Below are 57,671 nucleotides of genomic sequence, written 5' to 3'. Positions count from 1 at the left end.
CACCCAAACGCCGCCATTCTGGTGGAGCAATTCCTTCAAGGGCCTTTGGTTACGCTCGAAACTCTGGGAGATGGTGAGCGCCTTATCGCCGTGGGCGGTTTTGATGTGTCGCTCTCAGAGCCGCCTTACTTTATCGAAACAGCCGCAGACTGGAACGGACCAAACGGCATTGCTCACCGAGAAGCTTGCTTGGCTCAACTGAAAGCGTTCGGCGTTGGTTTTGGAGTTTGCCACAGCGAGTTTATCATTACGGAAAATGGCCCGGTTCTGGTGGAAATTAACTACCGCAGTATTGGAGATGGTCGCGAATTCTTGCTCAACAATCTCGCTCACTTCGGCTGGTTTAGCACGATTTTGGGTCTGCATCTGGGTCGAAGATTGGACGGCGATTACCAAATTCATGGGTCAGCGCACGTGCACTACGTAGTTGCGGAACACAGTGGTGTGATCGACGGAGGTTCGACGTCGTTCATCCAACACGATGACGATATCATCACCCAGCAACAGGTACTAAAAGCCGCTGGAGAACACTTCCAGCAGAGTTATTCCAATAAGGATTATCTCGCCCGAATTTCGATTGTCTCACCATCAGGGCGAAACCTCGACCAAGCGCTGCAGAACGCGCTTAGCAATTTCGATCTAGCTCCGACTCGTGAGGTGGCAGCATGAACGACAACGCTTTGTATCTAACGCAACGATTGATCGACACTTGCTTACGCGAAGACATGTTTGGCATTTTGTCGAAAGCCAAGTTCAGTAGCGACGCGCCAAAAGGGGTAATTGTTCCTCAAGGCGAGCAAGTCTGGCTGATATTTGCCAACTCTTATTTCACGTTGTATTTACCCGTTGCGCCAACGTATTACATGCAGCACTGGCGCTACGGTCACGCCAATGACGAAACACCACAAGGTTGGTGGGTGGAGAAAAATGGCCAAGTCGAGCATCAGCAGCATTATCAAGAGTGGATTGCGCTGCTAACGACACTGGCGCATGAGAGCTCTCACGAATTGTTGGCGGGGTATCTTCAAGAACTGGAATGTGCAGAGAAACACAAAGCGCTGTGTGACCAAGCATTTCATCATCACGCAGACCACATTTCTCAACCAATATCCAAGCTTGGTTCTTGGCATCAAAAACTGCTGCTAGCCGACCAGATCGCTTCTTACCTTGACCACCCGTACTATCCAACTGCGCGTGCGAAGTTTGGTCTGAGCGATGAAGACCTTGCTAAGTACGCGCCCGAGTTCGCACAAAGCTTTGCTCTGCATTGGATTGCGATTGAAAAATCACTGGTGACATTAACCAGCGAACAACCTGATTGCTGGCCAACAATGGAACAAGTCGGGCTTCCTGCTGATTTTGCACTGAGCCACGTACTGTTCCCTGCGCATCCGCTCACCCTTCGCTCTTTGGAGGCCTTACCTGAAGGCATGATAGAAGCGCCGTTTACGTACCTAGACGTGACGCCAACGCTTTCCGTTCGTACTGTGGTAGTCAACGACGCGCCGCATATTCACATTAAAGTTCCGCTCATCATGCGTTCGCTAGGCACGAAAAACATTCGCTTAATCAAGCCTTCGACACTGTATGACGGCCACTGGTTTGAACGCCTACTCTGCCACCTTGAACAAACGGACGCCGACTTAAACACGCGATTGTTCCATTGCAACGAAAAACACGGTGGACACGTCGGCGAGGATAAAACCTTCGCGTACATCGTCCGTGAGTACCCACTTACTCATTGCCAAGACAAAGCGTTAGTTCCGGTTGCAGCACTGGCAAGCCCAATGCCTGACGACCGCTTGTTCTTAGAACATTTGGCAGAGCAGTATTATCAACAAGATACGCTGGCGTGGTTCCAAGATTACGTCGACTTATTATGCCAAGTGCACCTCACCTTGTGGCTTCGTTATGGCATCGCATTGGAGTCTAACCAGCAAAACGCCATCGTTGCATTTAATCAACAGGGCAAAATGACGCTCGCGATGAAAGATAACGACGCGGCGCGAATTTGGCCAGAGCGCTTCCACTTCGCAACAGAGCATGCCGCCCAAAAACACGGTGCAAAAACACTTCCAGTGGATTGCGATGAACTGCTCGACCAACGCATCAAAGTCGACAACGAGTTGGCGCTCGGTCAGATGTTTACCACCATCACATTGCAACTGGATATCGCGGCGATTGTAGAAGCCATGGCAGCGAAGGGCATTGCCTCTTCAGCATCGCTTTACGCCATCGTGGCCAAAAGCATTGCAGAGCAACTCAACCGATTGGAAGGCGAAGGGTTAGAAACAAAACTGGCACGCGAGTTACTGCAAGAGGCACCTGATTTGTACGCCAAGTACTTGTTGAGCTCTGGCAGTTTGCTCTCGAAAGAAGCCTCCGGCGCGAGCGACATCAATAAGTTCTATGGTTTGTCGGCTCCGAACTTCTTGCTGCTTTCTAGCGAAGAAGCGCAACGCGCCTACTTAGAAGCCATCAAAAAAAGCGTACGTTAAACGATTATGACCAAACTCATCTACAGTGTGTTGTTGTGCCACTTTATCGCTGCGTTTGCCGCGTTAGGTATGCCGCTATTTCTACCCGTCGTGTTGCCAACGTTAGGCGCAAGCATTGATGCAGACTGGGCAGGTGTATTGTTTATCCTACCCACGTTTTGTACTGCGTTGGCGGCGCGATTTTGGGGCAACTTTGCCGATCGCTACGGTCGCCGCCGCTCACTCTTACGTGCGCAACTTGGCCTTGCAGCAGGGTTTGCGCTGTGCGGCTTGGCAGACAGCCTCGCCATGTTTGTGTTTGGTCTTATTGTTCAAGGAACCTTTGGTGGCACCATGGCCGCCTCGAACAGCTACTTATCTAGTCAAATTAAAGAAGCCAAAACACTCGGCAAGTCACTCAATAAAACCCAACTATCTGCTCGCTTGGCGCTGATCGTTGCGCCCATAGGGCTCGGCTGGAGCTTGTCAGAGACCGACCCACTCAACGCGTACCTGTGGTTATGCGTTTTGCCTTTGATTGCTATGGGCATCACGCTAACACTGCCAGCGGATAAACCCGCCGACCAAAACCTCGAAAAGCCAAACTCAGAATCTCAGCAAGAACAACCTGTTGCAAAGAAAAACGCAATGCATGCCATTCGCTGGATCTTCTTTGCTCAGTTCGGGTTTGCGTTTTCTATGGTGGTGACCTTTCCTTATTTCTCGCCGTTTGTGCAGCAATATGGCATCACTCACCACGCATGGATCGGTTTTTTGTACGCACTGCCGCATGGCGTCTATCTGTTGCTGGCAGGCAAAATCCACGTGTTGTCAGATGGGTTGAATCGCCATCAACCGCTGCGCACGTTGTGGCTCGGGTTTGCATTGCTTGCCGTGAGCTCTGCCTTGCATTTGATTGCGTCCGAAACCGCACTCATTGCTGTGAGAATTATCTTCGGCATCGCGATGGTGTGTTGCTATCACGGATTGCATCAGCATCTTGCGAGCAATCTGGATCGCAAACTCAGTGGCAAAGTATTTTCTCGCTTTGATGCCATGTCCAAATGGGGTGGCGTGGCAGCGGGATTTTGCGCTTCTTTCATTTCTAGCTTGGGGCTACTTGAGGTTCCTTTCCTACTTTCTGCGATAGTCAGCGTAATCACCTTGATCGCGCTGGTTCTCCATTCAAAATTTGGAAATCAACATGTTACAAACTCAATCCTCTCAGACTAGCGAGTTGCGCGCGCATGATGTGCAGCTCAATCGGGAGAAGGCCCAACTCAACACGATTATGGGTGTTCTTAATTGTTACTTACGTGAATTTGCACTGCCGAATCAACAAGTAGAATGGCACTACCAATCAACATCGCTACCCCAAACGTTAAAACGCAACTATTCCGCCAAGCAACGGGTAGCCGTTCATCTGTCTCAACAAAATGGCGTGCTGGTTTTGCCGATTCACTACGCGAGTAAACTGGGCAAAATCAAATTGGCAGAACTGCCTTGGGCGAAAATGCCGGGATCTGGTTGGGCAAAATTGGATGCCACGCAAACTCTTACGCTTTTGCTTAACTATCTCAAGCAGGTATTGGCGATCCCGTTTAACCATGAGCTGATCGAACAACTGGAAAATAGCGTGCTGGTTACCGAGCAGTTTCTCAACGTCGCGCCCAAATCGCATCACAACGAATTTATCGCTTCGGAACAATCTCTGATTTGGGGGCATACTTTCCATCCGACCCCGAAAAGTCGTTCGGGCGTCACCATGGATGATCTCTTGGCGTTTTCTCCAGAAGTCGGCGCGCAAGTCCCGTTGTACTGGTTTGAAGTGGATACGTCCTTACTTGATGTGCTGAATTCAGACGGAGACGCTAACCCTGCGCAGCGCATGCTACAACAGCTCGCGCCACAACACACCACCAGCAATGAGAAGACCCTCTACCCTTGCCATCCTTGGGAAAGCTACACCATTTTGAGCAACCCAAGCGTGAAGCGTGCCATTGAGCAAGGCAAGATCACACCACTGGGTTTAGGTGGTGAAAAGATGCAGCCGACCTCTTCAGTTCGTACCCTCTACCACCCAGACATGGATTGGTTTGCGAAATTCTCCATCAACGTACGATTAACCAATTGCGTGCGCAAAAACGCGTGGTACGAACTCGACAGCGCCGTGCAGCTCACGTCGATTCTCAAACCAATTAGAGAAAACGAACAGCTGCACAACCCCGTATTTAAAGTGATGACAGAGCCTTACGCCACCACATTGAATCTAGAAAGTGTCGCTGAGCGTAATTGGGATGACAACACCAAAGCGCGCGAATCGTTTGGGATTTTGTATCGCGAAAATTTCTCGTTGAGCGAAGTCGATATCTTAAAACCAACCCTCGCTGGCGCTCTGTTTGCTTACGACAAAAACGGCAACAGTTGCATTGCTCAACGCCTTAAAAACAAAGCGCGTACTACGCAAAATCGCTATTCCGACATCGCGACACTGTGGTTTGAACGCTATTTGCATGGCCTAATTCCGGGTGTGTTTAACTACTACTTCAAACACGGTGTGGCGTTTGAGCCGCATTTGCAAAACACCTTGATTGGCTTTGAGCAAGAGATGCCGTGTTGTGTTTGGATTCGTGATTTGGAAGGCACTAAATTACTGCCGGAGTTCTGGCCAGCAGAAACATTAACTGATTTGTCTGAACGCGCGCGACAATCGGTTTACTACAGTCGCGAACAAGGCTGGAATCGCATCGGATACTGCACCTTTATCAATAACATCAGCGAAGCGATTTTCTTCATCGCAGAAGGTGATGAGCCACTAGAGCAAACGCTGTGGAATGCGGTGCAAAGTGCCATTGTGCGTTGGCAATCCGTGAATGGAAAACAGCCGGAACTAGAAGCGTTGCTGAATGGCGGTCACTTCCCAAGCAAAAATAATTTCACCACGCGTTTGATGCAAAAAGCCGATAAGGAGTCGGGCTATACCCAAGTCGCCGCGCCTTGGCAGCAACACGAAAAAGGAGCGCAACATGTCTAATTTACTCTCTCTACCGACACGCGTTAGCCAGCAAGTTCACACGCTCGCACAGCAGCAAAATCAACCCTTGTGCGCGTACGTGTATGACCTAAACGCCTTAGAAGAACACATCAAACAACTGCGTCACGTTTTGCCGAAAAATGTCGAGCTATTTTACGCAGCCAAAGCCAATCCATCGGGCCCGATTCTCAAAACGCTCGCGCCGTATGTCGATGGTTTTGAAGCGGCATCTGGCGGGGAGTTGGCACACCTCCACCAGCAGCAACTCGATAAGCCATTGATCTTCGGTGGCCCAGGAAAAATGCCAAGTGAATTGCAACAAGCGATTGATCTTGATGTTGATGCAATTCATGTCGAAAGCCTCACCGAGCTGCAACGCATTGGTGCGCTAACCGAGCGCCTCAACCGCCCTGCTTCGATCTTTTTGCGTATGAACATTGATATTGGCGACATCACGCTCAGCAAGTTGGCGATGGGCGGCAAGCCGACTCCTTTTGGTTTGGACGAGTCCGAACTGAGTAATGCTTTGATGTTGCTGCGCGATTTCCCGCAAGTGTCACTCAAAGGCTTCCATTTTCACTTGATGTCGCATCAGCTCGATGTTGAACGTCACTTAGCGTTAATGCAGCGCTATTTCCAAGTCGTGAAGGCGTGGCAACAAGAGTTTGAACTCGGTGAGCTGATGATCAACTTGGGTGGAGGCATGGGGATTAACTACCAAAACCCTGAGCAACACTTTCCGTGGATGGAGTTTTGCGACAAGTTGGAATTCCTCATCGCCAAAGAGCAAGTGCAAGACTGGACACTGCGTTTTGAATGCGGACGTTTCATCACGGCGGCATGCGGTTATTACGTAATGGAAGTGCTGGATATTAAGCAAAATCTTGGCGAAAACTTTGTCATCGCGCGCGGAGGAACCCACCATTTCCGCACGCCAGCAGCGCAGAGCCATAATCATCCATTCATCATCCTGAAAAGCGAGCAACACCATGAGATTTCTCACCCAATTCAGCATGCACAAGCGACCTTTGTCGGCCAGCTTTGTACGCCCAAAGATGTGCTGGCACGCGATCAACACGTCGCCCACGTCGATATTGGTGATTACGTTGTGTTTACCTTAGCTGGCGCCTATGCGTGGAACATCTCCCATCAAAACTTCTTGATGCATGAACCGCCGATCTTCCATTATTTCTAAACGGCATACTTCGCTTCACTCAAGCCCCAATCATTGGGGCTTTTTTATTCCACTCGGCACAGATTCATTGCCATTAACCGCTTTTCGAAATTGCCATTAACCGCTTTTCGAAATCGCAATAATGCGTTTTATCAGCTCGTCGGGTTCCATCTTGGGATTGCGGTAAAAACGGAAGATTTCCGAGTTTATCGCTTGCTGAGCAACCGGATTGACCGCCATCGAATCAATCATACTCGGCACAGCGAGGTTGTGTTTAACGCCGTAGTGAAAGTCTTGATATGACTGGACCTGACACGGATTAAAATCGCTGATGTCGATATCGGTACGCACCGGAATCGAGCCTTTTACCTTATTGAACTTGGCTTGAAACTCGACGTCTGCCAGCGCGCTTGCGGTTTGCTGAGCCGCCTCGGAAGAAAACGACTTGCTCGACATAAACACCAAGCTGTCCATGTTGTAGAGGAATACACCATCGCTGTCAGGCGTTGGGTAACAGCCGACCTCTTGCGGAACCGAGACTTGATTGGCGAGCAGCTCACCTAAAATCCAATCTCCACCGATTTGAAACAGCGCTTGACCGTCGGCTAGCGCTTGGGTCGCCGTATCCCACTTACTGTCGGGCAATTGGTTGTCGATCAACAAACTCAGGCGACGAAATTGCGTCAGCGCTTGGCGCAGTTTTTCGCTGTCGATGCTGTCTCGCTCAAGCTTAACCATTGCATTGGTGTAGAACTCAACGCCGCCAGTGGAGATCACTAAGTTCTCGAAAAGTTGGGCGACTTGCCACGGCTGCTCACCGACCGCGATCGGTACGATACCATTTTGCTGAGCAAGCTCCATGGCAGCGAACATCTCTTGCCAGTTTTTCGGCGCGGACAGATTCAGTTGTTTAAGCAGCTTGTGGTTGACCCACAGCCAGTTCAAACGGTGCAGCGTAAGTGGCAGGGCGATATAGCCGTTTTGTGTTTTATTGATTTCGATAGACAGCGGGTAGAGCACCTCGTCCCAGCGCTGCTCATCCGCTACCGCGTTGACGTTGTGCAAAATACCGATGGCATCCCACGCTTTAATACTTGGCCCTTCGATTTGCGCGAAGCTCGGTGGATTGCCCGCCAGCGCGCGAGCTTGCAGTACCGTCATCGCGCTGTCGCCACCACCGCCTAACACCGGGCTTTGCAGCAGCTCGATATCATGCTGTTTTAGCTGAGCTTTGAGTGTTTGCAGCGCTTGCTGCTCGCCGTCAGAAGTCCACCAATGTAAAAACTCTACCCCTTGTGGTGACTCAGCGTGAGCGACGCAAGGGGCGAGCAACAGTGGGAACAAGAATGCCAGTTTGTTCATAGTCAGTCTCTCGGGAAAGTCAGTGTGGCGCAGAGGCCGCCAAACTGAGAATGGCTCAGCGACAAACTGCCGCCGTGAGCCTTTGCAATGCTCTGTGAAATGGTTAACCCCAGCCCACTGCCTTCTTTGTCGTTGCTAGCGCGGAAGTATGGCTGGCAGAGCTTTTCAAGTAATAAATCGTCAACACCATCACCGTGATCTTCAATTTCAATCTGGATCGACTCTGGGCTTTCACTCAGCGTAATGTCCGCTTGATGGCCGTATTTGAGCGCGTTATCGACCAGATTCTGAATGCAGCGCTTAATCGCTAACGGTTTACCAGCAAAGTGAGTGCGGATTTCGCCGTGGATGCGAATTGTGTCCGGCGCATCGGCGATATTGGAGGAAATGTGCTGAATCAGTTGGGTGAAATTGATCGGCTCGATTTCCTCGTGGATATCGGTCTCTTTAATGCATTGCAATGCGCCTTTGACCATCAAATCTAGGTCGTTACTCAGGCGGATAAAGCGTTCTCGGTCGGCGTCGTCATCTAGCATTTCCGCCCGCAGTTTTAGGCAGGCTATTGGCGTTTTTAGATCGTGGGAGATGGCGCTGAACAGCATCTCGCGGTCTTTAATATGGCTGTCGATGCGTCGATTCATCTTGTTAAACGCACGTACCGCCGCTTTCAGTTCGTTACTGCCGCGTTCAGAGACTTCGGGCACGTCTAATCGGCTCGACATCAGGGTTGCGGCTTTTGCCAGCTCTCGAATGGGTTGAATTTCTTTGCGAACGATAAACCAGGTACACAGCAACAGCATTAGCGCGGACACCAATAGCGTCAGCCATTGGCGCAGCTCAAAATAGTTAGTCTCTAGGTTGATGTAAGGCGCGGGTAGCACCGCCGCGAGATAAAACCATTCGTTTTGCGCGACTTCGACCTGCATCACCAGAATAGGCGGATTGAGGTCACCAAACGAAAGCGAATAATGCGCCCACAATAGCGGCAGTTCGTCGATAGGTAGCTCGTTGTTGAACACTTTGAGTTTGTCACGCTGGGTAAACTCCACCTCGATATTAGGAATGCCGCTCAGCTCGCTTTCCAAAACCTCGCGAACTTGGTTGATGACCAACGTTTTGCGCTCGCTCTCTGGCAGTGGGTCGACATCAATCTGGTGATTGTTGAGTGAGACGAAAAAGCGCGTACCGCCCATATTGCGCAGTTGATTGAGCACCAAGTGGCGATATTCAGAAGGGAGGGTTTGAAAGAAAGCGATGGTGGAAGAAGCGCTCAGTGCTAAGCTTTTGACTGTGGTGGTCAGGCCCTCTTTATCGCGTTCGCTGGCGTGTTGATACCAGATAATCCCGGATAATACCTGCGCCAGAATGATCACCAGCAACAGGAACACACTGGTGCGAACGACCAGTGATCCCGTCCAGCGTTTAATTCTCATAATGCACGTCCGTGGTCAGCATGTAGCCTTTGTTACGCACCGTTAGGATCAGCGAGCGGTCTTTATCTTCAAGGTGATGACGCAAGCGGCTGATCTGCACGTCGATGCCGCGTTCAAACGGGTCGGCATCGCGTCCCCAGATCTCGCGCGCAATGTCATCGCGAGACAATATTGATTGCGCGTGGTTGACGAACAAACCGAGCAGCGACAAATCCGCGCCACTAAGTTGCTTGACCTCGCGGCTAGCAACGTGGGTCAGTTGCCGGGTTACGGTATCTAATAACCAATCGTCAAAACGCACTTTACGCGTCAGTTTGCTATTGGCGGTCGATTGGCTGCGTCTCAGAATCGTTTTGATGCGCGCGAGCAGTTCTCGCGGGCTGAATGATTTGGTGATGTAGTCATCAGCGCCCATTTCTAGCCCTGCGACTCGGTCGGCTTCTTCAGTGACGGCGGTCAGCATGATGATCGGGATATCGGAGTTTTTGCGTAGTTTCTGGCACAGGGTAAAGCCGTCTTCACCGGGCATCATAATATCGAGGATGATCAAATCGGGATGGTGATCGTTGAGCAGTTGCCACATCACGCCGCCGTTTTCCGCGCAAAGCACTTCAAATCCAGCGCGACCAAGGTAATCTGACAATGCTTCGCGAAGGTCGAGGTTGTCATCGACGACCAGTATCTGCTTGTTTTCCATCCTACTTTCCCTGTGTCCGTCCCTGTGCCAGCCCCTGAGTTTGGCGCTGGCCAATATGATGCATTCTTAAACGCCCATGCACAATCGAGCCGATTACAATTTTCACTTCTCAGTGTAAGAGATTTGTAAGCGGCCACTTACAAACTGATTGCCTTTTGTAACCTTAGGCGCCGCCTTGCTCGCTATGATCATCCTGACCTTACGTGAAACAACATGACCTGAAGGAATCAGGTCCTACAACACTGGCATTCGTCAGGAGGAAACCATGTTTGCAAGTATATTTGGACAACTACAAAAAATAGGGCGGTCGTTGATGCTGCCTGTGGCGGTGTTACCGGTGGCTGGCTTGATGCTGGGTATTGGTAACGCGGGGTTTGCGTTTATTCCAGACGCGGTCAACAAAGTGATGCTCGCCGCCGGTGAAGGCGTGTTCGGCAACATGCAGTTGATGTTTGCGGTCGGTGTGGCGCTCGGGTTGTCAAAAGGCAATGACGGTGCCGCTGCGCTCGCAGGCTTAGTTGGCCTAATTATTATGAACGCATCGCTCGGTATTGTGACAGGTCTGCGCGGCTTAGAAACTGATGCTACCATCATGGGCGTTGAGACGCTGCAAACCGGGGTGTTTGGCGGCATCTTTATCGGTGCGGTCGCGGCAATCATGTACAACCGCTTCTACAACATCAAGCTGCCGGAATATTTGGGCTTTTTCGCGGGTAAGCGATTTGTGCCCATTGTCACCGGTTTATCGGCGATCGTCGTGGGTGCGATTCTCGCGTTTGCATGGCCACCTGTCGGACAACTTCTTGATGCATTTTCTCATTGGGCAGCGTACCAAAACCCTGTACTCGCGTGGGCGGTTTATGGCGCGGGCGAACGTTCATTACTCCCGGTTGGTTTGCATCACATCTGGAATGCGCCGTTCTTCTTTGAAGTCGGCAGCTATGTAGACCCAGAAACAGGCAAAGAGTTTACTGGTGAGCTCACTCGCTTCTTCGCAGGCGATAAAACCGCGGGTTATCTGTCTGGTGGCTTTATGTACTCCATGTGGGCGCTCCCTGCAGCGGCACTGGCGATTTACCACTGCGCGTCTCCAGAGCGTAAGAAAATCGTCGGCGGTTTGATGATGTCTGCGGCGTTGACCTCTTGGTTAACTGGTATCACAGAGCCAATCGAATTTACCTTCCTATTCGTCGCGCCAGTGCTGTATGTGATCCATATTTTCCTTACCGGTATTGCGTTTGCGATCACCGCATTTTTGGAAATCAAACACAGTACTGACTTTGCGCACGGTGCGATCCAGTTCTTCCTTTACTACCCAATGTCGACCAACGCGTGGATGTTCATCATTATCGGTCCGATCTGGGCGACGCTGTACTACGGCTTGTTCCGCTTCCTAATTGTGAAGTTGGATCTGAAAACGCCGGGCCGTGAAACCGACATTGCAGAAGTGAAGATTGCCGGACAACCTGATGAAATTGCGGTGGATGTAGTAGCTGCATTGGGCGGCAAAGCCAATATTAAGTCAGTCGATGCGTGTATCACCCGTCTGCGTGTCTCGGTAAAAGACATTGCCAACGTTGATGTTGCTAAGCTAAAAGCGCTCGGCGCGCGAGATGTGTTAGTGATTGGCGACAGTTTACAAGCGATTTTCGGTACGCAGTCTGACTCAATTAAGTCAGAAGTGCACAGCGTACTCGCCACCTCCTGATCTTACCTCCCCCAATCTAGGTAAGATTTGCCAACCTCCCAGCGAGGTTGGCTTTTTCGTTTTCGGAGTAAAAAAAGCGAAGCCAATAACCAGCCCTACTTCGCCGCCGCGTGGGTTAAATTGCCCAGCACGCCGCTGATTTTGTTCAATACCTCGTCACAGCCTTCAATATGATGGCGCTGCTTTAAATACATAGGATCGTTGTAAGCTAACCACGTTTTGCCTTCAGCATCTTCATACACCAACACTTTTTGGGGTAAATCGAGCGCCACTTCCTGCGCACAGCTCATCAGTGGCGTGCCCACTTTAGGGTTCCCAAACACGATAACTTCGGTTGGTCGCAACGTCATATCGACTTTCGTGGCGTTCTCTTGATGGTTAATGCGCGCAAAGACGTTCAACCCTTTTTCTTGCGCGATAGCGACAAATTTATCCGCCGTATCTTTTGCTGAATGCGCGCTCGCAACGGTTACCACACCCTCCCCAGCCAACGCACTCAATGACGTCAACGCCACGACCAACCCGATGATTACTTTTTTCATTTGTCGTCCCTTCCTCTCTCTGAGTCGAAAACTAAATATAGAAAAACCAAGTGTAGGAAAACTATAGAAGTCAGATTCCGCTATCGCGAATTGCACTCTACCCACTCAAGAGTCGACCGTGTAACACGGATTAATTGATTCAGATTAATAAAGCATTAACTAGCTGAGCATCAAAAGCGTGAAATACGTAACATTTGCAGCCTATTTTAGTAAGAAAGAGAAAAGTAGTGACACGCGATCAATTTGAGTTATTAGCACCCGGTGGTGATTTAGATTCCATCAAAGCCGCCATTGCCGCTGGCGCCGATGCAATTTACTGTGGGCTCGACCGCTTCAATGCTCGTAACCGAGCGACCAACCTCACCTTAGATAACTTAAATGGCGTGTTAACGTTGGCCCATCAGCACAGCTGTAAGATTTTCCTAACGTTGAATGTGCTGATTTTAGAAAGTGAAATTCCAGCGATTGTTCGCTTACTCAGCCAACTGAACACCACCAAAATCGATGGCGTGATCGTGCAAGATCTCGGTCTGGCCTACATTCTCAAACATCACTTCCCCGATTTGGATGTGCACGCTTCAACGCAACTGAACACGCATAACGAAGGCCAGATCTTCTTTCTCAACCAGCTCACCGCAAGCCGAGTAAACTTATCTCGCGAACTTAACATCGATGAAATAAAACATCTGGCGCAATTTGGTCGCGAGCACAACGTAATGATGGAAGTGTTTGTCCACGGCTCATACTGCATCGGATTCTCCGGAATTTGCTACATCAGTTCCGCTCGCAATGGTGCATCAGGTAACCGTGGACGTTGCAGTCAACCTTGTCGCGAACAGTACGAAACGACCAAAACGGGCAACAATTACCCACTCAATATGAAAGACAATTCCGCCTTTGGGGACTTGAAAGCGCTTGCCGATGCTGGCGTGTATTCATTAAAAGTGGAAGGACGAATCAAGAAATCGCACTACGTCTATACCGTGGTCGACAATTGGCGTCAGCAAATCGATCGCTTGTGCGAGGGTTTGGAACTCTCTGAAGACACCACCGAGTTATACACGGTGTTCAACCGCGATTTCTCCAACGCATTTTTGCAAGGTGATTTCGGCAAGGCGATGTACATCGACAACCCGCGCGACCACGCTGTAAAGCATTTTTCGAAGGTTTATCAATGCCAGTCTGCTGATGATGTGCAAGCGGTGAAAAAGAAACTCTACGACGACAAAACCGCGATCATTGAGAAAGTGGCAGAGCAAACTAAGTCGTTCGATGTCACTTCAACACAAGTATCCGGCAGCAGCTTGAAAGGGTCGATTGATGTGCCAACTCTGCCAGCGTTACCTCAACCAGACCCTCGCCAAGGTGCGCCAAAATTATCGGTTCTGATCTCGTCAGCACAAGAAGCCATGCTGTGCGAATACCGCGACATTGATGTTTACTATCAGTTGCCAATGGGATTGTCTGGTGAACTGAGCGCGATGATTGAATTGTTCCAAGCCAACCCAATGCTCAAACCTTGGTTCCCTGCCATTTTGATTGGCGAAGACTACCAAGCCGCGCGCGTATTTTTGGAAACCATCCAACCTGAGTTGTTGATCACCAACAACTCAGGCGTCGGCATGATCGCAAAAGAGCTCGGCTTAGGCTGGGTGGCAGGCCCACAAATGAACACGGTGAACTCATACGCGTTTAAATGCCTTCAAGACGAGTTCGCGGCAAGTGGCGCGTTTGTTTCTAACGAGCTGAATATGAAGCAGATGCGCCATATCAAGCGTCCGAAAAACATGCGCAGCTTCTACAGCATTTATCATCCAAATACCCTACTCACGAGCCGCCAATGTTTGTTCCAACAAACCGAAGGATGCCGTAAGGTGAAGGTCAACAAAGGTTGTTTGAAACGCTGTGATAAACGCACGTCCATCATCAACTTAAAAGACAGTCCTTACGTGGTGCAAAAACAGAAAGGCAGCCACAATTCAATCTACAGCGAGCACAACGTCTTAAACCTGCAAGTGCTGCACGATCTGCCGCAATTGTTTACCGATGTGTTGATCGATCTGCGTGATATCCAGACCGAAACTAAAGTCTCAGCAAGCAAACCTGAGTTGATTGACTCGTTCTTAGCTCTACTTGAAGAACACAGCGAACAAACCGTCCAAACGCTGAATGCCATGATTCACCCAACAGCCAACGCGCAGTATTTGAAGGGGTTGTAGAATTTTTCTAACGAGGCAAACAAAACAATAAATTATCCTACACTCTACTAGAGGGAAGCGTAACGCTTTGTAAGTCAGATGGTTGACTGAAGAACATAGTTCATCAATAGAAGAACTTCCTGGCCATTTGAGATAATTTATTTGAGTACGCCATGAAAATATCTAAAGGTATCGAAGAGCAGGGGATCCCTGTCGGAAACTATTACGACAAATACAATACTCAGAACCCCATCGCCAGAAAAATGATGAGCAATTTCGATCATCATTTATCGCAACTGGTCGATATGGTCACACCAAAGTCGATACACGAGATCGGCTGCGGAGAAGGAGTCTGGGCACTTAAATGGCATCAACAAGGGATCCGTGTGAAAGGGAGTGACTTCTCCCAACAAGTGATTCAACTAGCAAGAGACAATGCCCAAGCACACAACTTGGAAGACATTTTGTTTGAACAAAAAAGTGTGTATGACGTTGCTAGAAAGACTGATTCTGCTGACCTTGTTGTTTGTTGTGAGGTCTTGGAACACTTGGAGCATCCCGAGCAAGCACTAGCAACATTGCAAGATCTCGATACTGACTATTACATTTTTAGTGTTCCAAGAGAGCCGTTGTGGTGTGCGTTAAACATGGCAAGAGGTAAATATTTAAACAGTTGGGGCAATACTCCCGGACATATCCAACACTGGTCCAAGAATGCCTTTCTGACTTTGCTCAAGCAGCACTTTGAGATTCTCGAAGTACGCTCTCCCATTCCTTGGACCATGGTTTTATGCCAGCGTGTGAATCATGAAACATAATAAGAGTAAATTCATATTACGCTGGGTTGGGCGAATCATTACTATTTTTTCCATCGCCTTTGTATTAATCAAGCTCTCTACATACTCGCAGCAACTGAATATTCAGGATATTCCCTCTTACTCCTATCTGGTATTTATTTTTTGCATAGGCCTCTACGCCTTTGGCAATTATGTTCTTTCTATGGCGTGGCGGCTTTTAGTCGCGAACAGTGAATATACTTTGTCTGCATCAACTGCCATTTGGGTGTTTGGCGGATCTCAAATTGCTAAGTATCTACCTGGAAACATTTTCCAATTCGCTAGCCGACAAGTAATTGGCGTACAACACGGAATTAAGAATAATGTATTACTGAAATCGACCTTATGGGAAATAGGGTTGATGGGTATTGCGGCTGGTTCGTTTGGCGTCTTTCTGCTGAATGAGTACTTCCCTAGTTTAATGGGGTACGAGATGACTTTATTCGCTGGACTTATCGTGATCACCGGATCAATATTAAGCTTGATAGCCAGTCGCAATTACCTAAAAGCTTGTGGGCTTTATCTCTGCTTTTTTTTGGTATCGGGCGGCATTTTCTCACTCATATTTTTTACGCTAAACGACAATCTAACTCCAACTTTAGAGACATTTTTACAAACATCTTGTTACTTCATCATCGCATGGTTAATAGGGTTTGCCACCCCAGGTTCTCCTGCAGGGTTGGGTGTCCGAGAGGCTGTTTTAATCACACTTCTAGATTCGCCGAGTATTGAAGATACACTTTTAGTTGCCGTCCTTGTTTCCAGAATCGTCACGGTTCTAGGGGATATGTTGTTCTTCGCTATCTCGAGTTTATTTAGGCCTAAGCAAGCCGTATCAAATAACTCACTTCTTTAAAGTATCGAGGTAACTCGCTATTACTCTCCAGATCGTTTTCGCTTGGTTTCAAACTGATAAGTGGGCAACTTTTCCTGATGCTCCAGCTTTTCTTCCAATACCTCAATTCGGTGCAATACTTTTTCGGTCAGCTTTCGATTGAACCCTATTAGATCGGCCACCAACCCCATCAATAAAGTGATGAAACCCAAGATAAGTAGCGTTGACCCCAAGACCAATGACTGAATATGGCCTTCTCCCGCTCCATTTAAAAAGAAATACAGGAATCGCATAATGGGAATCACACCACAAATCATCGCCACCGAGCCAATAAACAAAAACACTTGCAGAGGTCGATACATGGTATAAACCCTGACCAAGGTAGAGAGCGACATTTTTAGAAACTGCGGAATGCTCTTAAACAGACGGGACTCTCGCGTTTTTTCATTAGTTCGGATTGGCACCGAAACCACACCAATCCTTTTTGCACTTGCTTGAATCAACATTTCTATTGTGTAGCTAAAATCCGATACGATATTAAGTTGTTGTGCCGCACTTCTCGATATTGCGCGAAAACCACTCACAGCATCTTTAACATCCAATCCCGTCGCTTTGGCAATAATAAAGCTCCCCGACACTTGTAAACATCGTTTAAATACAGAGAAATGTGTATTGCTATACCCTCCTCGGTCACCAACAACAATTTCTGCTTTGTGCTCGATAATAGGCTTAACCAAGTGCGGAATATCGGCCCCATTATATTGATTATCGCCATCGGTGTTCACAATGATATCAGCATGAAGACGAAGGCACTCCTCAATCCCTCTTCGAAATGAGTAAGCAAGCCCCTTATTGCCCTGGTTAGTAATAATGTGCTCAACACCACACTTGCGTGCGACTTCTGAAGTACCATCCGTAGAACCATCATCGATGATTAGAATCTCTATCTTAGCGATACCATCAACGCGCTTTGGTATTGAGCGAATAACATCAGCAATATTGTCCGCTTCGTTAAAGCACGGAATTTGAACAATTAACTTCATGCTTGCTCCTCATGTTCTGAATCAACATTACTGTGCGTATTAGAAGCCGGTAAATAACCTCTGCTTCTCTTCAAGATTGCGAGGTCGGTACAGGTTATCTCCCCAACGCAGAACGACTTTACCTGGCTCTTTCGACACTAATTCATAGCCCCCCCGCGCCAAGTACCGTGCTTGACCTGCCAACCAAACCTTGCCATTAATCAGAAGACTATTGCTAGCTTCAAGCGTATATACGCCCTCGATGTTGACCTTAACTTCCCGACTAAGAGAGTTGGGCGTCAGTTCAAACGTCTTTCCTGCAACATACAGATGCGACCAATGATGAATGTAGTTCTGCCTTAACGCTTGAATATCTTGCCTTAATAGCCCTTTATCGGTTTTGTCAGGGCCAAACACATCTAAATAGTGCGAATTAACCAGTACAAAAGCCGGATTGTCTTGCTCTATTGCATTGCGAATAACGGGGATGTTTCTCGCAATATAATCTTCGTAACCCCACGTACTCATGAAAAAACCTTGTTTTGAAAAAGTCGGAACCATGGAGCATCGATCAATATAAGCAACAGGCTGAGGAAAGATTTTATGTACTTCATCAAGAAACTGACGCTGGTAGGCCAAGTTGCTTTTTATCGGTAAAACAAAACCATTCACCACAATGGATACCGCAAACAAGCAAGGAACAATAAAATTAAAAAATTGTGCAACTCTTGCGTTAGTGAAATTCTGGATACCAACCCAAGCCACAGCAAATAAAGCACTCACTGGAGCAAGCATAAAAGCGTAATAGTATGGGAAAGCGTTGCGATAAAAGAGCAAAGTGAAGAGTAATAAACTTAGGCACAAAAACTTAATCGATGACTCCCGGCTTAATAGCTTTTGCGAAAAACACGCATAAACAGCAGTACCAATACCAATGAAAAGAGCTAACCAATACCATGAGTTCGTCGAAACTGAATGAACAAAGTAAAACAATCGAGGAAAAAGCTCGCGCTGGTTTAGTGTCTTATCCGCAGCACCGAACATCGTTCCTGCATCACCAACCGAACTCGCTCCATGTATAGAGAAGTAATGCCAACTGTATAGCATCGCAAAGGCAACCAGTATTGCGACTCCATACATGAGAACTTGCCTAAAATAACGCTTACGATTTCGCGACCAATAAAGCGAGGTTAAAACTATGCCTATAAAAGTCGGGATATACAGAGCGGTCTTTAAAGTGACGAGCAAGGCGACAGCCGTAAGGACACCAGCAAGAATGGATACACGCCAAGAAAATGTTGTACTAAACACATAATACAGCGCCGCCATAATCATACATGTCGCGATAGGATCAGTACGAAAACTGGCCCCCATACGAACATTATAAACAAAAGAAAAATAGGCAAGCACCGCAAAAAGTGCCGCCGATTTGTTGCAGTACAATCGACATAACTTGTATAGATAAAATCCCGTGAGTAATTGAAAGAACACCATAACGACTCTCGCCACAATGATCTGGTCAACATCGTTATCTGATACACCACTCAGCCAAGTAAAGAAGTGAATGTGAAAGGTTTGGAAACTATTAATCACCTCGCCGTTAATAAACCGATGCACAAAAGATAGGTAATAAAACGCGTCCCAATTTACTTCGTAATTAAACGCAACAAAAAACCGAGCGATTACAGCTACTACGATTAGAATACAAAGAAAAATAGAAGTGCTAGAGGTAGTATCTCTATCCGATAAATGACGTTTATTAACCTGTTCAACAGTTTCCATTCACCCTTCCTTGTTAATCGTTTCTCGACTAGTGGCCTGCTCTGAGACATTAAGTTGTATGAATAAGGTTAGAACCGCCAGTAATGAGTATAGTCATGATTCAAAACCAAATAAGGGGTGGCAGGAGAAGTTTCGAGAGCAAAACACCTTTGAGCAACGAGACCGTGTTTTTATTCCACACTTTGAAAGCGGGAAACTTTGCATTATTTCAAAAGGCTTTAGTATTAAGTCTCTCAACATATCTTGAACACTCACTGTGCACTGACTACAATGGCGCACTTTTTACGGAATTTAGGTCACAAACATGACAGATACAGCTAAACCAGCTCTACCAGATCGCCTAGCAGGTAACCCACGTAGCCCATTCTTCATCAAAGAATGTTTCGATCACCAAATCGGTATCCGTTTTAACGGCAAAGAGCGCACAGACGTAGAAGAATACTGCGTGAGCGAAGGTTGGGTGAAAATTGCTTCTCCTAAAGCAAAAGACCGTTTTGGTAACCCAATGCTGATCAAACTTAAAGGCGAAGTTGAAGCGTACTACGTATAAGCTGACCAAGCTGAATTTCTTTGAAAGCTCGAGTTTGACTCGGGCTTTTTTAACGCCTGTTATATCCCTTTCTCGATTAATCTATTCCCTCCTCTATTCAGTACAAGTTATTAAGAAATCGATGTAAATCGCTGTTTTTATCTGATTGTTGGCTAAAGTTTCTATAGAACTTACTGTAATAACCATTGCCAAAAGAAACGACACCTTTTGAATACAGGGAGAGGAAATGGAAAGCCCACTTGTCACACTCAAACACGCCAGAAAAAGCTTTGTCGATGGCAAAGAGAGCCATCGTGTGCTGGAAGGCGTCGACTTCACCCTGAATTCAGGAGCGAGTGTCGCACTGACGGGCGCAAGTGGCAGCGGCAAAAGTACCTTACTCAATGTCATCGCTGGCTTTGAGCCACTTTCCGAAGGTGAGTTGTGGTTAGATGGCGATAACACAGCGGCTTGGAAAGACCCACAATGGAGCCGCTTCCGACATCAAAAACTCGGGGTTATTTTTCAGCAATTCAACCTCTTAACACCTCTTAACGTAAAGAAAAACATCGCCTTTCCTCTCAATTTGAATCAACAGAAATGGAATGACTGGTGCGATTATCTGGTCGAAACGTTAGGCATCAGCCAGCTTCTCGACAGGCATATTTCTGCTCTTTCAGGCGGTCAACAACAACGCGTCGCGATTGCACGAGCATTGGCACACAAACCCAAACTTCTGCTTGCCGATGAACCCACAGGCAACCTTGACCAAAAAGCGGGCTTAGAAGTGATGAAACTGTTGAATGAAATCACCACCCAAGGCAATACCGCTGTGCTCTTGGTGACGCATAGCCCTGAGTGTGCCGAGTTTATGCAAACCCAATTACGTTTAAAGGATGGGCGTTTAAAGGATGGTCGTTTGCAAAGCGGACTGACGCAAAATCAGCGCGATGTAAATGAGCAACATCATGAAGCAAGCTAAGCAACCAAACACCAGATTCACTCATACTCGACTCGCCCTGAATCTGTTTGCGGCGCACTATCGGCAGGCACCACTGCAAGCCGCCGCAATTCTGATCGGTATCGTGCTGGCTGTGACCTTGTTTGTTGCAGTGCAAGCCATCAACCTCAATGCCAAGCGCAGTTATGCTGAGTCTACCGAGCAGCTTAGCGCACAAGCTCAGAACTTAATTATTCCACCAGCAGGGCAAAACTATCTGCCCGAATCGCTCTACTTCACCCTGAGACAAAACGGACTCAGTGCAGCACTACCGGTAATCGAAGGGCGAGTGAGAGACGAACAAGGGCGTCGCTGGTCAGTACAAGGTAGCGAGTTGATTGCCGCCATCTCTTCACGTTCTCGCTATTCATCAGAAAACCAGCAGAACGTATCTTTGTTCGACAGTGCTTTACCTTTACCAGAGCTTTTGGCTGGCAAGCCGATCGTGATGATGAGCCAATCTCAACATCAAAACTTAGGAGAGGTAGAAACCCTAACTTTAGACGACATTCCAACCCAAGTGGTGGTATTACCCGATGATTGGCAGTTAGGTAGCCGAATGTTGATGGACATAGGCTTCGCCCAGCAACTGCTCAATAAACAAGGACAGCTCAGTTACATTGCGGTTTTCCATTCCGGCGATAAAGGGAATAAAGACACGCAAGCAAATTGGCAAAGCATCATTGGTGAGCAAGGACAATGGATTTCCAATAATCAAAGTACAGACCTTGGCTCGCTGACCGATAGCTTTCACCTCAACCTCACGGCAATGAGCTTACTCGCGTTTTTAGTCGGGTTGTTCATCGCTTACAACGGCGTAAAGTACAGCTTGCTTAAACGCAATCGGCTGTTAGTGCAGATTCAACAGGCGGGTGTTGCGCCGAGCATTGTGTTCTCTGCGCTGTTAGTTGAACTCACTACTCTCGTTACCATCGGCGCTTCCCTCGGTTTTGTATTGGGCATGCAGCTTAGCCACTGGTTACATCCGACCGTGGCACTGACTTTAGAACAACTTTATGGCGCGACACTTCTGCCCGGAACTTGGCAGTGGCAATGGTGGGCGCAAGCACTGCTGCTCACGTTAGCCGCAACCCTGTTGGCGTGTTGGCAGCACTTTAAACAGCGAGTGCGCCAGCCGCTCTCTTCTCATGGTGGATTTTATCAAGCGCCTGAAGCCTCTAACGAAAACCAATTGTTCGTGATAGGTGCCGCGTTGACGACTCTCGCACTCGCAGGGTTATGGCTGAGTGAGCATCACCGCTTCACCATGGCATGGCTCGGCGTGCTTGTGGTGTCGATTCCTTTGTATCTACCCAAAACACTCAGCGTCTTAGCCAATTGGTGTGAAAAGCGCACCAGTTCTGGTTTGATGCAATATCTGTTTGCTGAGTTGCGCGAGCTGATTTCTCCGCTTTCTCTCGCCATGATGGCACTGCTACTCGCCGTTACAGCCAATATGGGGATGAATACCTTAGTTGGTAGCTTTGAGTCCACCTTAAAACAGTGGTTAGAACAAAGGCTACACGCCGATATTTACGTCAGCCCTGCGCAAGGAGAAATCGCAGATGTAGAGCGCGCATTAGGACAGTTCGACAAGGTTGAGACCGTCTACAAGCAATACTACGTCGACGATAACCTGCAAGGGTTACCGATTTTGCTTGGCACAAAAGACAAAGACACCTTAGAACAAACCATGGTGTTCAAATCGCACTTGGAGAACTTCTGGCAACGCTTTTACCGAGGTGAACTGGTCGCCATCAGTGAACCTACTGCGGTCAAACTGGGTTTATCACTGGGTAGCGAACTCACACTTGATGCCATTCCAAATAAGAACCTGCTTGTGGGCGCGATATTCCATGATTACGGCTCACCCAATGGTGAAGTGTTATTGGCACCAAAATTATGGCAAGAGAGCGGATTTACCGACCTGCCGACAAGCCTTGGCATTAAAGTCTCGGGGGACCCACAAATCGTCTACGAGCAACTGCGCGAGCAATTGAATCTGCATCCAAGTCAGCTCTACGATCAGGCGCAAATCAAATCCATCGCGTTGGATATTTTCTCGCAGACCTTCGCCATTACGCGCGCACTCAACAGCGTGACTTTGATGGTCGCCGTGATTGGTTTGTTCAGTGCTTGCTTCATGTTGCTTGACGCGCGCAAAGCCGCCATTGCAAGGCTGTATGCACTTGGCGTCAGCCGTCGTAAATTAATGACCATGGTGGTCGGACAGATCGTCGCTCTGGTCAGTTTTACTCTGGTTATCGCCCTACCTTTAGGAGCCATGGTGGGTTATGTGCTGACAGACATCGTCACCTTGCGCGCTTTTGGTTGGAGCTTAAATTATCTGTGGAATTGGAGTGATGCCCTCAGCATCGCGGCGATCACCATCTTGGTAGCGGTGATCGCAACCTTGATTCCGCTGTGGCGATTGGTCAGTAAGCCTGTCGTCTCCAGTTTGCAAAGCGAGGTGTTGTGATGGTTCGATTAGCAAGCAAACTTACTCTACTCATAAGCAGTCTGTTCCTGTTCGGTTGTGAAGATCCCCAACAAAAAAATATGGGCACACAAAATATGGGAGCATTGTTGGGCAATGGAGATACGCAAAGCGAGAGCAACCCATTCACACCCGTGGAAAAAGGGGTTGAACTCACCTTTCCTGCCGATCATCAAGCGCACCCAAACTTTCGTCATGAATGGTGGTACTTAACCGCTAACTTAATTGATGAAGACGGCAATCCACTTGGCGTTCAATGGACACAATTTCGCTTTGCTGCTGCGCCGCCAACGGGCGAAGATGACGTGAAGAAAACCGAATGGCAAACTCAGCAAATCTACATGGCGCACAGCGCGGTTACAACGCAAGACAAACATTATGCTGATGAAAAATGGTCACGTGACCAAGCCTCTCTAGCTGGCGTCGACACTTCGCCATTTCGGGTTTATCTCGATGATTGGCAGTGGACTTCTTCAACCACCGATCTCTTCCCTGCCACATTGAATGCAAACTCCGAACAATTTGGCTATTCGCTGACGCTTAACAGCCACGTGCCTTATCAAAAGCAAGGCGAACAAGGTTACAGCACCAAAAGTGCCGATGGCCGTGTGGCTTCCTATTACTACAGCCAACCGTTTATTGATGTCTCCGGTAAAGTCACGATCGATGGCAAAACCCATCAAGTATCCGGCAAAGGTTGGATAGACCGAGAGTGGAGCTCGCAATTCTTACTCGACTCACAACAAGGCTGGGACTGGTTTGCCCTAAGGTTGAGTGACGACACCAGTTTGGTGGTGTTCCAATTGCGGGATTCCAAAACCGGAGCAGCCAGTTACGCCAGCGCAAGGCTGATGCAGCAAGATGGTTCTGGCATCGCTATCCCACAAAAAGACATTCAGTTAGAGGCGACCAAGCAAACAGAAATCCAAGGGCGAAAGTATCCAACCCAGTGGCAAGTGTCGATTCCTAACCAGCAAGTTGATCTTACCGTTTCTGCACTCAACCCGAACGCGAAAATGCCCCTTTCTGTGCCTTATTGGGAAGGCCCTGTGCGTATTGAGGGCTCTCATTCTGGGACTGGTTATATGGAGCTGACGGGATATTAAGCGCTCTGAGCGGATTTCAATTACCGTTGAGAAGCCATCTTAAGAACCATCTCCTACCCGCAACAGAATGCATCATAATCAGAAATAAATGACTACGACGCATTTATTCGATACTAGCCTTGAATCCTTGCTTCGTTGCGGTACGCTTTGAGCAAATCAAACAAGGGTGGCCCCTCTCATGCGTGTCGATTATCACCAACGACTCGTTCCTGTTATTCGCTATCTGGAACAGCACTTTAACGCTCCTCTCAATTTGCTCGAAGTGGCAGCGCTAGCCAACCTCTCTCCCTATCACTTTCACCGTACCTTCAAGGCGGTACAAGGCGAAACATTAGCCGACTTCATTCGACGTTTACGGCTAGAGGCGGCAGCAGACGATCTTTTCAAATCAAAGCAACCAGTGCTGAACATCGCGTTAGAGTACGGTTTTTCTAGTTCGCAAAGCCTAGCTAAAGCGTTTAAGCAGCATTATGGCGTAACACCAACCGCCTTTCGCGACTGTAAAAACTACCAGCAATTTTCTGAACTCGCGCGAAACAGCAAGATTGGACACGCACTGCGCAAGAATGGAAACGAACGAACCCTAAGCGATTCATATACTGACTCTGAACTCACAACATGGAGCAACAATATGGAAACGCAAAACTTTGATAAAGCAAAATTGGCTTACATTCGCGTTAACGGCCCTTATGGCCGAGGTTATGAAGAACCATCAGGTCGCTTGTATAAATGGGCAGGAATGAAAGGTTTGGCGGGCAATACCTGTATCTTCATTTATCACGATAACCCAGAAATCACGCCAGACGAGAAGTGTCGTACTGACATCTGTCTAATGGTGCCAGAAGATACCGAAGTACCAAAAGGCATTGAGCTGCAAGACTTCCCCGGCGGTCAATATGCGGTGATGCGCCAGCAAATTACCGAATTCAGCCAATACCCTAAAGCATGGGATGATTTGATGAGCAAAGTGGTTGAATCTGGTATTGAGAACGACTGTCGACCTTGCTTCGAACTTTATCATAGCTACGATCCACAAACGCACCATGCAGACGTCAGCTTCTGCACTGCCATCAAATAATCGAAAAAAGCCTGCACGTTCGCAGGCTTTCCTTCTATTAGAAATAATGTCTAAATCGATTAGATCGCTTCGCCGTTTACTGTAACAGCAACATCAATATTGCCACGAACGGCGTTTGAGTATGGGCAAACTTGGTGTGCAATGCGCGTTAGCTCTAATGCTTGTTCTTGTGGCATATCTAGCTCTACCGCTAAGCTCACTGTTAGTGCAAAGCCGCCGTTATCGTTCGGACCAATGCCCACTTCCGCTGTTACGGGTGCACTTTTCAGGTTTACTTTACCTTCACGTGCTACGTGCAGAATAGCGTTAGAAAAACATGCTGAATAGCCCGCTGCGAAAAGCTGCTCAGGGTTAGTTGCCGCACCTGTGCCGCCCATTTCCTTCGGGTATGACAGCTCTAGATCGAGAAGACCGTCATCTGTTTTTACTTGACCATTACGACCAGCCAAAGCAGTAGCTTGAGTTTTGTATAGAGTAGTCATGCGAGTGTCCTTCTTAATTTAAGTTGTGCACAATTCAATTGCTTGCAATCTTATATCGAAGTAAAGATCGTTTGCAACTATATTGTGCACAATTTATTTTGTTACTCTCTTTCTCTGTGAGCAGGTAGGCAACGCCAATGAGCCAGTGTTACACCGACAACACCATGACCGACGACGATAAACTCTTACTCGAAAACCAAGTTTGCTTCCCGCTATACAGCGCTGCTAACGCTGTGATTCGTGCGTACCGACCGTTGTTGGACGCACTTGATCTCACCTACTCGCAGTACTTGGTAATGATGGTATTGTGGGAAAAAGATGGCACGAGCGTAAAACAGCTGGGATCACAGCTTCACCTCGATTCAGGCACGCTCACGCCGCTGCTTAAACGATTAGAAACAAAGGGCTATGTAGAACGTGGTCGCAGTGACACCGATGAGCGCGTACGCGTACTCAACCTTACAGAGCAAGGTCGTGACCTCAAAGAGCAAGCCAAGTCAGTGCCAAACGCCATGATGTGTAAAATCACGTTGGAGCTGGATGAAATGATCATGCTGAAGAAGTTGTGCGGCAAAGTGCTCGACAATCTGAACTAAAAAATAAAAGCATCCGCTTCCTCACTTCCTATTAGAAAGAGCCTGCCGAGATGCAGGTTCTTTCGATCTTAGCCGGACGATCTCTTAAAGGTCATCATCGGTATTCTCTATTACCACTCGGCCTTCATCTTCAATAAAACCTATCAAAGCAAACTCACTTACATCGGGCTTCCCTATTAATAAAGATAGGAAATGACTATCAATAGGATAGTTACAAGCGATTTTCCTTAAACACAATCCAATGCGAATATACTTTCCGAAAGCAAGAACTGCTCACCCTAAAACATTCTGAGGAAAGTAAAAATGATTAATACAAAGATCAAACCATTTGCAGCTACAGCATACAAAAACGGCGAATTCGTTGAAGTAACAGAACAAGACGTTCTAGGCAAATGGGCTGTATTCTTCTTCTACCCAGCAGACTTCACATTCGTATGTCCGACAGAACTAGGTGACCTAGCAGACCACTACGAAGAGCTACAAAAACGCGGCGTTGAAGTGTACTCAGTATCAACAGACACACACTTCACTCACAAAGCTTGGCACGATAGTTCAGAAACAATCGGCAAGATCCAGTACTACATGCTTGGCGACCAAACAGGCAACATCACAAACAACTTCGGTGTGATGCGTGAAGGCCAAGGTCTTGCAGACCGTGCAACGTTCCTAATCGACCCAGAAGGTACTATCCAAGCAATGGAAATCACTGCTGAAGGTATCGGTCGTGACGCAGAAGACCTACTACGCAAAGTGAAAGCAGCTCAGTACGTAGCAGCACACCCAGGTGAAGTTTGCCCAGCGAAATGGAAAGAAGGCGAAGAGACGCTAGCTCCTTCTCTAGACCTAGTAGGCAAAATCTAAGCCACTGAATTTAAGCTCAATTTGACATGCTAATTGACGCTTAACTTAGAGAGCATTCCAGGTTAGATACCTTGACGACCTTCTGCCTGGTTTGCTCTCTCCCTACTGATTTTATCCAGAGTAACCACTCTTTTGTTTATTTAAGGTAACAACAACTATGTTAGACCAAGCGATCCAACAACAACTCAAACAATATCTGGCTAATGTAAAAGAAGACGTTCGTCTAGTGGTTAGTCTAGATGAAAGCAAAGCATCGAATGACATTCTGTCTCTGGCGAACCAAATCGCAGAGATGAGCGACTTTATCACCGTTGAACGTGACGACAACGCAAGCGCACGTAAACCAGTGATGACGGTGACCAACCCAGTAAAAGGCACAGCACTTCGCTTTGCTGGCCTACCAATGGGTCACGAATTTACCTCTCTGGTATTGGCATTGCTGCACTCTGGTGGTCACCCAATTAAACTAGATCCAGAAGTGATTGAACAAATCGCAGCGCTAGATAAAGAATTGGATGTTGAAGTGTTCATTTCACTGTCGTGCCAAAACTGCCCAGACGTTGTTCAAGCGTTCAACATGATGGCGGCGATCAACCCGAAAGTGAAAGCAACCATGATCGACGGTGCACTATTCCAAGATGAAGTGAAACAACGCGACATCATGGCAGTACCAAGCGTATTCGTGAACGGTGAGCTATTCGGTCAAGGCCGTATGTCTTTGACTGAAATCCTAAACAAAGTAGATGACGGCGCGAACGAGAAAGCCGCCAAAGCACTGAGCGAAAAAGACCCATACGACGTGCTAGTTGTCGGCGGTGGCCCTGGTGGTAGTGCAGCAGCACTATACGCAGCGCGTAAAGGTATTCGCACTGGCGTTGTCGCTAAACGCTTCGGTGGTCAGGTGATGGACACCATGGCAATCGAGAACTTTATCTCGGTAAAACGTACTGAAGGTCCAAAACTGGCAACTGACCTAGCCGAGCACCTAAAAGAATACGACGTAGACGTCGTGACTGAGCAACAAGCTGAGAAGCTAATGGGTGCAGCACACACAGAAGATGGCTTGATTCATATCCAACTTGAAAGCGGCGCAACGCTGAAAAGTAAGAGTGTCATCCTAAGCCCTGGTGCACGCTGGCGTGAAATGAACGTTCCGGGCGAGCAAGAGTACCGCAACAAAGGCGTCGCGTACTGCCCTCACTGTGACGGTCCACTGTTCAAAGGTAAGAAAACTGCGGTTATCGGTGGTGGTAACTCAGGCATCGAAGCAGCTATCGACCTTGCTGGTATCGTAGAACACGTAACGGTTCTTGAATTCGCAGACGTACTTCGCGCAGACCAAGTGCTTATCGACAAAGCGAACTCACTACCAAACGTAGACATCATCACGATGGCGCAAACTACTGAAGTTGTGGGCGACGGTACTCGCGTAACAAGCTTGAAGTACAAAGACCGCAACACAGATGAAATCAAAGAGATTGAACTGTCAGGTATCTTTGTCCAAATCGGTCTAGTACCAAACACAGAATGGCTGAAAGATTCAGAAGTAGCGCTTTCTGAGCGCGGCGAAATTGAAGTTGGTAGCCGTGGTGAAACCAGCCTAGAAGGTGTCTTCGCAGCGGGTGACGCAACGACGGTTCCTTACAAACAGATCATCATTGCGATGGGTGAAGGTGCAAAAGCAAGCTTAGGCGCGTTTGACTACCTAATCCGTAAGCAAGGTTAATCTCCAATTTCTTGAGCACAAAGCGCACGGTGCGGTGTTTTCTTCCCCGGAAAACCAATCGGGGCACCGTGACAGCGATGAGTAACAAGAAATAAAATCAAAAAACCTAGAAGCCCAAAGACTTTGCCAGCAGATATTAACTGCTGGCTTTTTTGGTTTTTGGGGAGGGGTGTAAGTACATCCCCCAGCACTCCGTGCTTAAGGTGGCAAGTTCTACAGTCACGGATAATTCAGTTCACTCCACTAGCATCACAACGCGCTGCAAATAGATTCTGAATACTCGCTTAGGCTCCTTCAGAATGACGCTGTTCGTTAAGCGCTCTCTTCACGTCATTCCCGAGAACCTAGGTGAGACTGGGAATCTACCCACCGCAAGCTTGAACGAAAGAAATTCACACATATATACGTGAAGCATCAACGGTTAGAGGGTTCATGAGCATGATCCTTCTCTCAACCTCAAACCACCAATCCCACCTAACCTTCTCTTGTATCAAACTCTAAAGATCTCAGCACTCCGGACTAAAAGTGGGGCTGGTTCTGCAATCGCGGATAATTCAGTTCACTCCACTAGCATCACAACGCGCTGCGAATAGATTCTGAATACTCGCTTAGGCTCCTTCAGAATGACACTGTTCGTGTAGCGCTCTCTTCACGTCATTCCCGCGAACCTAGGTGAGACAGGGAATCTACTCACCACAAACTCGCTCGAAAATGATTAGCACGAACAAACAAAAGATGAAAGAGGGTTGCAAGCACCTAACCCAACTCGCAGATTCAAAGTACCACCCCACCGAATCTCTCCATGTATCAAGATCCAAAGATATCAACCCTAAAAAATTTTAAAAAAGCTCTTTACCTCAACTTAACTTGAGGTTTTAGCATGTTCATCGTTGGCTAGGAAATGACAAAAAGGAGCACATCATGATCCAACTAGAACATATTAATTTAGTCGTGAAAAACATCCCTGAAATGCTGAAGTTTTATCAAACTGCATTTCCACATTGGTACGTGCGTGATGAGGGGAAAGGCGAATGGAGTGGTAAGCCAAGAAACTGGCTACATTTTGGCGACGAGTATCAATACATTGCTATGAGTGACCACGGTGAAGGAGAGAACCGCGAGTTGGGCGGCCACCAAGTAGGGCTAGCGCATTTTGCTTATGTGACCAACAACGTCGATGCCATCATAAAAAGACTGACCGATGCCGGTTATCCGATTGCCCAACCTGGGGCTGAGGAGCCATATCGCAAGAATGTGTATTTTGTTGACCCTGCAGGTTTTGAGATCGAATTCGTTGAATACCTGACGGATGATCCAAAACTTCGTAACCTGACAAGCTAAAAGAGACGTAAATAATAAAACGCCAGCAGATGGTGACTGCTGGCGTTTTAGTTTATCTATCAGGTTTCTTTACCGCATTAGCGCTGTTTGGCAAAAACCTGCGTCCAGTAATACCCGTAGCTTGCCGAGTGATTTTCGACAAGCGACGCGCCCATCTGATCGAAATCCGAACTCATGATATTTAGGCAGTGACCTTCGCTCGATAACCAAGCATTAACGACGGCGTTAATGGAACTTTGCCCTACGGCGACATTCTCACCAATAGCGCTCCAAGCATAGCCCGTTGCGTTGACTCGATCTGACATATTGCTGCCATCGGAGCCTGTGTGACTCATGAAATCGCTGTTCGCCATGTCGCTTGAGTGTCGATAAGCGGCGCTTTCCAAAGCGTAGCTCCAAGTCAGGGCCCCAACAGGTGGCATGGTGGTTGCGCCACACTGTTGTGTAGTAGAGCGAGCGCTGTTCACCGCTGCGAGCATCTGCTCGGCAAATGTGCCTTGTGATGATGTGGAACCTGTGTTTTGTGAGCCGTTTTCTACAGGAGCTGACGACTCCCCATCGCCGCCACATGCGCTGAGAAGTAGGGCCAAAGCAGGCACTAAGATCTTAGTTGGCATTGTCTTTCCTTTATGAGTGACGAAGAGCAAACTGCGCTTGTCGATAATAACGCCCAATAACCTAACAAAAACCCATAAAAGCACCATATGGCTTGGAGTGTTTTAACCAAAGACTCACATGAAGTTTTCAATCGCCTTGGTTCGGTTGGTAAATCGGCAACGTTTCAGCCCACGTATGGAATGGCGTTTCATCCATCTCCTGTATCGATTGAGTAATAAAATCGATGAACACCCTTACTCGAGCAGGCACATATTCCCGGTTGGCATAGAGCAGATACACGCCATTTCCTGCTTGGCGCATACTCGGAAATATCGGCACTAAACGCCCCGCTTTGAGCCAGTCTCTCGCGATAAAATGAGGAATCTGAGTTAACCCTAAGCCTTCTGCGCAAAGCTCTGCCATGGATTCGCCGTCGTTTACAATAAAATTTCTCTCGGGGTTATACTCACTTGCACCGTCTGGTTCTGGCATCCGAATCGGCAACAGTTTCCCCGTTTGTTTAAAGCGAAAGCGAACCCAAGAATGGTCATTGAATACATCCGGGCCACTCGGAACACCATGCCGCGCTAAGTAATCCTTACTGCCACAAATAATAAAATCGATAGGACTCAGCTGGCGCACAATCAACTGGCTGTCCTGAACGACACCAGATCTAATCGACACATCAATCCCTTGCTCAATAATATCAACGTAGGCGTCATCGTAATGAATATCGATCGTGATGCTGGGGTAGCGGCGACAAAACTCTTTTAATAAAGGGCGAATGTAAAGGCGACCGTAGGAGACTGGCACGTTAATCTTAAGCAGCCCTGAAAGCGCATCATTGTGGCTTTTCAATGAATCCTCACACGCCGTCAGTTCGTCCAGTACAAACCTAGCGGTATTTGCGTATCGACGACCGGCTTCTGTCAGACGGATCTGTCGCGTAGAACGTTGGAAAAGCTGTATTCCCAAGTCGCTTTCAAGACGATGGATGGCCTTACTCACCGTAGAAGGGTCTGTGCCATACGCTTTGGCGGCCGCAGCAAAACTGCCACCTTCTAAAGTGGCAATAAAAAATCGTAGGGACCGTATCTTATCCATAAAACTCGTGCATTCCATTCGTGAACTTTATTCACTTTAGTAAAGACAAAGTGGCTCTTCAATCACCAATCAGCCCAAATATAATGAATCTCAATAACTTGATGCTCTGTTAGCGAGGAAAAAACAATGGGTAAAAATGGATTAAAGAATGCACTACAACTATTGATAGCGACCTTAGTTCTATTCTTTGGGATGCTTCAAACGGCACATGCGGCGGATAAACGCATTGGCATTCTGGTTTATGACGGCGTATTGACCTCTGATGTTACTGCGCCTTTAGAGGTCTTTGGTGTCGCAAGTCGGCTGACTTGGTTTAGTGATTATGAAGTGCTCACTATTTCCGTCTCTGAGCAGAAAACCATCACCACTGAAGAGGGATTAAAAATTGGTGTGGATGCTTGGATTGGCGATCAGCCGGAGCTCGACGTGCTGGTTTTAACATCCAGCTACGACATGGATGCGCTAATCGAAAACAAGGATCTCATTCACTTTATTCAAACCACATCAAAGGCGGCAGATTGGATGGCAAGTAATTGCTCTGGTGCGTATCTATTGGCCGAGGCTGGCCTGTTAAACGGTAAGAAAGCGACGACATGGGCAGGAGGTGAAAACGGATTACAAAAAGACTATCCAGCAGTTGATGTACAGGTCGACCAGAATTTTGTTGTTGATGAGGGTGTCATCACCTCAAACGGCAGCCTAGTTAGCTATCAAGCCGCCCTTAAATTGCTGCATCTCATGACTTCAGAATCTAAAGCTCAAGAAGTCGCAGACGCCCTTCAATACTCACGTTTTTCTACCCAGCCATTTTAAGCGGGCAAGAATGAAACCGCAGGTAACCTTTGAGCTTCAGAGGTTACCTTGCTACTCAGCTCTACACTTCTGATCTTAATGCTATGGAAAAACACAAACGATACGAAGCACTGACGAAGGAGCGATACCAAGATATCTATCGTCTCGCATATTGGCTATGCAAAGATCATCACCTTGCTGAAGATTTGGCGCAAGACACCTTCCTGAAAGCGTGGCGATTCTTTGATAACTTAAATGATCCCAATGCCGCGAAGCCTTGGCTCATCACCATTTTGCGTCGTGAGAATGCTCGGCGCTTTGATAAAAAGCAGTACGATTTTGTCGATATTGATGAGTGTGTAATACAGGCAAAAACCTACCCTGGCAGTGACCACGACATGGCACAAGATTGGCTTCAAAAACAAATGATGATTCTCGAACCCAAATACCGAGAGCCATTGGTCTTAAAACTCGTAGTCGGGTTTAATCATAATGAAATTGCTCAAGTATTAGAGCTTAATCACAACACCGTGGCGACTCGATTATTCAGAGCACGCAATCAGATCATTGCGCAGAGGGAGAGCGATTAAGACACAAAAAAAGTAGTCAATCATGTCAACTAACTGGCTATGCTCCGGTCTATTTCATAAGTCGTTACACAACTCGGCGCTTTAACGCTTTACATCAAGCGCGACTAGATGAACACTTCTCGTCAAAGTACAATAACAGCCGACATAGAGTAGAGTCAGTAAAACATTATGAGTAACACAACGGCGAAAAAGCCGAATCCCCTATTCGAGATTCTTTTTAACGTATTCATCCCTTCCTTTATCTTGATGAAGTTTAGCGGCGATGAACACCTAGGAACAGCAATGGCGCTGGTTGTCGCTTTGCTATTTCCTATCATTTACGGCGGTATGGACCTTGTCCGGAACAAGAAATTTAACTTTATTTCTGCACTTGGCTTTATCAGTGTTTTATTAACTGGCGGCATTGGCTTGTTAGAGCTCGATACACGTTGGTTAGCCTTGAAAGAAGCCCTGATCCCTGGCCTGATCGGTTTAGCGGTTTTGGGCTCAACGTTTACCCGCTACCCACTGATGCAGAAGTTAGTACTGAATGACACGGTATTGAATTTATCGCTGATTAACGAACGCTTGAAAGAGAACGGCCAATCAGAGGCATTTGAACGTTGTCTAATGTCATCAAACTATCTGTTTGCGAGTACTTTTGCGTTCTCATCCGCGATGAACTACTTCCTTGCGACTTGGATCGTGACCAGTCCTTCGGGCACGGCTGCCTTTAATGAAGAGTTGGGTAAGATGACGCTTTACAGTTACCCAATGATTGCCATCCCAAGTATGTTGATGATGTTCGGTATTTTTTATTACATTTGGCGTCAAGTACGTACGATGACATCGCTCGAGACAGAGCAAATTTTCCATCTAAAATAGTCCCATCATCACAAATAACCCATCAAAAAGGGAGGATTTTATCCTCCCTTTTCTCAACAGACTCACTATAATTCATAGCGTCAAAATGATTTTTCCTGACACCGCCGATGAGCGTTGCTCAACCATTTCAATCGCAGTTTGAAAATCCTCTAGAGGCAGCTCAGACGCTACATTTAACTTTATATCGTTGGCAATAAAGTGGTCTAGCATTTCAGCGAATACCGCCTTTCTCCCGCCTTTACCTACCGATTCTTCCCAATACCGCAAAAAGAAGGTGCTAAAGTCGATGTTGTTGGTCTTCACGGACTCAAAAAACACTGGCGTATAAGGCGCTAACGACAATGTTCCGTAGTTGATGTATTGGCCATTTTCTTTCAAGGTACGAATGAGATCCGTGCCAGCCTCACCGCCTATCGCATCCAAAGCGACCGTTGGTTGTGGCAGTTTGCGCGTTTGCAGTTGCGCGTGTAAGTCTTGCTTCGCGTCCAACACTGAAATCGTATCGTACGGATACTCTTCTGGCTTTGAAGTCACAGCAATCAGTGTAAAACCCAGTGAATGAGCGAGCTGGGCAAATATCTTACCGATCGCTGACCCTGCCGCATTGATGATCACCACATCCTCTTTGTTCAACTTAGCCACTTTAGTGGTGATAACCCACGCGGTTAACGCGTTGATGTACAACTGGCAGGCATAGCCGTTATCCAAAATCTCAGGTAGCGGAAAAAGATTCTCAGGCGAAGCATCTATGTAGTATTGCCAAGTACCACTCATCGCCACCAACACTTTTTGCCCAACTTGAAGGTCAGTGTGACCGACTGCACTGACTTCCACCACACGCCCAACCGCTTCAAATCCCGGCACGCGAGGTGGTACGTGAACGCGACGGTATTGCCCAACACCATGAATGGAAAGCAAGTCACTTGGGTTAATATTGGTGGCTTCCAGTCGCACCCGAACCTTGCCCTGAGCAAGCGGTTTGAGGGGCTCTTTTTCCAACGACAGCGACGTTTTTGGCTGACCAAAGCAGAATTGGTTCACTCGAGTATTCATCGTTGGTGCCATTGTTATTCATACCATGTAATTGAAATTCAAAAAGGAAGTTTCGCGACTTCTACTCAAAAGCATTAAGTGAAGTCGAAGCTCTGTGTTTCTACCTGCGCGATGCGCCGTTCACTCTAAACTGTTGTGGCGTCATATCAAAATAGGCTTTAAATGCTTTGATGTAGGATGAGTCGTTTTGATAACCCACTAGGTCTGCAATGGCTTGGATTGGCAACGATTCATCTAACAAAGAAAGCGAGTAAATCAGCCGAATTTGTTGCCGCCAAAGCAGAAATGAAGTGTTGAATTCCTTGGCGAACAACCGTGATAAAGTGCGCTCAGACGCCCCAATTTTCTCCCCCCACTCTTTTAGCGAACAGCTCAACGCGGGCTCGTCAGTCAGTTGCTCGAAAATCAGTTTTAGTCGGCGATCTTGTGGCAGTAATAACTGAAATGTCTGCACGTTGCTTTTCAAAATTTGATCATGCAACACCGCCAGCAAATGCAGCACTTCTTCATGGCTTGTCTCATTTTCACACTGTCTGCGGATCTCTTGTAAAAGCTCATTTAAAAACGGCGTTAGAGCAATGGTTCTCACTTGTGGCTCGTACATTGCGCCAAACGCAGGGTTAAGGTAAATGCCAACAAAGATCGTGTTACTCAGAGCAATCGACTCGTGTTGAACACCCGCAGGAACAAATAACGCAGAAGTGTGCGGAACCAAATGCTGATAATGCTCCGTTTGTGTTTGCAATAACCCTTTGATAGGAAAGATGATTTGATGCCAAGTGTGTTGGTGCAGCGCATCAATGTAACCTTTTGGCATGTCGATGGTTTTCACCAAAACAGGAGAATGGGGATTAGCGACCATCATCTCATTGGAGGTCATGACGCCTGACTTCGAATCAATTTGGCGAGTTAGCATTGTTGATTGTCTTTTCATCCCTATTCCGACACAAGTTCACTAGGCTATCATGCTCCGCATCGCGAATGAAGGTAAACACTTTATCTCTCATTCAAATAATAAGGAGGTTACATGAAGAAAATCGGCGTCGTAAAAGCTGTGCTAGCAGGGAAAACTGTCCCTTATGCTCATGGAGCGCAAAGCGCAATCAACAAACAAGTGTTGCCCGAGCGCCAGCACGCAACAGAGCTTGGTTTTATCAGTGATGAGCAAGGCGATCCACGCTTTCATGGTGGAATTCAAAAAGCGCTTCATATTTACCCAAGCGAGCACTACCCAATCTGGCAACAACAATTAGGCGAAAGAACTATTTTCCAATCCGCTGGCGGCTTTGGCGAAAACATCAGCTCCGAGGGCGTCACCGAATCCACGATTTGCTTGAAAGATAAAATCCGTATCGGCTCAACACTACTTGAAGTGTCGCAAGGTCGCATGCCTTGTTGGAAACTTAACGTACGATTTGACCAACACGACATGGCGAGAAGACTGCAAGACACGCTTCGAACAGGCTGGTATTTCCGAGTATTGGAAGAAGGCGATATCGGTGCAGGTGACGAGATTATTCTGTGTGAAAGACCTTATCCAGAATGGCCACTGGCTCGCATCATGGGCGCGGTTTTCACTGGCTGTTTAGATAGAGAAGAACTCACTAAGCTGTCTGAACTGCCGTTAGTCGAATCTTGGGGCAAGTTGGTCGAGCGCCGTCTAGAAACTGGCGAAGTCGAGGATTGGGAAATGCGCTTGGTTGGCCCAACAAGACAATAAAAAACGCAGAGTAAAAGCTCTGCGCTCACTATAAAAACGTGGCCTTGGTTATTACTGTCCTGCTGCATACTGACCATCGGTGACTTGCTCTTTCCAGATAACGTTTTCACCGTCTTTTGACGCCGTAACCACTAGGTGAGTCATTGGCGCATTTGGTGTTGCACCGTGCCAATGGTCGATACCAGGAGGACACCAGACACTATCACCAGCAGCAAATCGAATTACATGCCCATCACGCGTTCCTGTAAGTGCGGTACCAGAAGTGACGATCATGTGTTGTCCTGCAGGGTGAGTATGCCAAGCGGTTCGAGCTCCTGCATCAAAAGTGACATAGGCGGCGCTGTAGTTTGCAACTTCGTTTTCAGGAAACAACATCTCGACATTAACTTTCCCGGTAAATAGGTTTTCAGGTCCTTGAAACGATTTCTGATCAGCAGAGCGATAAACTTGCTGCGAAGATGAGTTACCATCGGCTGCTTGAGCGATTGGAAGCATAAATCCCGTCGACAACAGCACAGACCAAATAAGCAATGATGATTTATTTTTCATAAAACGAATTCCTTTCTAATTGATATGATTGGCCAAATAATATTTATTTTTCCAAAACTGTTTTTAGGACCGATTGAGCATTGTTAGACACACTTTCACCACAGCACTCACTTAATACAACAATAAATTCCTCTAACTCTTGAATAGAAACATTGTTATTCATACTGATATTATAGTGAGCTGCTAATTGGCTATTAACACCGTTCATATTTGCTAATGCTGCAATCGTAGCAATTTCACGCTCTTTCCAAGTGAGCACATCGCGTTCAAAAATATCACCAAACAAATGTGCTTTTAGGTATTCATCAATTTGCGGAGAAAAATCGAATAGCGCGCCTTTTACTTCTGCACCAACAAGTTGTGTTTGGTTTTCAGCGCCAAATTCTAAGCTGGTTTTATCGTTAGGTAACGCTCTTGATTCTCGCCCTAAGATATCGGTAATACCTCGGCTTTTGCGTTCCTCCAACACCGTCATAAATGTTGCTAGTCCATTCAAACTGCGCGGAAATCCAGCATACGCATACAACTGAGCCAGCAGTTCTTTTATCTCGTTGACCGTTAGGCCTGCGTCTAACCCATCATTAAGGCTTTGTGTTAGTTTTTCTATTTCACCACTCGCAGTAAAAGCAGAAATAGGAATAATAGCTCGCTCTTTGTCACTGAATATTTCTGATGCTGAAGCGATATTCGTTGTGCATAGCGTTGTCATAGTGAGCACCAATATTAATATTGATTTAACAGATTTGTTTAATGCTTTCATATCAAAATTCCATTATGTAACGGTGTTCTAATCCATAGAAGTTCTAGAAATATATTTATTAGCGTTCTGATTTCTACATTAATAATTCACATTGTTAACTAGGTCATTAATTTACTTTTTCGATCGTGACACTGTTTGTTTCTTTCGAAATAAAGCAATGAATACCATCATCGATTTGACCTAATTTAATTAGCCCAGACGCGTAACCAAAGTCCTTATAAAAGATAACTAAATTTCCCCAAGGGGCGTAATAAGAGATGTCACCCGTTTTTGATTGAGTTCCAGAAGGTGCGCCTTCGCGAGTTAACTTATTCGGTAAGTAAGCAATTTTCTCTGTATTTGCGTAGTCTTGTAGATCTAATGTTAGAGGCAATTGACGAACAAAATCGTCTGTACTCGCACTGCTCTTCAATGTGCCTAAAACACTGCAATCATCGAAAATAAAACGAATTTTCACTATATTTTCCTCCAATCCAGCGCTATTAACTTCTGCGTTTACAATGCAGGGGAACATCCAGGCACTACTCACCAAAACGCATCTCACCCACTGATTGAAACGGTATGCTTGTCTCATCGAGATTCCCTTTTCTCACTGAAAACTTGCTCGGGCTACTTTAGTTGCATGTACTCTTGATCAGAGACTGGTTCGCACCATTCATTACTTGCGCCTTCAGCCGGTATTTCTATTGCTACATGTGAGAACCAACTGTCTTTAGCTGCGCCATGCCAATGCTTAGTACCTGGCGCGATATGCACGACATCGCCAACATTCAACTCTTTTGCTGGTTGGCCAAATTCTTGATACCAACCTCGCCCTCCTGTCGCTAACAGAATCTGCCCACCTTCATGATGAATATGCCAAAAATTGCGACACCCTGGTTCAAACGTTACGTTCGCCACGATAAGACCAGGCTGATTGAGCAACGCCAGATAACTCGTACCGGTAAAGTAATCCGCATACGCTTCATTCTTTTCACCAAACTCGAAAATGCCTCGACCTTGAAATACACCGGCTTGCAGTACGTCAGGGATTTGAGTATTGCTTTTGTTATTCATCATGACTCCAAATAGTGTTCTTGAGTACTTACAACTCACCAAACCATGGGTTCACTGTATTGCGCTTTGATAGATGACCGTTAGCCTATTCATTGCTAATACTTGCCCAATATTCCAAACCAATACAAAAGACAACCATACTTGAGACCGGTTAGAAAAAACGGAATAAAAACTCAGAAATACATAATAATTTGATTTTTAAAGAATAAACTCATGGAAGACAATTAGCCCGCTCAACAATCAAGCAGAAAGATCAATCTTCGATCGCTTAACCTCGAAATAGACACTTGCCCAATATTCTTTACTTAAAGAAATGAACTGTTATAACTATGCTTAATGAAGTCGCTTAATTGACTCCGAAGAGGCGTTAACTACAAAGGCAGAAATCGCATGCCGTTAACACCGAACCTGAGGCCAACCAGAGGAGAGCACTGACCTATGCAAGAGGTACCGTCAAACACTTCGTCAACCCTGGCCAGTGCAATAGAAAAGCTTGCCAAGCACATTGAGAAATGGGCAAATGGCGCGAACCAATATGACACAGAAATTCCAGGATTAAGGTTCAGTCGTTGGGCAACCCCAACACCACCAACAAGCTACACCCACAACCCAAGTATTTGCTTAATTGCTCAAGGGAGAAAGCGCGTGTTGTTGGGTGAAGATAGCTTTGTTTACGATGCTAACCACTTTTTGATCTCCTCTGTCGACTTGCCGATTATCGCCAATATCATTGAAGCCAGTGAAGATAAACCTTATTTAGGGGTGATTATGGAGCTGGATCTGACTGAAATATCTCAACTTATTGTCGATAGTGAGCTGACGTTTAATCAAAGCAAAGAAGCACAAAAAGGCATAGCGGTTGGAGAGTTGTCGGAGCCATTACTTGACGCCTTTCTGCGTTTAATAGAGGTGCTGGATGAAGGACAAAGCATCAAAATTTTAGCGCCTATTATTAAACGAGAGATTTTTTATCGACTGTTAATCACCGAACAGGGCGCTCGTCTTAATCAAATCGTGACTGCAGGAAGTCACAGCCATCAAATCGCGAAGGCCATTGATTGGTTGAAGAATAATTTCGTAAAGCCGTTAAGTGTCAATGAGTTAGCCGCCTACAGTGGCATGAGTAAATCGGCGTTTTATACCCACTTTCGTTCTATGACATCTATGACGCCACTGCAATTTCAAAAGAAATTAAGACTCAGCGAAGCTCGGCGTTTAATGCTGACAGAAAACCTCGATGCCATGGCGACTACGTTTAAAGTGGGTTACGAAAGCCCTTCTCAATTTAGCCGTGAATACAGCCGTTTATTTGGTGCGCCACCATCCAAAGACATCAAGTCTTTGCGCGAGAGTATGGGTTAAGCTCGGAATATCCTAGGAAGAAGCTAGAAAGTGAAACCGTCAGTCTCGTACTGCCTCGAGGCTAACGGTTTTATTATTTGGGAGAGAATGAACGTCACCTGCATTTGCAAGCAAAACTGCGCAATATTGTTTATAACACCGCTTGTCGACTAGGCAAAAATACCTCACCCAACATACAGCGAACCGAGCCACCACCAATAGATTCTATGGTAGAAACATCGAATGGCAGCAATTTACCGTGCGTCGCAAGTTGATTTCTTTGTGCAGGAGAGAAAGCATCGTATGCCGATTGCGACATCGCAATGACTTTATCTCCATTGATGGTTTCCAACTGAAGAATGTTGCCACAGAAGTGGTTCATTTGCTCAATCGAAATAGAGATCACTTGCTTATCTTTGGCGAGTGATTTCAGAACAAAACGACGCTCAAATTCTGGGATCACTTCGTCACAAATCACGCAGAACTGCTCACCCACGGCCATCATCACGTTGGTATGGTAAATAGGCGCACCAGATGGCAAACGAGTTTGGAAAGAGATCACTCGTTCATAGCCAATACGATCGGCGTAATCTTCTAAAACCAGACGATCACAACGTTGTGAGAGTGCGGCATAGACCGTTTTATTTAAGTGGTCAAAGACCATCACACCCGTGCTTTCTAAATACGCTTGCTCATCAAGATATTCAGTTAGGCTGCTACGTCGATGAACTTCTCGCCCAGCTTGCGCTAGTGCCGCCACAAGCGCATCGGGACGCACTTCTTTTTGACGGTTTTCACAGGCCATTGGAAAGGTGTACAACGTGCCATCTGGCGTAGTGCTAAACCAATTGTTTGGAAATACCGCGTCTGGCGTCGAAACATCTGAAGCTGGATAATCAAACTCAACAACTTGAACGCCCTCTTGACGCAGCGTTGCAACCATACTCGCGAACTCGGCCATCACTCTACGCGAGACTTCTTCTTGGCTGAGTGACACTTTATGTTGGAACTCATTATCTTGTGCGGTTTCTTCATTAAAACGAAACTCTTTCGGTGGCACCATCACTACGCAGTTTGCGGTTTGGCGCTGAGCACTTTGCGTGCTTTCTTCTTTCCCATTAGCAAATTGGGTCACTGATTCGTGTAATAGCATCCAATACATTCCTTATCACTAGAATGAGGAGATTGTAAATTTATTGTTAACTTCAGTTTTGCTGTTTTCACAATTAATTTAATTACCTAGAAGTGATTTTCACTGCACTTAGCTTATTTCTCCCGAAATTTTATTGTCACTATGCAGGTTTAAGGTTTTATGGCATCGCGATGAACATGCGAAGAATTCATCATAAGAATCAGAACCATAGACAACCACACCCATAACCAACTAGTTACATTTAAAACACAATCGGTTAGACTATTTTTTCGCCCCTCTCGTCAATCCGTCTGCTTTCTCGAGAGCAGCCAAAAACTCTTATACACGCGGCTTCGTCCAAAGCAACGTGAATCGATGGATTTAGCCACCCCAAATGGCACTGTTTTAACTTTAGGATGAGTTATGTTTAAACAATTTGAAGGCTTTACAGAGCCGTTCCCCAAATCCACACCAGATCAGCCTCCTTCAGGGATGCTCGCTTTTTTACGTTATTACACCCGCGGCTACGAAAAGCCTTTGATCATCATGTCTTTGATGGCCACGATTGTTGCTGTCGTTGAAGTTATGTTGTTTGGCGCGATGGGACAATTGGTTGATTGGTTGTCCACCAGCAATCCAGAAACGTTCTTGCAAGACAATAAAGCAGATTTAATTTTCTACGGAACCTTATTGTTGGTTGTCATGCCCATTTTGGTGATCGTGTATTCGTTGCTCGTTCACCAAACATTATTGGGCAACTATCCAATGTCTATCCGCTGGCTTGCACACCGGTATTTGCTCAATCAAAGCTTAAACTTCTATCAAGATGATTTTGCAGGCCGAGTTGCAACTAAAGTCATGCAAACCTCATTAGCTGTGCGCGAAACCGTCATGAAAGCTATGGATGTGTTTGTTTATGTTACGGTTTACTTCACCAGCATGATCATTATGTTAGCGACGGCAGACTGGCGTTTGATGATCCCAATGATCGTCTGGCTGCTCGCTTACATCGCTATCCAAATCTATTTTGTCCCTAAGCTCAAAGACGTCGCTTCAGCGCAGGCCGATGCACGTTCGACAATGACAGGACGCATCGTCGACAGCTATACCAATATTCAAACCGTCAAACTGTTTTCTCATAGCCAGCGCGAAACCCAATATGCTGAGCAAGGCATGAAGGGATTTTTGAATACGGTCTATCGTCAAATGCGCCTAGTAACCGGCTTTGACGTTGCTGTAGAGATCTCAAACTATATTTTGGTCTTTTCCGTTGCTGCTTTATCGATTTACCTGTGGTTGGATAGTGCCATCAGCGTTGGCGCGATTGCGATTGCTGTTAGCCTTGCATTACGCGTAAATGGTATGTCGATGTGGATCATGTGGGAAGTTGGCGCCCTCTTTGAAAATATGGGAACCGTAGTCGATGGAATGAAAACGCTCTCTAAGCCAATTGATATTAAAGATAAACCAGGCGCAAAAGACTTAGTTGTCACTGAAGGTGGCATTCACTTTGATAACGTCAGCTTCCATTACGGTGAGAACAAAGGCGTGATTAGCCACCTCGATCTCAACATCAAACCAGGAGAGAAAGTCGGCTTGGTTGGGCGCTCCGGCGCCGGAAAATCAACTCTGGTGAACTTGTTACTTCGTTTCCACGATGTCGAAGACGGCAGCATTAAGATCGATGGACAGAACATCTCTGAAGTCACACAAGACTCTTTGCGTTCAAAGATCGGTATGGTGACCCAAGATACTTCTCTGCTGCACCGCTCTATTCGCGACAATATTTTGTATGGCAACCCAGATGCGACAGAAGAAGATTTGCTGAAAGCCACTAAGCAAGCGCATGCCCATGAGTTTATTGAAACTCTGACCGACCCATTTGGTAATGTCGGATACGATGCGCAAGTTGGTGAACGTGGTGTGAAACTGTCTGGCGGCCAACGTCAGCGTATCGCAATATCTCGTGTGCTACTCAAAGATGCACCATTGTTGGTACTGGATGAAGCAACATCGGCTCTGGATTCAGAAGTCGAAGCAGCCATCCAGGAAAGCTTGAATGAGTTAATGCAAGGAAAAACCGTTATTGCGATTGCGCACCGATTGTCGACCATCGCACAAATGGATCGCCTCATCGTGCTAGATAAAGGCAGTATTGTTGAGCAAGGTTCTCACCAAGAGCTCATCGCGAACAACGGTATTTATGCCCAGCTTTGGGCGCATCAAACTGGCGGATTTATCGCTGAAGAGTTAGAAAATCAACACGTTTCTTAATTAGCGAGAAACCCAATAAAAACGGCGCATGAAGCGCCGTTTTTCATTTTTATTGATAACCCTATACTCATATAGCCATTATAGTTTCTCATATATGAAACACCCTCCATGATAAAGCTCACATTTTTTCTGCTAATATACCGCCTCGTTGCGTATCCATTGCAATGAACACAATACAGAGTTTTGAGCCGTCTTCATTTGTCATTTCACTTTTTGAGAAACAGCTATACTCAATAGATGGCTTAGTTATTAGATTAACAATAAGGTAATTAGCTTATGTGTAAATGTGGTTCAATGCAGATCGTACAACTCAAACCAAGTTGGGCTGACAAGCTATTCGGCTACTCAGAAAGATGGAAATGCCAACTTTGTTGTAAGATCTACCGCATCTAAAATTAAAAATAGAATCTTAGTTTTTCTAAGAAAAAGCGGTGGCCCGACAGTAATTGTCGGGTTTTGTTTTTCTGCACATCCATTTTTATCCCTTCGCAACACGGTCACTCATCACGGCAAAACCTAGCATCTCAATGTGACTTAGGTATAGAATCAGGCCCACTTATTTATTCCGATATTCACATATAACTGGTCACTATGAACAAAAGTTTGCTAACGAATGTCCTCGCTATCGCTTTGATGGCTGGAGGTCATCAATTACAAAACGACTACCTTTGGTATGCGGGGCTGTTTGCGTTCTCAGGCGCCATCACTAACTGGCTTGCCATCCACATGCTGTTTGAAAAAGTGCCTGGATTATACGGTTCTGGCGTGATCCCCGCGCGATTTGAAGAGTTTAAACTGGCTATCAAAAACTTGATGATGGAGCAGTTCTTTACCGAAGCGAACATCGATCGATTCTTGAACAAAGAAATGGCGGGCGGTGTAAACATAGATCTTCAACCTGTGATTGAGAAAGTGGATTTAAACCCAGCCTTTGACTCTTTGGTAGAAGTGATCGAAGGCTCTCAATTTGGCGGCATGCTAGCGATGTTTGGCGGAGCGGAGGCATTACAACCTATGCGGCAGCCTTTCGTCGAAAAGATGCAAGAATCCATTATTGAGTTGAGCAAGAGCGATAACATCAAAGAAGCACTGAAAGAGCAGTTCGAATCTCCTGCTATGATGGATGAGATAAAGCAAAACATTGAAGGCATCATTGATCAGCGCTTGAGCGAGTTAACACCCGCACTGGTCAAAGAAATGGTGCAAAAAATGATTAAAGAACACCTTGGCTGGCTAGTCGTTTGGGGTGGCGTATTTGGTGGTTTGATTGGTGTTATCAGCACCTTTATCGGCGCATAGTCGCTCACCGATTTATCAAAAAGGAGCTTCGGCTCCTTTTTTGATCTTGAAAAAGTAATATGCCAAGCCACGCTAAATAACGGGGCTCAACGCATAAGCGCTGCGGTCATAGACATCAGCCTCGCCTAACCAAGGAGCTCCGGGTTTACGCCAAATCCTGTTTTATGTTCTTCAATTACCACTTCACTGCGAGTCTGGATTACGCCTGGAAGCGTGCCTAACTTACTCGACATAAACTCCTGATACGCTTTCATGCTCTTAACACGAACCTTTATCATGGTATCGAAGTCCCCAGAGAGCGAATAACACTCTTCAATTTCCGGCATCAATTCGACGGCTTTCGCAAACTTTTCAAAAATGGAAAAACTGGTTTGGTCTAAGCGAATATGGATGAATACTTGCACATCCAACCCTAATTTTTCCGCATTCAGCTCAGCATGGTAGCCATTGATATACCCCTCTTTTTCTAGTCGCTTCACGCGGTCAGAACACGGCGAGGTCGTTAAGTTGATCTGCTTTGCGAGTTCAACAACTGGAATTCTGCCTCTTGAATGAAGCACTCTCAAAATGTGTAAATCAATCCGGTCCAATTGGTAACTCATTAACCACATCCTTGTAACCACTCAGGAAGCATCACATTAATCGTTGCTTAAACAATTGCAAACCATCAAATGCACAGCATGTGAAATTCAGCAGAGAATAATTAGAAAATAACTAAGGAAGGAAAGGGCTGCGATTACTGCCGCTCTCTCCATAACCGAGTATGAAGAACAAAAGTAATCTAGCGGCTCCCGTAGAGTCGCAAATTTGAAAGCGTGTGATACGCCTTTATAGATCTGGCGTGCGGGGCAAGCAAGCCGCCCTGTTTAGCTATTAATCATAGCTATCGCTCTGAATTAGAGAGCTGCCGACGTATGCCTGGTAGGATGAGGAATCACTTCTCCAATTGCACGATGATTACAGCATCGGCAGTAGTATTGTGGTTCCATCTCGTAGTAGTGTTCACCTGATACAAATTTCGCCATCAGCTGTGTAAAACTCACCACTTTACCTGTCAACGAATCAACGGGCTGTGGCTCGCAACGCTTCATGATCACTTTATGTTGCGTTGATTTTCTACAAGCTGCGCAATATATATCCGGCATTTCTCTTCTCCCTGTTTTTCAGTACTACTGACAATTGACATATTTTGTTCAAAATAATTCCACAATAAAAAAGCCCCTTTAATTTTTTGTGTCCTATCTTCAAAAAATTGGACGAAAGTATCAAAAAATTGAGACATTGGTCAGACCTCAACTTTTGTACCATTATTATGAACGAACGCGCTTATGTGTGTAATAATACGACACATAACACATAAGCAATTGTTGCTACTCGCTATTTCAATCTGCAATGATCATTTTTATGGCGTTTTAAATATGGCTTTCACTCACATTTTCGATTCAGGCATTACTTGGTTGTTTAAACATGCCTGATTTACAGTGTGAATCTGCAATTTCCACGATACTGACTCATCTCAAGGACGCACGATGACGCTTCAACCAACGCTCACGACACAAAGGCTTATTCTTCGCCCATTTCATCCGACAGACAGCGCAACAGTCGCACGACTCGCAGGAGACAAGAGCATTGCAGATATGACGGCAAATATTCCTCATCCCTATGAAGAGCCGATGGCACAAGTTTGGATTAAGAGCCATGTTGGCGTATATCAAAAGCGTAGCGGGGTCATATATGCTATTACCCTGCGTCAAGACGAAGCGTTAATTGGTGCTGTTAGTCTGCTAAACATCTCGGAGGGAGTCGGCACATTAGGGTATTGGCTTGGCGTCGATTATTGGGGGAATGGGTTTGCTCAAGAAGCGTCAATGGCTTTAATTCAGTTTGCCAGACCACATTTTGAGTTATCGGGCCTAAAAGCGATGCACTTGGTCGAAAACAGACAATCCCAATCAGTCATTCAAAAGTTGGGCATGACGTATATCGACAATCACATCATCAAAATGCAGGGAAAAGAACGAGAAGTCTGCGTATACCAGCAAATATTTTCGCCTCAAGTAACCGTAGCAACCTCTCAAAATTAAGGCACTAAAAAACCAGCCTCTCAGCTGGTTTTATCTTTCACCTTGAAAGGCAAAAATACTAGTCTTGTGCGACTTTCACACGAATCTTGCTCTTATGTACTGAAGACAGGTTTAGTGCCTCCAACGCCGCAACGGCTTCGGCTTCATCCGGCATGATCACAAAACCAAACCCTTTTGATAAACCCGTCTCTTGATCAAGCACGACGGTGCAAAGCTCAACTTTGCCGTAGTTTGAGAACAGAGTACGGATGTCTTGCTCTGTCGTCTCACGAGCTAAGTTTCTTACTAGAAGTTTCATATTAAACCATTTTATGTTTATAACGCCTCAATTCTCTCAGCTTCTCCCTTACAAACCAAGTGAATAATGTTGTTGCGAAGGCTAGATGTCTCTAAGTGTTTCTGTTTAAATGATTTTTAGTGATAACGCTCTGAATCCTGCATTACGAGACGATTGGAGTATAAAAGCCTAGGAGATTCGACATGGAAACCAAACGTTTAAAGCTCATCCCAGCTTGCTTGGAACGTGCAGAAGAAGCACATCAGGCCGTTGTTCGTAGCCAAAAAACGCTTGAAGTTTACCTGCCATGGGTACCTCACGTGCTCACTTTAGAAGCGATGATTGCAGGGACAGAGAAAGCCATCGCAAACTTTGAAAACTTCGAAGAAGAGTTGCGCTACTACCTAATCGACAAGGAAAGCGATCGTTTACTCGGTGCCATTGGGTTAATGATCCATGATCAAGAGATACCGGCATTTGAGATTGGCTATTGGCTTGATGATCGCGCGGTAGGCTACGGTTATATCTCTGAGGCGGTAGCGGCGATTGAAAACTATGCATTCGAAGCGTTGGACGCGAAAAGAATCGCGATTTTAGCCGATGCGAATAACCGCAAAAGCCGTGCGGTTGCTGAGCGCTGTGGGTATGAGTTTGAAGGTGAGCTACGCAATGCTCGGCGTGCGTCTTCTGGCGAGCTGAGTAACACCGTCATTTACGCCAAAGTTCGTCGTGACTAACACACTCACAAAGAATAAAGCGACGTGAAAATCTGGCCTCAAGCAATCACCATTAACGTTTATTAAATTCAGATAAAACAAAGCCCGCTGTATAAGCGGGCTTTGTGTTCGTAAAGGAAGTAATTAGTCTAGTTCAACTAGTTTCTTCTCGTACGATTGATGTTGGTCTAATACGTCTTGCGCAGCACCGCCCGTTGCTTTACTTACCACAATGATAGCAAGCGTAGAGAAGATGATGCCCGGTACGATTTCATACACATCAAACCAACCGCCAGTTAGCTGCTTCCAAACTACGATAGTGATACCACCAACAAGGATACCTGCTAGTGCGCCGTTACGGTTCATACCGCTCCAGTAAAGGCTAAGTACAACCGCAGGACCAAATGCAGCACCGAAGCCAGCCCAAGCGTAAGAAACAAGACCAAGTACTGAACTATCTGGTGTCATTGCTAGGAATAGCGCAACAAGAGAAATCACGATAACGCCGATACGGCCAATCATTACAATTTCTTCAGAAGAGGCTTCTGGCTTGAATACTTGCTTGTAGAAATCTTCTGCAAGCGCTGAAGATGAAACAAGAAGCTGTGAGTCTGCTGTACTCATTACCGCCGCGAGGATTGCTGCTAACAACATACCCGCAACGACAGGGTGGAATACTGCGTTAACCAATAGCATGAAGATCTTCTCGCCATCTTCTAGTTGAGTGCCCGGATGACCCGTAACCCAAACCAGACCGACAAGACCAACAAGCATTGCACCAACCATAGATAGTGCAGTCCAAATCACAGCGATACGACGTGCAGTCGTTAGATCTTTGTTTGAACGAGACGCTTTAAAACGCGCTAGGATGTGTGGCTGACCAAAGTAACCAAGACCCCATGCCGCTAAAGAGATGATAGCAATCGCAGACAGTGGTTCGCCTTTGGCGTCATTCCATAGCGTTGCAAGTTCTGGGTTGATGTCATGCAGATCAGAAGTTAGCTGACCTAGACCACCGTCCATAACAGCAACAGGAACAATCATTAGCGCAGCCGCCATTAGCAGACCTTGCACTAAGTCAGTCCAAGATACCGCAAGGAAACCACCGAATAGTGTGTAAGAAACCACACACACCGTACCGATGATAACAGCGTAGGTGTAATCTAGACCGAATACCGTCTCAAACAGTTTGCCCCCTGCGACCAAACCTGAGCTGGTGTAGAAAAGGAAAAATAGAAGAATGAAAAACGCAGAGATTGTCTGGATCAGTTTCGACTTATCGTTGAAGCGACGTGACAGGAACTCTGGCAACGTTAACGCGTCAGTTTGGATACTGTAGGTACGTAGGCGTTTTGCACTGATGAGCCAGTTTGCCCATGTACCAAGAAGTAGACCGCCGGCTAACCAGAAGGCCTCGATACCCGCAGCGTACGCATAGCCAGGCAAGCCTAGCAGCAACCAACCACTCATGTCTGAAGCACCTGCAGATAATGCAGCAGGCCACGGACCTAGGCTACGGCCACCTAGGAAGTAATCAGATGAATTGGAAGTCCTCTTATACGCGTAAACGCCAATAGCAACCATAATCAGTAAATACGCCACAAAAGTGGACGTGATAGCAAAGCTATTTTCTATCATTAGATAGTCCTCGTTATAATTATTTCCTTCCTTGCCTGCCCTGATATTTTACCGTCTCAGCAATACATCAGAGTATAAGAAACCAATCTGGACCGGCTCTCAGTCCAGTTACTCCAGATTGGTATCACAAGTCAGGTTAGTGAGTTTCGTTCCCCAACTCGAGTAGAGTCGCGTTACCACCCACCGCGGTAATATTTATCGTTCGAGTGCGCTCGGTAATGAAGCGCAACGAGAGATGAGGATCATGAGCCAATTTCGGTGACTCTAAATCCGTTTCAGAAACTAAGCCGACGATTGCACCGTCACGCTTAGCTAGTTGAAGATTGAGCGCATGCTCAACCTGTGAACGCCCAACATAACCCACACTACGTACATCGCTCTCAAGCAACGGGGCAGACGCATCGTACGCAACAACCTGGACTAAGTTAGATGGGAAGTTTGCCAACGCTACAGCTTGCTTAACCAGTTGGTTTAGCTCTGCATTGTCACTGCAAACGACCACGCTGTTGCCTGCAATTAAGGCACAGGTGATCATTGCAAAAGCACTGTATAACGCATTATCAGCAGGCTCGATGTTGTTTTCACAAATCACCAAAGCCACACCGCGTCCTGCGGCATACAGTTCGTTAGTTTCCCCTGTAGGGCCAACTAACTGGTGAGTTTCTGCAAGAAGAGTTGATGCTTGTTGCAAGTGGTAAGAAACCACTTTGGCAACGGTAGACTGCTGCCCTTCTAATGCAGATTTAAATGCCAGAACATGCTCGCATTTGTAATCAAAATCAGTCAGATTCCACTGCTCCCACGCAGAGAATGCATCTTTAAAATAGGTGATCTGATGAACCATAATGCGACTCCTTATGCGTTTTCTGCTTGAGCAAGAAGATGTTGAGTAAAGCGGAATAGGTAGTGTGGACCACCAGCTTTCGGGCCAGTACCCGACAAGCCTTGACCACCAAACGGCTGTACACCAACCACAGCACCAACTTGGTCTCGGTTGATGTAGCAGTTACCTACTCGAGCATGTTTCTCAATCCAACGGTACGTGGTTTCGTTACGGCTATGGATACCCATCGTCAAGCCAAAACCCGTCTTGTTGATCTGCGCAACCACGTTCGGTAATTCAGACGCTTTAAAGCGAACAATGTGCAAGATTGGACCAAATTGTTCTTCTTTCAGCACATCGATGCCCGAGATTTCAAACGCACTTGGTGAGACAAAGTCACCATGCTGGCACGATTCATCCAGCTGTAGCTGAGCGACTTTAGTCTGTGTTTTGCTCATTTGCTCAAGGTGAGCAAGGAGTTTTTGTTTTGCATTGCTGTCGATAACCGGACCAACATCCGTTTTGTGTAGGTAAGGTAAACCAACATGCAGCTCATTCATCGCACCTTGAATCAGGTTGATCATACGGTCTGCTACATCTTCTTGTACAAATAGAACACGAAGGGCAGAACAACGCTGACCGGCAGATGCAAACGCTGAACGAATCACATCACGCACCACCTGCTCTGGCAATGCAGTACTGTCCACGATCATTGCGTTTTGACCACCTGTTTCCGCAATAAACGGAACCGGTTTCGCGCTGCGCTCCGCAAGCGTGACGTTAATGCGTTGCGCAGTTGCCGTTGAACCAGTGAATGCCACACCAGCAATGGCATCATGAGAAGTCAGTGCATGGCCGATCTCAGCGCCGCGACCAGTAAGTAACTGAATCACACCAGCAGGGAAACCCGCATCAAGCATTAATTCAATAGCGCGAGCGGCAATTAAGCTTGTTTGCTCAGCAGGTTTTGCAACCACTGTGTTACCTGCAATCAGTGCTGCCGTTACCTGACCAAGGAAAATAGCCAGAGGGAAGTTCCAAGGGCTAATACATACAAACACACCAAGACCTTCACGGCTAGAAATGCGTTTCACACCGTCAAAACCCTCTAGCTCAAATGGCTGTAGGTTTTGCGCTTGTTTCGCGTAATAACGACAGAAATCCACTGCTTCACGAACTTCATCAATACTATCGTGAATCGTCTTGCCCGCTTCTTTGTGACAAATCGCCACCAGCTCAGCCAGATTTTCTTCCATTAAGTCAGCAAGCTTTTCTAAACAAGCCGCTTTTTGCTCAACAGGAACGCCTTTCCAATCAGAGAAAGCAGTTTGCGCCGCATCAATTGCAGCGGAAACATGATCAAGTGTTGCAAATGCCACCTTGCCGACTTCAATTCGGCGATCGTACGGTGCGGTGATGATCTCAGCCGCATTTTCCTTGATCATGCTTTCGGCAAAACGCTCACCATTGATCATCGGGCCTGCAACCCACTGATTGTCCATGAAGCTTTCTACTTGCGCTTCAAATGGCTTTGCCTCACTGTCGATATCAATGTTGACGCCGTATGAGTTCTTACGCTCAGGGAAGATGTCGGCAGGTAATGGGATCTTGTCGTTGTGTAGCGTGTCAAACCCCGTCAACACATCAACAGGGTGATGAGTCAACTCGTAAATCGGACAACGCGCATCAACCAATCGATGTACAAACGAGCTGTTTGCGCCATTTTCCAGCAGACGACGAACCAAGTACGGAAGAAGATCAGCATGGCTACCGACAGGAGCGTAAATACGTACTGGCTGACCATACATTTCCATAACATGGTTATACAGTGAATCACCCATACCATGTAGACGCTGGAACTCGTACTCTTTGTGCTCAGCCATAACGGCGATTGCCGTCACCGTGTGGGCATTGTGGCTTGCAAATTGCGGGTAGATATTACCGCGAACACCTTCGCTAAGTAGGAAACGAGCACAAGCTAGGTACGCAACGTCCGTCGCTTCTTTGCGAGTGTATACCGGGTAATTAGCGTAACCCGCTTGTTGAGACCACTTGATTTCGCTGTCCCAGTACGCGCCTTTAACCAAACGCAGCGGAATAAGGTCACCCTGCTCTTTTGCGAGTGCGTTTAGCCACACCAAGACTGGTAGAGCACGTTTTGAGTAGGCTTGAATAACCAAACCAAACTTGCCCCAACCTTTCACAAGATCGCTACGGTACACTTTCTCAAATAGCTTCAGAGAAAGCTCAAGGCGATCCGCTTCTTCTGCATCGATTGTGATTGCAACGTCGACTTCAATTGCACGTTTCAATAGCTGCATTAGTGAGTCATACAACTCTGTCATTACACGTTCTTCATTTGCGACTTCGTAGCGCGGGTGTAATGCAGAAAGCTTGATGGAAATCGAAGGCGCAGGACTGGTGTCATTGCCGTAAGTCTCTCGACCTACCGCTTCGATCGCCATTAGGTAATCTTTGAAGTACTTGTTCGCGTCGGCTGTGGTTAACGCCGCCTCACCTAACATATCGAATGAGTAGGTGAAACCTTTGTCGCGCATTGGGCGACCATTCTTTTGCGCTTCTTCGATCGTACGACCACGAACAAACTGGTGACCCATGATCTTCATTGCCTGATACATGGCTTTACGAATCACAGGCTCAGAGAATTTATTTACCAGACGGTTTACAGCCTGACCTGGGCTCTGGGTGCCTTGCTCACCAAGACCAACCACTTTACCTGTTAGCATGAGGCCCCATGTTGATGCGTTAACAAACACAGAGTCAGAGTTTTTCAGGTGAGATTTCCAGTCTGCGACGCTCAACTTATCTTTAATCAAAGAATCTGCTGTCGCGGCATCTGGGATGCGCATTAATGCTTCTGCAAGACACATCAGCAAGATACCTTCTTGAGTATCTAAGCTGTATTCCAACAATAGAGCATCAATCATCTGGATTGACTTCTTATCGGCACGAATGGCTTCGATAAGTTGGGTCGTTTGGGTAGTGATCGCCGATTTTTCATCCTCTGTCGGCGTCGCTAGTGGCAATAGTTGCTCTAGCCATTGAGACTCGTCCACCATATACAATGGCGAGATCAGTGACCACAACTTATCAAGCGGCTGCCCGATAAATTCCGGTGTCAACACGTTCGTAGCTGTAAACATGTGTGTTCCTCAATCTCACTCCTCGAAAACCGCTTCGAGGATTATCAATGGCTGGCAGTGTATTTTGAGGCCGATAAGAATACTTGTCAAAAACTACGACATTTTTGCCAAAAACTCGCTTTTATAACAAAACATCCACATAGTCACATTCAAATAGGTAATATTTTGTGTTGTAAATTTTAATTTTTTCATTGCAATCACAACAAAATGTCAAGAATATCAATAAGATTTTTGTGAAGCGTCCGTTCTAAGAGAAAATGTAGGATCAAGTGGCATATCAGTCACACCAAAGGACAGAGAATTTAACAAAACGAGAGATAGGTCACGTGAATAAAACACAAAAAAACCATGCATATTGCATGGTTTTGTTCTGATTGCTGCTAATTTGACCTAAAAATACGCGTTGTTATCCAACTTGTTTTTTATAGCGGGATGGCGATATTCCCTGTAAGCGAGTAAAAGTATGAGTAAACGTACTCTGGCTTGAGAAACCAGTGAATTCGGCAATTTGCCCTAAAGAAAGGTGGCCTTGCTCGATTAATTCACGAGCCATGTCGATACGCTTTCCGAGAACATATTGATGAGGTGTAATCCCCATCTGCTCCTTAAACAAGCAATGGAACTGACTTTCCCCAAGAAACACTCGTCCCGCTAACTGAGCCACACTGATTTTATGGCTAAGGTGCTGCTCGATGTAGCGATCAATCGCCTCCAAATCAAAGCGTGACTCTTTTCGGCTAGTCTCAAATGCCGAGATATGGCGCTGCATCAGTGCAATCACAGTGTCGTTGCACGCGCGACTTAACAGCAGATCATCCGGATGGTTTCGCATTTCCTGAACCAACATCTGTATCAGCTTCTGAATTTGACCGTCTAACTGAAAGTAGACATGGTCTCTCTCCAGATTATTGATTTTCTGCAGCATTTCAGGATCATCATTTGTCGGTTTTGGCATATTCAACACCAAAATATCCGATTGGTTAATAACGCCACCGAAAGCATGATCAGAGCATGCGGTTACCACACAACCTTGGCCAGGACCGACAAGATTACCTCGTCCACGCACTTCAAATTCGGCTTGTCCTTTTAAACCAATCACGATCTGTGTGTAAGAATGATCATGGCAATCCATATAAGACGGAAGTGTGATCAGTTCTGCTGGCTTAGGCAGCATAATCTCTTGATATGGCAGGGCTTTGGGGTTATCTGAATCACTCATTTTAAACAGTCGTCTTTACACGGTCAGCTTACGTCTTGGCATCATATACCTTCCTTGTTGGGTTGCAACTTTTCCCCAACTCAATCGCACAAGATCAAAACAGCATGATCAAGTTCGTTTACATGATCATAGTTCCGGAACGATGATCATGCGAGGTTAACTTACGGTCAATGAGCAACCAATTTTATTAACAAAAACGGATAGATAGAAGCACCTTACGTATACATAACCAATAGATATAAAGATCCTTGTTACCGAACAATCCGTTATTTGGTAGAACACTGCGGTTCAAAATAGATAAATCGCCTCATAAACAGATCAAAGCCACCTCTTGAAATCAACATAGAGGGATTTCCCCCCTTACTAATATGCTTCTGATTCAATACATTAGTCCTCGAGCTTTAAGATGCATACGATCTAAAGCTCTCGGTATCTCATTGATACCTCTAACTTACTTAGCAGACCCTCGCTAGGTAATTTAGAACCTCTTCTACACGTCGACAAGATTATATCTTGTGTTGCCAGCCCGTCTTCAGGCTGGCTTTTTTTTCGCTTCTCAACAATGAAAACAATGGCATAAGCTGATATTATAGCTTTCGTCTCACTGTCCCTCTCATATGACTTAGGCGCCGTTCTCCCTCTCGATGATGAACGCCAACTAAATTACAACTGAGTTGTAGGAAGCATGATCAAGGACGATACGAGTTGTAAGCCGAACATCAGGCGGACATCCGTGAGCGCACATATCTGTAATGAAACAGACCATTTTCCCAATTAAATTCTTCGTTCAATTTCGTTGTTGTTTATCACTGTGTGACGAAAATATCGAACACCATGAACTTAATTGGATTGAGCGCCAATCAACGAACGTGTTCTAGCAACGTGACTGCCTACTTGGCAATGTCAATATTAACAACGCAACACGGACGTCTCTGTATTGGTAAAAGCAGTATGTAGTGAGTCCTTTTGTGAATATTTCAGTCGATACCATAGAACAATCCCTCCTTAAACAGCTTCCAGGTTGTTGGGGATGCAAAGATAAAGATTCGGTATTCCGCTACGTAAATCAGGAATACGCAGAACTGTTGGGACACACGTCGCCCGAGGAGTGCGTCGGTAAAACTGATTTTGAGATGGCAAGTCCAACCACTGAATGTGCACAAGAATTTCAACGCCAAGATAAACACGTCATCGAAACTGGTGAGTCACTCAAAATTCTTGATATCCACCCTTATCCAGATGGCCGCTGGCGAGCGCATATCTTTACTAAAACACCGTGGCGAGATGACAATGGTAACATCGTAGGGACCATTTTCTACGGAAGAGAGCTCACCGACACCGCCGTGATTGAAGTTGGGTATTGGGTTTGTCGTGCAATCAGCACCAACCCTAATCAGCAATCCATCTTTCGTTTCTCTGATTTACAACCAAAACCTGAGAAGCTCACATGTCGCGAGCAAGAAACGCTTTTCCTCTTGCTCTACGGCAAGAAGCCACAATTCATCTCTCAGGTCATGGGCATATCAACAAAAACCGTTGAAGGTCACGTCGCACGCTTACGTAATAAGTTTGCAGCGAACAGCAAGAACGAACTAATAGATAAAGCAATGGAAGCTGGCTACGGCTCTGTTGTACCCAAAACTCTGCTTAAGCATCAATTATCGGTAGTGTTGAATGGAGAGCGATAATTCACGCCACTTTCCACCTACAAAAACACCGCCCAAGTGGGCGGTGTTCGTTTATTCATGAGGCAAGAGAGTTTATGGCGCAAGACGGTCAATGTCCCAACTTCCATCATGTTGGGAGAAAAGAAAGCGGTCATGAAGACGGTGTTCACCACCCTGCCAAAACTCAATACTCTGTGGTTTTACGCGAAAACCACCCCAAAAGGTTGGAACCGGTATTTCACCCTTAGCAAATTTCTGTTTTAGCTCTAAAAACTTACCTTCTAATACGCCTCGAGCAGAAATACGGCTACTTTGCTTGCTCGCGATTGCGGCTAATTGGCTCTCTTTTGGACGAGAAGTAAAGTATTTCATATTTTCTACTGCGGTGAGCTTTTCCGCCACACCAGTAATATGAACCTGGCGCTCTAACGGATGCCAAGGGAAGTGCAAACTAATATTGCAGTTATGCTCAAGCTGCTGGGCCTTGCGACTGCCTAGGTTGGTGTAAAATACAAAGCCATTTTTGTCGACGTTTTTCAATAGAACAATGCGTTGAAACGGCATGCCATTTTCATCAACCGTTGCAACTGTCATCGCAGTCGGATCCGTTAAACCCGCTTCAACTGCTTGCTCTAG

Annotated in this window: 52 protein-coding genes (2 of these 52 cut by a window edge); 28 read left to right on the top strand and 24 right to left on the bottom strand. The window is 46.4% G+C overall.

From position 1 onward, the window contains the following. The 5 genes in view from ACZ5ZC_RS03805 to ACZ5ZC_RS03785 are tightly spaced (at most 6 nt apart) and all read left to right on the top strand, a layout consistent with a single transcriptional unit that may run on beyond the window. Positions 1-669 carry the 3' portion of an ATP-grasp domain-containing protein gene (locus ACZ5ZC_RS03805; RefSeq protein ID WP_301606653.1) on the top strand. The gene continues 543 nt to the left of window position 1, outside the view, so 669 of the gene's 1,212 nt are visible here — the last part of the coding sequence; the start codon falls outside the window, past its left edge; its stop codon occupies positions 667-669. Continuing rightward, on the top strand, positions 666-2,498 hold the full coding sequence (locus ACZ5ZC_RS03800; protein ID WP_464931795.1) for an IucA/IucC family protein: 1,833 nt from the start codon (positions 666-668) through the stop codon (positions 2,496-2,498). Before ACZ5ZC_RS03805 ends, ACZ5ZC_RS03800 begins: the two co-directional genes overlap by 4 nt. 6 nt (positions 2,499-2,504) lie before the next feature. Next, positions 2,505-3,710 (top strand): MFS transporter, encoded by a 1,206-nt coding sequence (locus tag ACZ5ZC_RS03795; RefSeq protein ID WP_464931794.1) that lies wholly within the window; start codon positions 2,505-2,507, stop codon positions 3,708-3,710. Continuing rightward, positions 3,682-5,511: an IucA/IucC family protein gene (locus ACZ5ZC_RS03790; RefSeq protein ID WP_464931793.1), complete on the top strand. Its 1,830-nt coding sequence runs from the start codon at positions 3,682-3,684 to the stop codon at positions 5,509-5,511. The genes ACZ5ZC_RS03795 and ACZ5ZC_RS03790 overlap by 29 nt, the downstream gene beginning before the upstream one ends. Continuing rightward, the gene (locus ACZ5ZC_RS03785) at positions 5,504-6,706 is read left to right on the top strand and encodes a type III PLP-dependent enzyme (protein ID WP_054866791.1); all 1,203 of its coding nucleotides are present in this window, start codon (positions 5,504-5,506) and stop codon (positions 6,704-6,706) included. Before ACZ5ZC_RS03790 ends, ACZ5ZC_RS03785 begins: the two co-directional genes overlap by 8 nt. Positions 6,707-6,802: 96 nt before the next feature. Here ACZ5ZC_RS03785 and ACZ5ZC_RS03780 read toward each other — a convergent pair whose 3' ends face one another. From ACZ5ZC_RS03780 to ACZ5ZC_RS03770, 3 genes are read right to left on the bottom strand one after another with little or no spacing between them, the layout of a single operon-like run. Next, the gene (locus tag ACZ5ZC_RS03780; protein WP_464931792.1) at positions 6,803-8,047 is read right to left on the bottom strand and encodes an ABC transporter substrate-binding protein; all 1,245 of its coding nucleotides are present in this window, start codon (positions 8,045-8,047) and stop codon (positions 6,803-6,805) included. Positions 8,048-8,049: 2 nt separating this feature from the next. Then, the gene (locus ACZ5ZC_RS03775; RefSeq protein WP_021822097.1) at positions 8,050-9,480 is read right to left on the bottom strand and encodes an ATP-binding protein; all 1,431 of its coding nucleotides are present in this window, start codon (positions 9,478-9,480) and stop codon (positions 8,050-8,052) included. Further along, the gene (locus tag ACZ5ZC_RS03770) at positions 9,470-10,177 is read right to left on the bottom strand and encodes a response regulator (RefSeq protein ID WP_005383484.1); all 708 of its coding nucleotides are present in this window, start codon (positions 10,175-10,177) and stop codon (positions 9,470-9,472) included. Before ACZ5ZC_RS03770 ends, ACZ5ZC_RS03775 begins: the two co-directional genes overlap by 11 nt. 265 nt (positions 10,178-10,442) lie before the next feature. Here ACZ5ZC_RS03770 and ptsG point away from each other — a divergent pair, with 265 nt between their 5' ends. Then, entirely contained in the window at positions 10,443-11,885 is a 1,443-nt protein-coding gene (ptsG, locus tag ACZ5ZC_RS03765; RefSeq protein ID WP_025500127.1) for a glucose-specific PTS transporter subunit IIBC, read from the top strand. A 95-nt stretch (positions 11,886-11,980) separates the two neighbouring features. Here the strand turns inward: ptsG and ACZ5ZC_RS03760 are convergent, their stop codons facing one another. Then, positions 11,981-12,427, bottom strand: coding sequence for a DUF302 domain-containing protein (locus ACZ5ZC_RS03760; RefSeq protein ID WP_464931791.1), 447 nt, complete (start codon positions 12,425-12,427; stop codon positions 11,981-11,983). Positions 12,428-12,654: 227 nt separating this feature from the next. Between ACZ5ZC_RS03760 and ACZ5ZC_RS03755 the strand changes: the two genes are divergently transcribed. From ACZ5ZC_RS03755 to ACZ5ZC_RS03745, 3 genes are all read left to right on the top strand, one after another. Beyond that, positions 12,655-14,646: a U32 family peptidase gene (locus ACZ5ZC_RS03755; protein ID WP_464931790.1), complete on the top strand. Its 1,992-nt coding sequence runs from the start codon at positions 12,655-12,657 to the stop codon at positions 14,644-14,646. Positions 14,647-14,798: 152 nt separating this feature from the next. Beyond that, positions 14,799-15,443, top strand: a complete 645-nt coding sequence (locus tag ACZ5ZC_RS03750) for a class I SAM-dependent methyltransferase (RefSeq protein WP_047009674.1) — start codon at positions 14,799-14,801, stop codon at positions 15,441-15,443. Further along, the gene (locus ACZ5ZC_RS03745; protein WP_301658940.1) at positions 15,433-16,317 is read left to right on the top strand and encodes a hypothetical protein; all 885 of its coding nucleotides are present in this window, start codon (positions 15,433-15,435) and stop codon (positions 16,315-16,317) included. Before ACZ5ZC_RS03750 ends, ACZ5ZC_RS03745 begins: the two co-directional genes overlap by 11 nt. A 20-nt stretch (positions 16,318-16,337) precedes the next feature. Here the strand turns inward: ACZ5ZC_RS03745 and ACZ5ZC_RS03740 are convergent, their stop codons facing one another. Together ACZ5ZC_RS03740 and ACZ5ZC_RS03735 are read right to left on the bottom strand one after the other, a co-directional pair. Beyond that, a complete protein-coding gene (locus ACZ5ZC_RS03740; RefSeq protein ID WP_464931789.1) occupies positions 16,338-17,339 on the bottom strand; it encodes a glycosyltransferase family 2 protein in 1,002 nt (333 codons plus the stop codon). A gap of 39 nt (positions 17,340-17,378) precedes the next feature. Then, positions 17,379-19,100, bottom strand: a complete 1,722-nt coding sequence (locus tag ACZ5ZC_RS03735) for an ArnT family glycosyltransferase (RefSeq protein WP_464931788.1) — start codon at positions 19,098-19,100, stop codon at positions 17,379-17,381. A 304-nt stretch (positions 19,101-19,404) separates the two neighbouring features. Here ACZ5ZC_RS03735 and ACZ5ZC_RS03730 point away from each other — a divergent pair, with 304 nt between their 5' ends. From ACZ5ZC_RS03730 to ACZ5ZC_RS03710, 5 genes are all read left to right on the top strand, one after another. Continuing rightward, the gene (locus ACZ5ZC_RS03730; RefSeq protein WP_005383498.1) at positions 19,405-19,650 is read left to right on the top strand and encodes a DUF3297 family protein; all 246 of its coding nucleotides are present in this window, start codon (positions 19,405-19,407) and stop codon (positions 19,648-19,650) included. Between the two features lie 226 nt (positions 19,651-19,876). Continuing rightward, positions 19,877-20,611 carry an ABC transporter ATP-binding protein gene (locus tag ACZ5ZC_RS03725; RefSeq protein WP_464931787.1) on the top strand — a complete coding sequence of 245 codons (735 nt, stop codon included), beginning with the start codon at positions 19,877-19,879 and terminating at the stop codon, positions 20,609-20,611. Beyond that, a complete protein-coding gene (locus ACZ5ZC_RS03720) occupies positions 20,598-23,108 on the top strand; it encodes an ABC transporter permease (protein WP_464931786.1) in 2,511 nt (836 codons plus the stop codon). Before ACZ5ZC_RS03725 ends, ACZ5ZC_RS03720 begins: the two co-directional genes overlap by 14 nt. Then, the gene (locus ACZ5ZC_RS03715; protein WP_464931785.1) at positions 23,108-24,232 is read left to right on the top strand and encodes a lipocalin-like domain-containing protein; all 1,125 of its coding nucleotides are present in this window, start codon (positions 23,108-23,110) and stop codon (positions 24,230-24,232) included. Before ACZ5ZC_RS03720 ends, ACZ5ZC_RS03715 begins: the two co-directional genes overlap by 1 nt. Positions 24,233-24,410: 178 nt before the next feature. Further along, entirely contained in the window at positions 24,411-25,310 is a 900-nt protein-coding gene (locus ACZ5ZC_RS03710; protein WP_054866783.1) for an AraC family transcriptional regulator, read from the top strand. Positions 25,311-25,369: 59 nt separating this feature from the next. Here the strand turns inward: ACZ5ZC_RS03710 and ohr are convergent, their stop codons facing one another. Then, the gene (ohr, locus tag ACZ5ZC_RS03705) at positions 25,370-25,792 is read right to left on the bottom strand and encodes an organic hydroperoxide reductase Ohr (protein WP_005374640.1); all 423 of its coding nucleotides are present in this window, start codon (positions 25,790-25,792) and stop codon (positions 25,370-25,372) included. Positions 25,793-25,929: 137 nt separating this feature from the next. Here ohr and ohrR point away from each other — a divergent pair, with 137 nt between their 5' ends. The 4 genes from ohrR (at position 25,930) to ACZ5ZC_RS03685 (ending at position 30,316) form a co-directional block, all read left to right on the top strand. Further along, complete coding sequence (ohrR, locus tag ACZ5ZC_RS03700; RefSeq protein ID WP_046875668.1) at positions 25,930-26,388, top strand: transcriptional regulator OhrR; 459 nt, start codon at positions 25,930-25,932, stop codon at positions 26,386-26,388. Between the two features lie 303 nt (positions 26,389-26,691). After that, positions 26,692-27,249 (top strand): alkyl hydroperoxide reductase subunit C, encoded by a 558-nt coding sequence (gene ahpC / locus ACZ5ZC_RS03695; protein WP_005395542.1) that lies wholly within the window; start codon positions 26,692-26,694, stop codon positions 27,247-27,249. Between the two features lie 157 nt (positions 27,250-27,406). Further along, positions 27,407-28,975, top strand: coding sequence for an alkyl hydroperoxide reductase subunit F (gene ahpF, locus ACZ5ZC_RS03690; RefSeq protein ID WP_464931784.1), 1,569 nt, complete (start codon positions 27,407-27,409; stop codon positions 28,973-28,975). A gap of 921 nt (positions 28,976-29,896) precedes the next feature. Then, a complete protein-coding gene (locus ACZ5ZC_RS03685) occupies positions 29,897-30,316 on the top strand; it encodes a VOC family protein (RefSeq protein ID WP_301575637.1) in 420 nt (139 codons plus the stop codon). A gap of 77 nt (positions 30,317-30,393) precedes the next feature. Here the strand turns inward: ACZ5ZC_RS03685 and ACZ5ZC_RS03680 are convergent, their stop codons facing one another. Together ACZ5ZC_RS03680 and ACZ5ZC_RS03675 are read right to left on the bottom strand one after the other, a co-directional pair. Next, a complete protein-coding gene (locus ACZ5ZC_RS03680) occupies positions 30,394-30,933 on the bottom strand; it encodes a CAP domain-containing protein (RefSeq protein WP_395195276.1) in 540 nt (179 codons plus the stop codon). Positions 30,934-31,060: 127 nt separating this feature from the next. Next, complete coding sequence (locus tag ACZ5ZC_RS03675; RefSeq protein WP_464931783.1) at positions 31,061-32,017, bottom strand: LysR family transcriptional regulator; 957 nt, start codon at positions 32,015-32,017, stop codon at positions 31,061-31,063. Positions 32,018-32,143: 126 nt separating this feature from the next. Between ACZ5ZC_RS03675 and ACZ5ZC_RS03670 the strand changes: the two genes are divergently transcribed. From ACZ5ZC_RS03670 to ACZ5ZC_RS03660, 3 genes are all read left to right on the top strand, one after another. Further along, positions 32,144-32,830 carry a DJ-1/PfpI family protein gene (locus ACZ5ZC_RS03670; protein ID WP_046875663.1) on the top strand — a complete coding sequence of 229 codons (687 nt, stop codon included), beginning with the start codon at positions 32,144-32,146 and terminating at the stop codon, positions 32,828-32,830. Between the two features lie 83 nt (positions 32,831-32,913). Continuing rightward, complete coding sequence (locus ACZ5ZC_RS03665) at positions 32,914-33,399, top strand: sigma-70 family RNA polymerase sigma factor (protein ID WP_054866864.1); 486 nt, start codon at positions 32,914-32,916, stop codon at positions 33,397-33,399. Positions 33,400-33,567: 168 nt separating this feature from the next. After that, positions 33,568-34,263 (top strand): VC0807 family protein, encoded by a 696-nt coding sequence (locus ACZ5ZC_RS03660; RefSeq protein WP_046875662.1) that lies wholly within the window; start codon positions 33,568-33,570, stop codon positions 34,261-34,263. 72 nt (positions 34,264-34,335) lie between these two features. Here ACZ5ZC_RS03660 and ACZ5ZC_RS03655 read toward each other — a convergent pair whose 3' ends face one another. Next, entirely contained in the window at positions 34,336-35,328 is a 993-nt protein-coding gene (locus ACZ5ZC_RS03655; RefSeq protein ID WP_395196914.1) for a zinc-dependent alcohol dehydrogenase family protein, read from the bottom strand. An 88-nt stretch (positions 35,329-35,416) separates the two neighbouring features. After that, the gene (locus ACZ5ZC_RS03650) at positions 35,417-36,232 is read right to left on the bottom strand and encodes an AraC family transcriptional regulator (protein ID WP_085342603.1); all 816 of its coding nucleotides are present in this window, start codon (positions 36,230-36,232) and stop codon (positions 35,417-35,419) included. 111 nt (positions 36,233-36,343) lie between these two features. Between ACZ5ZC_RS03650 and ACZ5ZC_RS03645 the strand changes: the two genes are divergently transcribed. After that, a complete protein-coding gene (locus ACZ5ZC_RS03645; protein WP_048625480.1) occupies positions 36,344-37,036 on the top strand; it encodes an MOSC domain-containing protein in 693 nt (230 codons plus the stop codon). Between the two features lie 51 nt (positions 37,037-37,087). Here the strand turns inward: ACZ5ZC_RS03645 and ACZ5ZC_RS03640 are convergent, their stop codons facing one another. The 4 genes from ACZ5ZC_RS03640 to ACZ5ZC_RS03625 all read right to left on the bottom strand — a co-directional run bounded on the left by ACZ5ZC_RS03640 (position 37,088) and on the right by ACZ5ZC_RS03625 (position 39,404). Continuing rightward, on the bottom strand, positions 37,088-37,585 hold the full coding sequence (locus ACZ5ZC_RS03640) for a (R)-mandelonitrile lyase (protein WP_054866778.1): 498 nt from the start codon (positions 37,583-37,585) through the stop codon (positions 37,088-37,090). 43 nt (positions 37,586-37,628) lie between these two features. Then, complete coding sequence (locus tag ACZ5ZC_RS03635) at positions 37,629-38,345, bottom strand: carboxymuconolactone decarboxylase family protein (RefSeq protein WP_054866777.1); 717 nt, start codon at positions 38,343-38,345, stop codon at positions 37,629-37,631. A gap of 106 nt (positions 38,346-38,451) precedes the next feature. Then, complete coding sequence (locus ACZ5ZC_RS03630) at positions 38,452-38,802, bottom strand: cyclophilin-like fold protein (RefSeq protein ID WP_464931782.1); 351 nt, start codon at positions 38,800-38,802, stop codon at positions 38,452-38,454. A 152-nt stretch (positions 38,803-38,954) separates the two neighbouring features. Further along, a complete protein-coding gene (locus ACZ5ZC_RS03625) occupies positions 38,955-39,404 on the bottom strand; it encodes a cupin domain-containing protein (RefSeq protein WP_081442386.1) in 450 nt (149 codons plus the stop codon). Positions 39,405-39,839: 435 nt separating this feature from the next. Between ACZ5ZC_RS03625 and ACZ5ZC_RS03620 the strand changes: the two genes are divergently transcribed. Then, complete coding sequence (locus tag ACZ5ZC_RS03620) at positions 39,840-40,763, top strand: AraC family transcriptional regulator (protein ID WP_054866775.1); 924 nt, start codon at positions 39,840-39,842, stop codon at positions 40,761-40,763. A 130-nt stretch (positions 40,764-40,893) separates the two neighbouring features. On the opposite strand, the gene ACZ5ZC_RS03615 is transcribed toward ACZ5ZC_RS03620, so the two are convergent. After that, the gene (locus ACZ5ZC_RS03615) at positions 40,894-41,895 is read right to left on the bottom strand and encodes an arginine deiminase-related protein (RefSeq protein ID WP_054866774.1); all 1,002 of its coding nucleotides are present in this window, start codon (positions 41,893-41,895) and stop codon (positions 40,894-40,896) included. Between the two features lie 402 nt (positions 41,896-42,297). Here ACZ5ZC_RS03615 and ACZ5ZC_RS03610 point away from each other — a divergent pair, with 402 nt between their 5' ends. Both ACZ5ZC_RS03610 and ACZ5ZC_RS03605 read left to right on the top strand, forming a co-directional pair. Then, complete coding sequence (locus tag ACZ5ZC_RS03610) at positions 42,298-44,148, top strand: ABC transporter ATP-binding protein (protein WP_464931781.1); 1,851 nt, start codon at positions 42,298-42,300, stop codon at positions 44,146-44,148. Between the two features lie 591 nt (positions 44,149-44,739). Further along, positions 44,740-45,447, top strand: coding sequence for a DUF445 domain-containing protein (locus ACZ5ZC_RS03605; protein WP_005392172.1), 708 nt, complete (start codon positions 44,740-44,742; stop codon positions 45,445-45,447). Between the two features lie 125 nt (positions 45,448-45,572). Here the strand turns inward: ACZ5ZC_RS03605 and ACZ5ZC_RS03600 are convergent, their stop codons facing one another. Together ACZ5ZC_RS03600 and ACZ5ZC_RS03595 are read right to left on the bottom strand one after the other, a co-directional pair. Continuing rightward, positions 45,573-46,049, bottom strand: coding sequence for an Lrp/AsnC family transcriptional regulator (locus ACZ5ZC_RS03600; RefSeq protein ID WP_006740877.1), 477 nt, complete (start codon positions 46,047-46,049; stop codon positions 45,573-45,575). 294 nt (positions 46,050-46,343) lie between these two features. After that, a complete protein-coding gene (locus tag ACZ5ZC_RS03595) occupies positions 46,344-46,592 on the bottom strand; it encodes a hypothetical protein (RefSeq protein WP_012842405.1) in 249 nt (82 codons plus the stop codon). Between the two features lie 384 nt (positions 46,593-46,976). On the opposite strand from ACZ5ZC_RS03595, the gene ACZ5ZC_RS03590 reads away from it, so the two are divergent. Next, on the top strand, positions 46,977-47,531 hold the full coding sequence (locus ACZ5ZC_RS03590; protein WP_193447570.1) for a GNAT family N-acetyltransferase: 555 nt from the start codon (positions 46,977-46,979) through the stop codon (positions 47,529-47,531). Between the two features lie 58 nt (positions 47,532-47,589). Here the strand turns inward: ACZ5ZC_RS03590 and ACZ5ZC_RS03585 are convergent, their stop codons facing one another. Continuing rightward, positions 47,590-47,829, bottom strand: a complete 240-nt coding sequence (locus ACZ5ZC_RS03585; protein WP_005392166.1) for an RNA recognition motif domain-containing protein — start codon at positions 47,827-47,829, stop codon at positions 47,590-47,592. Positions 47,830-48,011: 182 nt separating this feature from the next. On the opposite strand from ACZ5ZC_RS03585, the gene ACZ5ZC_RS03580 reads away from it, so the two are divergent. Further along, complete coding sequence (locus ACZ5ZC_RS03580) at positions 48,012-48,545, top strand: GNAT family N-acetyltransferase (RefSeq protein ID WP_054866771.1); 534 nt, start codon at positions 48,012-48,014, stop codon at positions 48,543-48,545. A gap of 123 nt (positions 48,546-48,668) precedes the next feature. Here ACZ5ZC_RS03580 and putP read toward each other — a convergent pair whose 3' ends face one another. From putP to ACZ5ZC_RS03560, 4 genes are all read right to left on the bottom strand, one after another. Then, positions 48,669-50,162, bottom strand: a complete 1,494-nt coding sequence (gene putP / locus ACZ5ZC_RS03575) for a sodium/proline symporter PutP (RefSeq protein ID WP_193447572.1) — start codon at positions 50,160-50,162, stop codon at positions 48,669-48,671. A gap of 136 nt (positions 50,163-50,298) precedes the next feature. Continuing rightward, positions 50,299-51,006 carry a 1-pyrroline-5-carboxylate dehydrogenase gene (locus ACZ5ZC_RS03570; protein ID WP_006740880.1) on the bottom strand — a complete coding sequence of 236 codons (708 nt, stop codon included), beginning with the start codon at positions 51,004-51,006 and terminating at the stop codon, positions 50,299-50,301. Positions 51,007-51,017: 11 nt separating this feature from the next. Continuing rightward, positions 51,018-54,149 (bottom strand): bifunctional proline dehydrogenase/L-glutamate gamma-semialdehyde dehydrogenase PutA, encoded by a 3,132-nt coding sequence (gene putA, locus ACZ5ZC_RS03565; RefSeq protein ID WP_006740881.1) that lies wholly within the window; start codon positions 54,147-54,149, stop codon positions 51,018-51,020. 406 nt (positions 54,150-54,555) lie between these two features. Continuing rightward, positions 54,556-55,368: an AraC family transcriptional regulator gene (locus ACZ5ZC_RS03560; RefSeq protein ID WP_005392148.1), complete on the bottom strand. Its 813-nt coding sequence runs from the start codon at positions 55,366-55,368 to the stop codon at positions 54,556-54,558. Between the two features lie 968 nt (positions 55,369-56,336). Between ACZ5ZC_RS03560 and ACZ5ZC_RS03555 the strand changes: the two genes are divergently transcribed. Continuing rightward, on the top strand, positions 56,337-57,056 hold the full coding sequence (locus ACZ5ZC_RS03555; protein ID WP_005392144.1) for a helix-turn-helix transcriptional regulator: 720 nt from the start codon (positions 56,337-56,339) through the stop codon (positions 57,054-57,056). A gap of 72 nt (positions 57,057-57,128) precedes the next feature. Here the strand turns inward: ACZ5ZC_RS03555 and pdxH are convergent, their stop codons facing one another. Then, positions 57,129-57,671: the 3' portion of a pyridoxamine 5'-phosphate oxidase gene (gene pdxH / locus ACZ5ZC_RS03550; protein WP_054866767.1), read on the bottom strand. Its footprint extends 93 nt past the window's final position; the window shows 543 of its 636 coding nt (coding positions 94-636); its start codon lies beyond the right edge, outside the window; it ends in the stop codon at positions 57,129-57,131.

The sequence above is a fragment of the Vibrio sp. JCM 18905 genome (assembly GCF_055393305.1).
Note: the sequence above shows the minus strand (reverse complement) of the source record. Positions and strands in the feature narration are given on the sequence as shown.

Coding starts and splice junctions, on each gene's coding strand:
- ACZ5ZC_RS03800 (WP_464931795.1), top strand. CDS start 666: ATGAACGACAACGCTTTGTATCTAACGCAACGATTGATCGACACTTGC.
- ACZ5ZC_RS03795 (WP_464931794.1), top strand. CDS start 2,505: ATGACCAAACTCATCTACAGTGTGTTGTTGTGCCACTTTATCGCTGCG.
- ACZ5ZC_RS03790 (WP_464931793.1), top strand. CDS start 3,682: ATGTTACAAACTCAATCCTCTCAGACTAGCGAGTTGCGCGCGCATGAT.
- ACZ5ZC_RS03785 (WP_054866791.1), top strand. CDS start 5,504: ATGTCTAATTTACTCTCTCTACCGACACGCGTTAGCCAGCAAGTTCAC.
- ACZ5ZC_RS03780 (WP_464931792.1), bottom strand. CDS start 8,047: ATGAACAAACTGGCATTCTTGTTCCCACTGTTGCTCGCCCCTTGCGTC.
- ACZ5ZC_RS03775 (WP_021822097.1), bottom strand. CDS start 9,480: ATGAGAATTAAACGCTGGACGGGATCACTGGTCGTTCGCACCAGTGTG.
- ACZ5ZC_RS03770 (WP_005383484.1), bottom strand. CDS start 10,177: ATGGAAAACAAGCAGATACTGGTCGTCGATGACAACCTCGACCTTCGC.
- ptsG (WP_025500127.1), top strand. CDS start 10,443: ATGTTTGCAAGTATATTTGGACAACTACAAAAAATAGGGCGGTCGTTG.
- ACZ5ZC_RS03760 (WP_464931791.1), bottom strand. CDS start 12,427: ATGAAAAAAGTAATCATCGGGTTGGTCGTGGCGTTGACGTCATTGAGT.
- ACZ5ZC_RS03750 (WP_047009674.1), top strand. CDS start 14,799: ATGAAAATATCTAAAGGTATCGAAGAGCAGGGGATCCCTGTCGGAAAC.
- ACZ5ZC_RS03745 (WP_301658940.1), top strand. CDS start 15,433: ATGAAACATAATAAGAGTAAATTCATATTACGCTGGGTTGGGCGAATC.
- ACZ5ZC_RS03740 (WP_464931789.1), bottom strand. CDS start 17,339: ATGAAGTTAATTGTTCAAATTCCGTGCTTTAACGAAGCGGACAATATT.
- ACZ5ZC_RS03735 (WP_464931788.1), bottom strand. CDS start 19,100: ATGGAAACTGTTGAACAGGTTAATAAACGTCATTTATCGGATAGAGAT.
- ACZ5ZC_RS03730 (WP_005383498.1), top strand. CDS start 19,405: ATGACAGATACAGCTAAACCAGCTCTACCAGATCGCCTAGCAGGTAAC.
- ACZ5ZC_RS03725 (WP_464931787.1), top strand. CDS start 19,877: ATGGAAAGCCCACTTGTCACACTCAAACACGCCAGAAAAAGCTTTGTC.
- ACZ5ZC_RS03720 (WP_464931786.1), top strand. CDS start 20,598: ATGAAGCAAGCTAAGCAACCAAACACCAGATTCACTCATACTCGACTC.
- ACZ5ZC_RS03715 (WP_464931785.1), top strand. CDS start 23,108: ATGGTTCGATTAGCAAGCAAACTTACTCTACTCATAAGCAGTCTGTTC.
- ACZ5ZC_RS03710 (WP_054866783.1), top strand. CDS start 24,411: ATGCGTGTCGATTATCACCAACGACTCGTTCCTGTTATTCGCTATCTG.
- ohr (WP_005374640.1), bottom strand. CDS start 25,792: ATGACTACTCTATACAAAACTCAAGCTACTGCTTTGGCTGGTCGTAAT.
- ohrR (WP_046875668.1), top strand. CDS start 25,930: ATGAGCCAGTGTTACACCGACAACACCATGACCGACGACGATAAACTC.
- ahpC (WP_005395542.1), top strand. CDS start 26,692: ATGATTAATACAAAGATCAAACCATTTGCAGCTACAGCATACAAAAAC.
- ahpF (WP_464931784.1), top strand. CDS start 27,407: ATGTTAGACCAAGCGATCCAACAACAACTCAAACAATATCTGGCTAAT.
- ACZ5ZC_RS03685 (WP_301575637.1), top strand. CDS start 29,897: ATGATCCAACTAGAACATATTAATTTAGTCGTGAAAAACATCCCTGAA.
- ACZ5ZC_RS03680 (WP_395195276.1), bottom strand. CDS start 30,933: ATGCCAACTAAGATCTTAGTGCCTGCTTTGGCCCTACTTCTCAGCGCA.
- ACZ5ZC_RS03675 (WP_464931783.1), bottom strand. CDS start 32,017: ATGGATAAGATACGGTCCCTACGATTTTTTATTGCCACTTTAGAAGGT.
- ACZ5ZC_RS03670 (WP_046875663.1), top strand. CDS start 32,144: ATGGGTAAAAATGGATTAAAGAATGCACTACAACTATTGATAGCGACC.
- ACZ5ZC_RS03665 (WP_054866864.1), top strand. CDS start 32,914: ATGGAAAAACACAAACGATACGAAGCACTGACGAAGGAGCGATACCAA.
- ACZ5ZC_RS03660 (WP_046875662.1), top strand. CDS start 33,568: ATGAGTAACACAACGGCGAAAAAGCCGAATCCCCTATTCGAGATTCTT.
- ACZ5ZC_RS03655 (WP_395196914.1), bottom strand. CDS start 35,328: ATGGCACCAACGATGAATACTCGAGTGAACCAATTCTGCTTTGGTCAG.
- ACZ5ZC_RS03650 (WP_085342603.1), bottom strand. CDS start 36,232: ATGCTAACTCGCCAAATTGATTCGAAGTCAGGCGTCATGACCTCCAAT.
- ACZ5ZC_RS03645 (WP_048625480.1), top strand. CDS start 36,344: ATGAAGAAAATCGGCGTCGTAAAAGCTGTGCTAGCAGGGAAAACTGTC.
- ACZ5ZC_RS03640 (WP_054866778.1), bottom strand. CDS start 37,585: ATGAAAAATAAATCATCATTGCTTATTTGGTCTGTGCTGTTGTCGACG.
- ACZ5ZC_RS03635 (WP_054866777.1), bottom strand. CDS start 38,345: ATGAAAGCATTAAACAAATCTGTTAAATCAATATTAATATTGGTGCTC.
- ACZ5ZC_RS03625 (WP_081442386.1), bottom strand. CDS start 39,404: ATGATGAATAACAAAAGCAATACTCAAATCCCTGACGTACTGCAAGCC.
- ACZ5ZC_RS03620 (WP_054866775.1), top strand. CDS start 39,840: ATGCAAGAGGTACCGTCAAACACTTCGTCAACCCTGGCCAGTGCAATA.
- ACZ5ZC_RS03615 (WP_054866774.1), bottom strand. CDS start 41,895: ATGCTATTACACGAATCAGTGACCCAATTTGCTAATGGGAAAGAAGAA.
- ACZ5ZC_RS03610 (WP_464931781.1), top strand. CDS start 42,298: ATGTTTAAACAATTTGAAGGCTTTACAGAGCCGTTCCCCAAATCCACA.
- ACZ5ZC_RS03605 (WP_005392172.1), top strand. CDS start 44,740: ATGAACAAAAGTTTGCTAACGAATGTCCTCGCTATCGCTTTGATGGCT.
- ACZ5ZC_RS03600 (WP_006740877.1), bottom strand. CDS start 46,049: ATGAGTTACCAATTGGACCGGATTGATTTACACATTTTGAGAGTGCTT.
- ACZ5ZC_RS03595 (WP_012842405.1), bottom strand. CDS start 46,592: ATGCCGGATATATATTGCGCAGCTTGTAGAAAATCAACGCAACATAAA.
- ACZ5ZC_RS03590 (WP_193447570.1), top strand. CDS start 46,977: ATGACGCTTCAACCAACGCTCACGACACAAAGGCTTATTCTTCGCCCA.
- ACZ5ZC_RS03585 (WP_005392166.1), bottom strand. CDS start 47,829: ATGAAACTTCTAGTAAGAAACTTAGCTCGTGAGACGACAGAGCAAGAC.
- ACZ5ZC_RS03580 (WP_054866771.1), top strand. CDS start 48,012: ATGGAAACCAAACGTTTAAAGCTCATCCCAGCTTGCTTGGAACGTGCA.
- putP (WP_193447572.1), bottom strand. CDS start 50,162: ATGATAGAAAATAGCTTTGCTATCACGTCCACTTTTGTGGCGTATTTA.
- ACZ5ZC_RS03570 (WP_006740880.1), bottom strand. CDS start 51,006: ATGGTTCATCAGATCACCTATTTTAAAGATGCATTCTCTGCGTGGGAG.
- putA (WP_006740881.1), bottom strand. CDS start 54,149: ATGTTTACAGCTACGAACGTGTTGACACCGGAATTTATCGGGCAGCCG.
- ACZ5ZC_RS03560 (WP_005392148.1), bottom strand. CDS start 55,368: ATGAGTGATTCAGATAACCCCAAAGCCCTGCCATATCAAGAGATTATG.